Source organism: Rhodococcus sp. IC4_135, from assembly GCF_011602025.1.
In the GTDB taxonomy this organism is placed as follows: domain Bacteria; phylum Actinomycetota; class Actinomycetes; order Mycobacteriales; family Mycobacteriaceae; genus Rhodococcus_F; species Rhodococcus_F baikonurensis.
The window spans coordinates 57315-114554 of the sequence record NZ_JAAOLG010000009.1; the positions used below are offsets into that span (position 1 = coordinate 57315).

A 57240-nucleotide genomic window follows, 5' to 3' on the forward strand; every position below is an offset into this window, starting at 1 on the left:
GCAGCCGACTGCGGTTGCCGACACTCTCCTCGGACACTTCGAGAACGGGAAGATCGTCCTCGACGAGCAGCGGTTGTCGGACCAGGAGTTGCGCGACGTCGACAAGGTGTTCGTCGTCGCCTGCGGTAGTGCTTACCATTCCGGCCTGTTGGCGAAGTACGCGATCGAGCATTGGACGCGTCTACCTGTCGAGGTCGAACTCGCCAGCGAATTCCGTTACCGCGACCCGGTTCTCGATCGTTCGACGCTCGTCGTCGCGATCTCGCAGTCGGGGGAGACGGCCGACACACTCGAAGCTGTCAAGCATGCCAAGGATCAGAAGGCACGGGTCCTCGCGATCTGCAACACCAACGGTGCGCAGATCCCTCGCGAGGCCGACGCCGTCCTCTACACCCGGGCAGGACCGGAAATCGCGGTCGCGTCCACCAAGGCGTTCCTTGCGCAGGTGACCGCTAACTACCTCGTCGGTTTGGCTTTGGCGCAGGCGCGCGGCACCAAATATCCGGACGAGGTTGCCCGCGAGTATGCCGACCTCGAAGCGATGCCCGCTTTGGTCAGCAAGGTACTCGAGACCGCAGAACCGGTGCGCGCGTTGGCACGCCAGTTCGCGCACGCGTCGACCGTGCTGTTTCTGGGTCGCCACGTCGGCTACCCGGTGGCGCTCGAGGGTGCGCTCAAGCTCAAGGAGCTTGCGTACATGCACGCCGAGGGCTTTGCCGCCGGTGAGCTCAAGCACGGCCCGATCGCCTTGATCGAGGAGGACCTTCCGGTCATCATCGTCATGCCGTCGCCGCAGGGCCGCGCTGTCCTGCACTCGAAGTTGGTGTCCAACATTCAGGAGATCAAAGCGCGCGGTGCGACGACGATCGTCATCGCGGAGGAAGGCGACACCGTCGCCGCGGCGCACGCGGATCACCTGATCGAGATTCCGGCGTCCCCGACCCTGCTGCAGCCGTTGCTGTCCACTGTTCCGTTGCAGATCTTTGCGGCCGAGGTTGCAGCCGCACGCGGCTACGACGTCGACAAGCCGCGTAACCTGGCGAAATCGGTTACGGTCGAATAGCTTTCGCAAGACAACTCGGGCCCCGCAGTCGAAAGACTGTGGGGCCCGAGTGCGTTACGGCGCTTGAACGACGACGGTTCCGCGCATCTCGGGATGCGGTGTGCAGGTGTAGTCGTAAGTTCCGGGTTCGGTGAACGTGTAGGTGTAGGTTCCCGATTTCTTGAGCGGACTGCGGAGTTTGCCCTTCGCGTCGCCGAGGCCGTTGACGTCGTGGGCCATTCCGTTGTCGTCGAATACCCACGTGACGGTGTCGCCGACGTTCACGGTGAGGGAAGCGGGGGAGTACGCCATCCCGGAGATGGTCACCACGGGTCCGCTCGCCGTCGTTTCGGCCGCAGATGGTGTGGTGTCTGTGCTGGAACTGCACCCGACCAGACCGAGGGCGAGGACGAGTCCCGCGATTGCCGGGCGAAGACGTGATTTCATGGTTCCGAGGGTAGCGACGGCAACTGAAGGGTTCCGACATGCGTGGGTACTACACAGCCGATCGGGTGCGAGCAGCGGAGGCGCCGCTGCTCGACAAGCTGCCCGACGGGGTGCTGATGCGTCGAGCGGCCTACGGCCTTGCGCGAGTCGTCGCGGACGAATTACGTTCCCGTACAGGATCGGTCGCGCATCGGTCGGTGACGCTTCTGGTCGGTACCGGCGACAACGGCGGTGATGCCCTGTGGGCGGGTGCGTTGCTCCGCAAACGAGGTGTGAGCGTGCGGGCCGTGTTGCTCGATCCGGCGCGCGCTCATCGGGCGGGCCTCGACGCTCTCTTGAAGGCCGGTGGCCGAGTCGCTGCCGACGTCGGGTCCCCGGATCTGGTGATCGACGGCATCGTCGGGATTTCCGGACACGGCGGTCTGCGACCTGACGCGGCTGAACTCGTCGGCCATGTGGATGCACCGATCGTGGCGGTCGATCTTCCGAGCGGCGTCGACGCGAACACCGGCTCGGTGGACGGCCCGTCGGTGACCGCTGACGTGACGGTCACATTCGGCGCGCTCAAGCCCGTACACGTACTCGCGGCTCCGTTGTGTGGTCGTGTCGAACTCGTGGACATCGGATTGAACGTCGGCGAACCCGAGTTCGGTTCACTCGATCCGGCGGAAGTCGGTGCGCTGTGGCCGGTGCCCGGCCCGGGGGACGACAAGTATTCGCAGGGTGTGGTGGGCATCGTTGCGGGAAGTGAGCAGTATCCCGGCGCGGGTGTGCTCTGCACCGGCGCCGCGGTGACCGCCACTTCCGGCCTGGTCCGCTACGCCGGGCACGGCTCCGCCGAGGTGCTCGCCCGGTTCCCGGAAGTGATTGCCAGTGAGACGTTCCACGCCGCGGGGCGGGTTCAGGCCTGGGTGGTCGGCCCCGGCATGGGTACCGACGACGACGCCGCGCGGCTTCTGGCGTCGGTGCTGGCTACTGATGTACCCGTTGTTGTCGATGCGGACGGACTCACCCTCCTCGCTCAGCGTCCCGAACTTGTCGCAGCCCGCACCGCGCCGACATTGTTGACGCCCCACGCCGGCGAGTTCGCACGATTCACACCCCTGGGCGACGACAGAATCGCGTCCACACGTGCTCTCGCCGAGCGCCTCGGAGTCACGGTTCTGCTGAAGGGCCGTACGACGGTGATTTCGGATCCCGGCGGTGAGGTCCTGGTCAACGACGCTGGCGGCTCCTGGGCGTCGACCGCAGGCTCGGGCGACATCCTCTCCGGTGTGATCGGCGCGTTGCTGGCGGCGGGACTGAGCCCTCTCGAAGCCGGGGCCGTCGGGGCGCGGGCTCACGCGTTGGCTGCGAATATCGCCGCTGCCGGCGATCAGAGCGATGTCGCCGGAGCACCGATTTCGGCTTCGCCCCTGCTGGGAGGTCTGCGCGAGTCGGTGCGGGTGCTTCGCTCTTTTGCCCTTGATTGAGGGTGTTCAAACCCGAACACGTGTCCGATTCTGCGTGGGTGGCAGGATTGTCGCCATGACGCTTGCCCAGGGAAGAGCACCGAAGGAGCCTGCCGAGGGGAAGGCGAGCCGACTCGAAGACGCAGTAGGGCCGCAGACGGAGGCAGTCGTCGATCTGGACGCGATCGCGCACAACGTGCGTGTTCTGCGTGAATTTGCCGGGGACGCCGCGTTGATGGCGGTCATCAAGGCGGACGGATACAACCACGGCGCAGTTGCGGTGGCGCGGACGGCGCTCTCGGCCGGAGCCCGGGAACTCGGCGTCACCACCATCGCGGAGGCATTGGTTCTTCGCGAGGCAGGCATCACCGCTCCCGTCCTGGCCTGGCTGCATGGCGTCGACGCCGATTTCTCCTCGGCGATCCGATCCGATGTCGAGATCGGCGTGTCCTCGCCGCGACACCTGGCTGCTGTCGTCGACGCGGCACGGGTTCTGGGACAACCAGCGACGGTGACGCTCAAGGTGGACACCGGTCTCAATCGCAACGGCGTATCGAGAACCGAGTGGCCGAAGATGCTCGACGACCTCGCAACTGCCCGGGACGAGGGCACGATCAGGCTGCGCGGAGTGTTCTCCCATCTTGCGCACTCGGACGAACCGCATCACGACGTCATCGACATGCAGAAGCAGCGTTTGATCGACGCGGTTGCCGACGTCCGCGCTCGCGGATTCGAACCCGAAGTGGTTCATCTTTCCAACTCCGCCGCGACAGTCACCCGTCCTGACCTGCAATTTGACATGGTTCGGCCCGGAATTGCGATATATGGATTGTCTCCGGTGCCCGAACTCGGAGATTTCGGTTTACGACCGGCGATGACGCTGCGAGCGAAGGTGATTCTGGTGAAGAAGGTGGCCGCCGGAGAGGGCGTCTCCTACGGGCATCAGTGGGTCGCACCGCACGACACCACTCTTGCGCTGCTTCCCGTCGGCTACGCCGACGGTCTGTCTCGTTCACTCAGCGGCAAGTTCGAAGTGCAGTTGGGCGGTAAGCGTCGCCGGGCCGTCGGGCGGATCTGCATGGACCAGGTATTGGTGGACCTGGGGCCGGACGGCGACGGAGTTCGCGAAGGTGACACCGCGATCTTCTTCGGCAACGGCGATCAGGGCGAACCCAACGCGCAGGCCTGGGCCGATGTACTCGACACGATTCACTACGAGGTCGTGACCGGAATACGTGGACGCACTGTGCGTACGTACATCGGGGGAGGGACGTCATGAAGACTGCAGGAAAGATGAGCATTCTCGGTGGCCTGCTCAGCGCTGTGGCGCTCGGCTCGATGGCCGGCGTGAATGCATTCAAGACCGCGACGCGTCCGGGCCGGGAAATCTACGCGGACGAGGACTTCGACCTCATGACGCGCGACCGCAAGAGCACTGTGCGCACCGAGGACGGTGTCGAGCTCGCAGTTCGCGAAGTGGGGCCGGATGACGCTCCGCTGACAGTCGTTTTCGTGCACGGGTACTGCCTGAGTGCGCTGTCCTGGCATTTCCAGCGCCGCCAGCTCGAAGAGCGATGGGGCAACACGGTTCGAATGGTGTTCTACGACCAGCGCGGACACGGAGATTCGGGCATGCCGCGTTCGAAGAGTTGTACGGTCTCGCAGCTGGGCCGCGACCTCGCGACTGTCGTCGAGGCCAAAGTGCCCAAGGGACCGATAGTTCTGGTCGGTCACTCGATGGGTGGCATGACGGTGCTCGCGCTCGCCGGTCAGCGACCCGAATGGTTCGAGGGACGAGTCATCGGCGTCGGGCTGGTCGCGACGACGGCGGCCGGGCTGGCCGAGACCGGTCTGACCCGTAATCTGCAGAATCCGATCATCGACGGGTTCCGGTTGGCAGTGCGCACCTCGCCAGGAGTGGTTCAGCATGCCCGCGGCGCTGCGCGAGTACTGATCACGCCGATCCTGCGTGCGGCCTCGTACGGCACCGATGTCAGCCCGCGGCTGCATGAACTGTCGGACGGCATGCTCGACCGGACCTCGGTCGTGACCATCGTCAATTTCTTGCGGACGTTGGAACTGCACGACGAGTCCGCTTCCCTCGAGGTCCTCGCGAACACACCGGCAGTCGTGATCTGCGGCGATCAAGACATGATGATTCCGTTCATCAGCTCGAAGCGTCTCGCTGCCGATCTCCCCGAATCCGAACTCGTGAGAGTTCACGGGGCAGGCCATCTGGTGCAGCTCGAGTTCCCGGTGATCGTGACGGACGCGATCGACAAGCTCGTGCAGCGAGCGCAGGTAGAAGAGCGGTCCGATGTCGGCTGAGAACTCCACTGGACTTCCCGTGTCCGGACAGATCACGTTGGAAACGGCCGAAGATACCGAGGCTTTCGGCCGACGCTTGGCGGCGGGACTTGTTGCCGGCGACCTGGTGGTGCTGGACGGGCCACTCGGGGCAGGCAAGACCGCGTTGACTCGCGGAATCGGAGCCGGTCTCGGGGTGCAGGGCCGGGTGACGTCCCCGACATTTGTCATCGCTCGCGAGCATCGTCCAGGTACCCGCCCCGGCGGCGGAGTTCCTGTCGGCATGATTCACGTCGACGCATACCGGCTGGGCGACAGCGGACCGCACGCGCTCGATGAACTCGATGCCCTCGACCTCGACACCGACCTCACCGATGCAGTGGTGGTGGTGGAATGGGGTGGTGACGTCGTGGAAAGGCTCGTCGAACGGCACTTGCGAGTGCAGCTTCAACGGGAACCTGAATCGGATGTGCGGACGGCCAGCTGGATCTGGACGTCGTGAAACGGCGTTTGATGTTCCAGACGTCGTGACCCTCCCGGGCCGGAAGTAGTTCTTCACGTGCGGGTACCCTGAGAAATCGTGCTTGTTCTCGCAATTGACACCTCCACTCCGGCAGTCACTGCCGGAGTCGTCTCCCTGTCGGCTCCGTCTCCGAACACAGAGTCTCCGGACGCAGAGTCTCCGGACGCAGTGGAGACGCTTGCCGTGCGTGTCACGGTCAATCCTCGTGCGCACGCCGAGGTGTTGACCCCTCACGTCCTCGAATGCCTCGCCGAGGCAGGGATCACTCCGGCAGAGTTGAACGCCGTTGTCGTGGGTGTCGGGCCGGGGCCGTACACCGGGCTGCGCGTCGGCATGGCGACAGGCGCTGCCTTCGGTGATGCACTCGGTGTTCCCGTGTACGGCGTTTGCAGTCTCGACGCCATCGCGGCTGCGGTACCGACCACACAGAGCCTGCTCGTCGTGACTGACGCGAGGCGTCGCGAGATCTACTGGGCGCGCTATGCCGGAGGGGTGCGCGTCGAAGGACCGGCTGTGAATTCCGCCGGCGACGTTGATCCTTCGCCTTCGACGCTGATTGCCGGATCCGCTTCGCACGTGGACTTCTTCGATCTGCCCGTCGACCCGGCGGAAACACCGTCACCGGCCGGGTTGGTGACAGTCGCTGCTCGCGAGATTCTGGCCGGCTCGGTTCCGGCCCCGCTGGAGCCGCTGTACCTGCGACGCCCGGACGCGAAGACCCTCGCAGAACGTGGCAAGTGAGACAGAGCAGATGAAGTACAGCATCGAGCCGATGAACGTCGATGACGCCGAACGGTGCGCGGAGTTGGAACGTGCGTTGTTCGCGGGCGACGGTCCCTGGAGCGCGCAAGCATTCGTTTCGGAACTTGCCGGCGCACATAATCATTACTTCGTTGCCAGAGAACCAGACGGTCACGTCCTCGGATACGCCGGAGTTGCCTTGTTGGGGGCGTCGCCGAACATGGAGGCCGAGGTTCACACCATCGGTACGGATCCCTCGACTCAGCGACTGGGAATCGGCGGCGCGTTACTCGATGCGCTTCTGGCCCTGGCGGATTCACGGCAGTGCCCGGTGTTCCTGGAAGTGCGCACCGACAACGAGCCTGCCATCGCGCTGTACCGGCGCGAAGGATTCGAGATCGTCGGAACGCGAAAGAAGTACTACCAGCCCAGTGGGGCAGATGCGTACACGATGAGACGGCCTGCCGTGCTCGGTGTCCGCGAAATTGAGGAGCAGCAAGCATGATCGTCATGGGTGTCGAAAGCTCTTGCGACGAAACAGGTGTCGGCATCGTTCGCTGGAACGGTGACGGAACCTGCGACCTGTTGGCCGACGAGGTGGCATCGAGCGTGGATCAGCACGCCAGATACGGGGGAGTCGTTCCCGAAGTGGCCTCACGGGCTCACCTCGAGGCGATAGTACCGACGATGCGCCGCGCTCTTGCGGCCGCCGGTGTCGAGAAGCCCGACGCACTCGCCGTCACCATCGGACCCGGCCTGGCCGGCGCGCTGCTGGTCGGTGTCGCCGCAGCGAAAGCCTATGCGGCAGCATGGAACATCCCGTTCTATGCGGTCAATCATCTCGGTGGTCACGTCTCGGTGGACACTCTCGAACACGGTCCGTTGCCCTCGTGCGTCGCATTGCTGGTCTCCGGTGGTCACACGCACCTGCTTCACGTCGAAGATCTGGGCAAGCCCATCGTCGAACTGGGCACGACTGTCGACGACGCCGCCGGCGAGGCCTTCGACAAGGTGGCCAGACTGCTCGGACTCGGCTTTCCCGGCGGACCGGCACTCGACGCTGCTGCGCAAGAGGGAGATCGGAACGCAATCGCCTTCCCTCGCGGCATGACGGGGCCGCGCGATTCGCGGCACGACTTCTCGTTCTCGGGACTCAAGACGTCCGTCGCCCGCTATGTCGAATCGAAAGAGCGCGCAGGCGAGACCTTTTCGATTCCGGACATCGCCGCCTCGTTCCAGGAAGCCGTTGCCGACGTCCTGACGATGAAGGCAGTGCGTGCAGCCAAGGACGTCGGGGTCGACACCTTGGTCCTCGGCGGCGGCGCCACGGCTAATTCACGTATTCGCTCACTCGCCGAGCAGCGCTGCGCCGAAGCCGGCATCACGTTGCGCATTCCGAAACCTCGACTCTGCACGGACAACGGCGTGATGATCGCTTCGTTGGCCGCCCACCTGATCGGAAACGGCGCAGGCCCTTCGGAATTGAGTGTGGCTACGGACCCGGGGCTGTCGGTCTCGATCAGCCAGTTGATGCGCTGAGAATCGACCGACCGAGAATCAACCGACTGGGACCGGTTCCCGATCCGGTGTGGTCGCGGGACCGGTTTCGGGCATCGAGGTATTCGGTTCACCGGGCTTAGTCGTCGGATCACCACCGCCGGGGGCCGTGATTTCGGTTTCGGTGGAACCGCTTCCAGGGTTTTCCGGCGTCGTCGGGTTTTCTCCGCCACTTTCGCCCGGGCCGATACCGCCGCCGGGGTTCGCCTCGGTCGGATCGACCGGAGGCGTCGCCTCGGTGTCCGGGAGCGTCGGCCACCACGCCGGTGGATCGGGCAGTGTGACTCCCGGGATGGTCGGCCAACCCGGTGAGGTTGGTGTGGTCGTCGGCGGCGTAGTTGTCGTCTCGGTGTCCGGGATTGGCGCAGGCGGAAGTGTGTACTGATGTGTTGTGTACGAGTGCGTGTCGTAGGGTTGTGAGTCGAACGGCGTTGTGGGATAGCCGTACTGCGGGAACGTGCTGCCTGCTACCGAAGGTAGAGGATCATGCGAGGGGATGATCGTCGATCCGGTGCTCGTCGTCGCTTCGGGGCTCACCGTCGTCGTGGTCGAACCGGTTCCGACAGGCGAGACCGCGGTGTCGTCGGTCGGAACCAATTCCTTTGCGCCGTAGCCGAGTACCAGTCCGCCGACCACGAGCGCACCGATCAAAGCGCCCGAGACCTTGGCGGTGGATCCGGAGCGCTGGTCACTTCCGGAGCCCAGCAGGGGGAAACGAATTGCGGTGATCGAATCTGCCAGGAGTGCAGCACCTTTGGTTGCCGCAGTCTCGGGCTCGACGATCTCGACCAGTGGGAGATCGACGGCAGCGGCGACGGCGGACCGCACGGCCGGAATGTGTGCGCCACCGCCGATGAGCACAACGGCTCCGACGGGCCGCGGTGAGCCGTTCACGACTTCACGGATGAAGGTGACGGCGCGCTCGATATCCGGGGCGATGATGGCTTCGAACTCGTCGCGCGTGATTGCCATGGCGTCGACGGGAAGGTCGATGGTCACCTTGGTGGCAGTGGACAGTTGCTCCTTCGCGACGTGGCACCGGGCGGAAAGAAGTTCCGCGTCGGTGTACCGGCGCAGGTGCCCTGGCGCCTTCTCGGTCACGAAGTCGACCAATGCCCGGTCGATTCCGGCCCCCGCGAGGGCGTCGATGCGGTCGGAATGCAGAACTTCACCGGTGTGGTCGACGACGGACACCGTCAGACCCTGATCGCCGACGTCGACCTGAGCTGTCGTGTCGTACCGCTCGGTTTTCCCGGTCTCGGCGAGATACGCGTGTACTGCGGCAGGTTCAGGGATGGCACGGACCTGCTTCGGCGAGCGCGAGAGAGATGACTTGATGCTCGCGAGCTGGTCGTCGGTGCGATAGCTGACACCGATCGAGCGCGGCGCTTCAGATCCGTCCGTTACCTGCGTCGTCATCAGCTTGATGGATGCTCTGACGAGGTCACCGACGTTGGAATTGGCCTGATCCGCCGAGACGAAGCGAGTCTCGGCAGGCACGGCGCCTGGCGCGTTTGTGCTGGTATCGGTGTCGACGAGTGCTGAATAGACACCGGAAGATCCAGTGGAAATTCCCAGTGAACAACTCATCGCACACCTCCTCACAGTCAATACCGGTCAATGTTCAATCGACCGCCGTTATATGAACGTTACAGAAGGTTCGTGAGGATTGCTCAGTGCTTTTCGTCTCCGTGACGTCCTTTTCGGACCGAAAGGGTGGTTTTACCTGCGAAATTGTCGATCATTGATTCATGCGGAAAAAAGGCGATTCTCCCCACATCGACCGGGATCGACGACGCACGCTGATCCGGGGTGCACTGCTTCGACCCACGCTGACGATGATCGCCTTCGGATGTGCGTACTTCTTCCTGCCGTGGATCGATGTCCACACCGTGGGTGCGATTTTCCTCTTGATCGGTGGAGGAGCCGCGGTGCTTGCCGTGACGACCTGGCAGGTGCGTCGAATTCTGCGTTCCGATGTGCCCTCTCTGCAGGCGGTCGAAGCAGTGGCGGTCGTGATGCCGACCTACTTACTCTTGGTGTCCATCACCTATTTTTCGGTCGAGCATGCGAGCGTCGGCAGTTTCACCGAACCGCTGTCGCGTATGGCGGCCCTGTACTTTTCGCTGTCGGTGTTCTCGACCGTCGGCTTCGGTGACATCGCTGCACAGACGGACCTTGCCAGGGGGCTCGTGAGCCTTCAGATCGTCTGCAATCTGGTGTTGATCGGATTCGGAGTTCGATTCGTCGTTGCCGCAGTGTCGTGGGCGAAAGCGCACCGCTCGCCTTCGAGCGGACCAGAAGCCACCTAGGGCACTGAAGTTACCGAGGACACTGAAGTCACCCAGGACACTGCGGCAAACGGAGTCATCGTCCGGTGTGGACCAACAATTCGACGTTCTGGTCGACGCCGGCACCCGTCAGCTTCGGGTCGCGGTGGATGTCGTTGAACGACAGTTCGCGGTACAGCGAGGCGAGTCCGGCCGCCGACTTGTCGCTGTAGTCGACGGAATTGGGGCTTTCCGCTTCGAAGAGCGTCGCAAGCAACGACACCGTTCCGTCGTGGTTGTCCGCGATCTCGATGATGCGCCCGAGCTGCGGGTAGTCGATGTGAGAGGCGGTGTTGATCTCCCAGAAGCCCTGCTCGGGGGTCGCGCCGGGCCACGGGGTGATCTTGTTCTCGTGGGTGTGTCCGTTGACCCAGGCAAGCACGTTCGGGAAACGATGCAGCAAGTCGAGAAGCTGTGATCCGCGCAGGCGTGGCTCGAGGACGTTCTCGGGGTCGGGAACGAGATTGTCCATCGTGTCGCTCGTGTGGTGACTGAACAGCACGAAATACGTGTCGCTGCGCGACTCGGTGACACGAGAGCCTGCGGCGTCGTAGTAGGTGCTGCTGCCGGCGCGCAGGGTGTTCTCGATCCACTGGAACTGAGCGGCGCCCAGCGAACCGTCGACAAGGCCTGCGCGGTTGGTGGAGTCCATGCTGATACCGACGACGCCCGGTGCGATCTGGAACGAGTAGTAACCGATACCGGTTTCTCCGGCGTCGGGAGCGAAACCGTGCCCGACGGGACCGGGACCGGTGTGCGCGGGGTCGAGATGTGCGGCGATGAACTGCCGGGGCGTGAACGGCGCGCGCGATGGGTCGGGGGTGACCTGGCGCGGCGGCGTCGTGAAGGCGGACAGGATTCCGGGAATCGCACTGGGATCGAACTTGGTGGCGACGTCGATCTGCTTGGCCTGCTCCGGTGAACCGGGCACCTCGAATTTGAGAGATCCCGTGTACATCGCTTCGAGCGGCGGGATGCCGCTGGGCACCGTGCCGGACACCGAATCGTCGTGGTTGCCGAACACGCAGTACCAAGGGGTGTTCAGGCCGGGGCTCGACACGGGAGTGAAAGCGGCACCGAAGAAGTCCGGGATCTCCGGGAAACCGGCCTTCTTGTACATGTCGAGCATCGGTGACTCGGGGTTCCAGTAGAGATCGGCACCCGAGTTCTGCACGCCCTCGTAGCGGTCCTTGGCACCGGTGTTGGCGACGACGGTTCCGCCGTTGAGTGAGGTGAGGAACCAGTCGAGTTCGGCGAATTCCTTGTTGTCGGTGTTGTCGCCGGTGGTGACGACGGCATCGAAGGGGCGCGAGGTGTGCGGGCCACTCCCGATCGAATTGACGCGTCGGACAAGCGAAATCAACCCGTGCGCCGTCAAGGTCTCCTGGGGGCGGAACGCCGAGCCGGTGATCTGATGGACGTATTCGAAGCGCATGGGGGACTGGGCGTCGACGATGTGGACGTCGGTCAACTGCACGAGTGAGGCGAGCGCGGTGCGTCGGTCCTCGCGTCCCGACTTCGGCTCGGCCAACTCGCTGCGCACGATGTTCGCCCAACCGGGCCCGGCGGTGAGCTTGGTGTAGCCGCTGCTGCTGACGGGGGTGGACACGGACTCGAGAGTGGTGCCGGGACCGGACGTCGGAATGGTCGACGCGCCTGCGTATTGCAGGCCCCACGGCTTGCCAAGGCTGACCGCGCCGACGGCGCCGAGTCCGGCGAAGGTCAGAAAACTACGGCGATTGATGTTCGTCACGAAGTGAACAATAGGTGAACGTGGTGGACGGCTGTCCTGTTTCGCTCTGGACGAAGAGAAAAATGCGCCCAGTCCTTGAGGGTTGGCACTCTCACGTATAGAGTGCCAATTGGCGCTGATCGAGTTCCGGCACCCGCGACGACGGGACTGCAGTGACGCGCCGTAAACGGCATACCCAAACAGCTGTCCGAGGATCGCCTCGGACGCACATACCCCAAAGTGGAGGGCTCATCGTGGCGAGCGTCAACATCAAGCCGCTCGAGGACAAGATCCTCGTCCAGGCCAACGAGGCTGAAACGACGACGGCTTCCGGCCTGGTCATTCCTGACACAGCCAAGGAAAAGCCCCAGGAGGGCACCGTCGTTGCAGTCGGCGAAGGCCGCGTCAACGAGCAGGGCAACCGCATCCCGGTCGACGTCAAGGAGGGTGACACGGTCATCTACTCCAAGTACGGCGGAACCGAGATCAAGTACGCCGGCCAGGAATACCTGATCCTGTCGGCACGCGACGTGCTGGCTGTCGTCTCCAAGTAAGACACACGTGATCCGCCCCGGAGTCCACACAGGATCCCGGGGCGGAATGCGTTCACGCCCCGAAGATTCAGGAGCTGACAGAACAGATGTCCAAGCAAATTGCGTTCAACGAGACCGCACGCCGCGCTCTCGAAGCCGGAGTCGACAAGCTTGCCGACGCCGTCAAGGTGACCTTGGGCCCGCGTGGACGCCACGTCGTGCTCGCCAAGGCATTCGGCGGCCCCACCGTCACCAACGACGGTGTGAGCATCGCCCGTGAGATCGAGCTCGAAGATCCCTTCGAGAACCTCGGCGCACAGCTCGTCAAGAGTGTCGCCACCAAGACCAACGATGTTGCCGGCGACGGCACCACCACCGCGACCGTTCTGGCCCAGGCCATCGTCCGCGGCGGACTCAAGAACATCGCAGCGGGCGCGAACCCGATGGCTCTCGGCGTCGGCATCAACGCCGCAGCCGACAAGGTCGTCGAGGAACTGCTCGCCGCAGCCACCCCCGTCGAGGGCGAGAAGTCGATCGCTCAGGTCGCCACCGTTTCCTCGCGTGACGAGGAGATCGGCAAGCTCGTCGGCGAGGCACTCACCCGTGTCGGAACCGACGGCGTCGTGACGGTCGAGGAATCCTCCACCGTTGCAACCGAACTCGTTGTCACCGAAGGTGTGCAGTTCGACAAGGGCTACCTCTCGCCCTACTTCGTCACCGACATCGATGCGCAGAAGGCCGTCTACGAAGACGCGCTGATCCTGCTCTTCCGCGAGAAGATCAGCTCGCTTCCCGACTTCCTGCCGCTGCTCGAGAAGGTTGCCGAATCCGGCAAGCCGCTCTTGATCATCGCCGAGGACGTCGAGGGTGAAGTTCTCTCCACCCTGGTGGTCAACTCCATCCGCAAGACCATCAAGGCCGTTGCCGTCAAGGCGCCGTTCTTCGGTGATCGTCGCAAGGCATTCCTCGACGACCTCGCAGTCGTCACCGCCGGCACCGTCATCAACACCGACGTCGGCCTTTCTCTCAAGGAAGCCGGCCTCGAACTGCTCGGCAGCGCTCGCCGCGTTGTCGTCACCAAGGACGAGACGGTCATCGTCGACGGTGCAGGCACCGCTGACGACATCGCGACCCGCGTTGCACAGCTGCGTCGCGAGATCGAGAACACCGATTCGGATTGGGATCGCGAGAAGCTCGAAGAGCGTCTGGCGAAGCTGTCCGGCGGCGTGGCCGTCATCAAGGTCGGCGCAGCCACCGAAACCGATCTGAAGGAACGTAAGTTCCGCGTCGAGGATGCGGTCAACGCAGCCAAGGCAGCAGTTTCCGAGGGCATCGTCCCCGGTGGCGGATCGGCTCTCGTCCAGGCCGGTACGGCACTGATCGGGAATCTCGGCTTGACGGGTGACGAGGCCACCGGCGTTGCCGTGGTCCGTGAAGCCCTCAACGCTCCGTTGTTCTGGATCTCCAGCAACGCAGGCATCGACGGTTCCGTCGTCGTCAGCAAGGTCGCCGAGATGACCAAGGGCGAAGGCTTCAACGCCGCCACCCTCACCTACGGAAACCTGCTTGCCGACGGCGTCGTCGACCCGGTCAAGGTCACTCGCTCGGCAGTGGTCAACGCCGCTTCCGTCGCGCGCATGATCCTCACCACCGAGAGCGCCGTCGTCGAGAAGCCGACCGAGGAAGTTGCCGACACCGGACACGGTCACAGCCACTGATTCGCTGCTCGTAGTTTCGACAAAGAAGAGATCCCCCGCCGGATTCCGGTGGGGGATCTCTTCTTTCGTCTGGCGATCAGATGAGCGGGATCGTCGCGAACGGCTCGCTGGTGGGCTGCTGCGATCCGCCGGGCGGTTCGACCGTGAATGCCAACTTCGTGTTCGGGCCGATGCCGTCGAGCACCACCTGGGTAGTGGGTTTGACGTCGCCCGGAGCCATCGTCCCCATCGGGATCATCGTGGTGTCGTCGGTGTCGCCCGGCACCAGCCACATCTGGTAGACGGTATCCGGACTCGGGGGAGTCACATCGTTCATCACGAGGACTGCGGCGTCCTCGGAGGGCGAGAACAGCGTCGTGGCACTACCGCCGCCCGGGATTTCACGCGTCGTGGCATGAACGTCGGGTGCTGCCATGATTTCGGACGCTGCGTTCTGCGGCGGAGTGTTGTCGGACAGCGTGCGTCCGATTCCGATGCCGCCGACCAGGATTGCGACTGCGGCTGCCGCGGCAAGTGCAACGGTCCACGGACGTCGACGATTACGGCGCTCGGCCAGCGAGACGGGGGCGTCGGCAGCAGTCGTCTGTGCCGAGATCGAGGCGAGGACGCTACTGCGCAGTGACGCCGGGGGCTCGACGGCGTCGACGACGGTCATCGCGGCCATGGTTTCGGCGGTGAGTCGGACCTGCGCGTCGAATTCGGCGCGGGTCGCGGAGTCCGAAGCGGCGAGGCGTCTGTCGACCTCACGGCGCTCGTCGAGGTCCAACGCATCGATCGCGTAGGCGTATGCGTAGTCGATCAGCTCTTCGTCCATCTCACATCACCCCCAAACATCCACGTAGGCGCAGTAGTCCGTCGCGAATTCGCGACTTGATCGTGGGAATCGCCACGCCGAGATCTTCAGCCACTTCGCGGTACGTTCGGCCGCCGTAATAGGCGAGAGTCACCGATTGGCGCTGAGTGTCCGTCAGCGTTTCGAGACAGTCCGTGACAGCACGATGCTCGTCTCTTCGCGTCACTTCGTCGCTGACGACGTCGAACTCGGGAGTGGCATTGGTGGTGTCGTAGAGAGCCTGTCGCTCCGAACTCGACTGTTCGGAGCGCACGCGATCCACCGCGCGTCGGTGGGCAAGAGTCAGAAGCCAGGAGAGTGCGGACCCCTTGGCGGGGTCGAAACTGTCGGCCGATTTCCAGGCTTGGAGGTAGACCTCTTGGACCGCTTCCTCGGAGAAGCCTGGATCACGGAGTACACGAAGAACCATGCCGTAGACGCGGGAGCTGGTTCGGTCGTAGAACTCGGCAAAGGCGTTCTGGTCGCCACCGGCGACGTTCGCGAGGATCACTGCCAGCTCGCGTGATTCCGCGATTCGAGCGGTGCGGGCCGCAGAGTTGTCCGTCGGGCATGCGTCGGCCGCATCCGACGCATGGTCTGGCTCGCTCACGAAGAGTTGTCTCGCTTCATCGCGTACAACCGTAGCGTGCATGTCCGGTTCTTTTCTCTTGGCCCGCCGTTGGCCGCTGTGCGCCTTTATTAACCGCGGGGGGTTAATAAAGGCGCACAGCAGGTGGGGACTACTGCGGCATCAGCACCGAATCGATGAGGTAGACGGTGGCGTTTGCAGTCTTGACTCCACCGCAGACGACAGTTGCGTCGTTGACCTTGATGTTGTCACCGGATCCGGTGACGGTGACCGTTCCGCCCTCGGCGGTGGGGTGCGTTCCGTCGATCGCGTCAGGGGCGATCTGGCCGGGAACCACGTGGTAGGTGAGGATCTTGGTCAGTGTGGCGCTGTCCGTCTTGAGGCTGTCGATCGTGGCGGGGTCGATCTTGGCGAATGCCGAGTCGATCGGTGCGAAGACGGTGAACTCGCCGCCGTTGAGGGTGTCGACCAGGTTGACGTCCGGGTTGAGCTGGCCGGAGACCGCCGCGGTCAAGGTGGTGAGCAACGGATTGTTGGATGCCGCTGTGGCAACCGGATCCTGGGCCATTCCGCTGACCGATCCGGCGCCGCTCGGTACTGCGGCTGCATAGTCGGCACAACCGGCACCGACCAGATCAGAAGCGGGCTCTGCCATCGCGCTGCTGGGAGACATGCTCGATCCCATTGCAGAAGACGTCATGGCGGCGCTCGAGGTGTCGGTCGACGAATCGTTGTCGTCGGAGGAGCAACCGACGACGCCGAAGACGGCGAACGAAGCTGCTGCGGTGACTGCCAGAACTCGAGTAGAGGTGTTCATGGGTCTGCCTTCCTGAAGGGATGTGCTGAGGTGCACTGTCAGAAGGCATTCGGAGTCGGTCGTCGACAGGATGGGTCGGAGTCGGAAATTCTTTTCAGGAGCTGACGCAGACAAGCAAAGGCCCCCGAAAACTCTCGGGGGCCTTGTGCACTCGACCTGCGCGTATCAGGAAGCTATGCGGGTGGTGCGACGGTGGCGCGCATGTAGTTCACGTTCGGTTTCCGACATTCCTCCCCAGATGCCGTACGGCTCGGCGACGGTCAGCGCGTGGCTGCGGCACTGCATCAGTACCGGGCACTGACGGCACATCTCTTTTGCGCGGGTTTCGCGCTGGGCACGTGCTCTACCGCGTTCGCCATCGGGATGGAAGAACATGGAGGAGTCGACTCCGCGGCACAGACCGTGCATCTGCCAGTCCCAGATGTCTGCGTTGGGGCCTGGAAGGTGATTCGGTGCAGGCATGTTGACTCCTTACTGCAAGCTCGCGTTGATCAACGAGCGGACCAAGTTGCCCGGAGGTTATCCGGGCCTTCTGAATCGTTCACGCTTGCTAACCGTAAGGGTGCTGAGTAAATCGCGTCAATAGGCTCGTTCAGTGGCGATCGGCATATATCGAAATACGAGAGTTAACGAAGTATATATTTACATTTCGGGCCCCTCATGCGTTGTGCTGTGCCGATGTTGATATCGGGTCGATCGAGGTGGTGGGCGGCGAGCCTGGCTGCTCGAGATGCGAAACCCACAGATCAGGGATATGTTTGCTGCTGATCGCCCGGCGAAATCACTCAGTCATTCGGCTCGGTTTGCGTCATTTGTCCGATATTGCGCAGGCGGGATAGTGCGCCATTTCGGGACTTAGTGCCCAAGTTTCAACTAGGACATCTGTCCAATAAGTAATGCACAGTTAACGTCACGGATATATGCCCGTTAAATATCATTACGAGTACATTCGGCAAATCTCAGTTGAATATCTGATTAACTCCGACAAACTTGCCATTTCGTGTTTGTGTGCGATTTTCGGCATCGGTCGAGCGCTTGTCTGGCGGTGCTGCTGCCATGATCTACCTGTGTCGACACCTGCGCCCCCTGGACCATCTGCGCCCACCGGATCATCTGTGCCCACTCAACCAACTGCACGTCCAAGCACCCTCGAGTCCGCCGCGTTCGGGGCGGATCCGGACCTCGACCGCCTCCCGGTGCCGAGCACCACCCGGGAGTGGTGGACAACCGCAGTGGTTCTGGGTGGGCAGGGGCATTACGCCCGAGCGCGGGCCGCATTGGATGTCCTGGATCGGCGCACTTCGGGGTTCTCGGCGCATTCGGATCGCGTCCTTGCCTCCCTGTCTGCCAGCACGAGGGCGTCGTTTCTTCGCCAGAGCGGACGCCATGCACTCGCGTCGACGTGGGACGGGCGCGCACTGGCGATCGTCGGCGGCCTGCAAGACGATCCAGAGGCCGCCTGTGACGCTCTGACCGGTCTGGCTGCGGATGCTCTCGGCTGTGGCCGGCTCCCGCTCGGCTGGCGCCTGCTGGCGCAGTGTCGGGCGCGTCTGGGTGACGAGGGCGGGCTGTGGCGGCAGGAAATTCGGATCGAATGGGTCTCGGCGGAACTGGCACTGGCGGGAGGTGACTTCGCGCGCGCAGGCAGACACGCAGAACGCGCCGTCGAATTGTCGGGGGAATCGGAGTCTGTCCGGCACCGCGTGAAGTCGGATCTACTGCTCAGCGCCACTCTGACCGGAACAGACACAAGCGCGGCCGTGGAATTGGCGACGGATGTGCTTGCGCGGTGTCAGCGATACGGTCTACTGCCCCTGGCCTGGGCGTCGTCGTTGTTGATCGAGGGCGTGAGTAGTGGAAGGACCTCACCGAGCGCTCGTGAGATCGGCGATCTGATCGCGATGCGCGGTGGATCACTCCTACCTTTGTCGTAACTGCTACACCGAAGTCTCCCGCGAACGATTCCCGCAGGGCGGTTTCGTTATCGCGACTGCTGGGCGGGCATGCGGAGACCAGCCGGTCCGGATGGTTACTCTTAGAGGGTTCCGCTGAGAGCGGGAGCACACCCGCTCGGGAGGTGCCACTGTAACGCCAGGATTTTCGCTGACGATGACAAATACGAGCGATGAGTTGGACACCGCGGTCGCCGCTGCTGCGCAGGGCGACCGTACAGCTCTAGCTTTGGTTCTGGAGAACATCCGACCGATGGTGGTGCGCTACTGCCGCGGTCGAGTGGGTGCGGCCGAGCGAGGACACCTGTCCGCTGACGACGTCGCACAGGAAGTGTGTCTGGCCGTGATGACCGCGCTGCCGCGTTATCAGGATCAGGGACGCCCGTTCATGGCCTTTGTGTACGGAATTGCGGCACACAAGGTTGCGGACGCACATCGAAGCTCCGCCCGTAACAAGTCGGAGCCCGTTTCCGAAGTACCGGATGTAATAGCACTGGATGATGGTCCCGAACAACGAGCACTTGATTCGGAGTCCAGCAGACAGATGCACGAACTGCTCGGCACACTTCCGGAGAAGCATCGAGAAATCTTGATACTTCGCCTGGTGGTCGGGATGTCGGCCGAGGAAACGGCCGTCGCCGTCGGTAGTACCGCCGGAGCTGTACGAGTCGCTCAGCACAGGGCGATCGCGAAACTGAAAAAAGAAGTGACGAAAGCAGGTGAGAGCTTTGGCTAGAGACGAGGGGCGTGACGCTTCGAATCTCGGTGATCTCGCCGACGACGGTACGCCAGTGGACTTGGCTGCGGTTCGGCGTGACGATGCGCTGATCGAATCCATTTCGAGTGGTGGACCGGTAGCAACCGATAGCACCGAACAGTACGAACTTGCGTTGATTCTCTCGCAATGGCGTGACGATGTCGTTGCGACTCCGATGCCCGAGGGTCCGTTGTTGGACGATGTCATCGCTGCAATCACAGCGACGCCGTCCGGCTTCTCCGATCGTCAGCGTTCACGTTCCCGTTCCCGACTGCGCGTGGTCCGCCCGATCGCCGCCGCAGCAGCTGTCGCAGCAGTGGTCTTCGGTGGCGCCACGGCGATGGCATACGACGCCCAGCCTGGCGATGCCCTCTGGGGCGTCAAGCAGGTCGTCTTCGCCGACGAGGCCAACTCGACGGTTGCGAAGATCGACACGACATCCGAGCTGGAGAAGGCCGAGCGTCTGTTGGCTGCCGGGGACATTCCCGCGGCAAAGATGGTGCTGGACAACGCAGCTCACCGTGCCGATGCGGTCAAGGACTCGCAGGACAAGACCGACCTCGTCGAGCGTTGGGGCAAGCTGATGACGCAGGTCCAGGAGACCACGTCACCCTTGGCGCCGCCGCTGACGACCGATCAGCAGTCCTCGCTTGCCACCTCGCCCACGGCGATTCCGGGGACTTCTGTCAACCCGGCCAACCCTCAGCAGCCTGGCGGCGCAACCACGACGACAACGCCCAACCCTGGAATCATGCAAGCGCCTGGGCCAAGTGCGGCGTCGTCCACACCGTCATCGTCGCCCACGGCAACTACCACGACAACGACGACCACAACCACGACGACGACGACGTCACTGGCCCCGGCCTCGTCGCCGTCGGGTGATTCTTCGTCACCCCCGCCCTGATCGCATCGTTCCGATCCGAGTCAAACGAAAGTGGCCGACAAGCAATTGCTTGTCGGCCACTTTCGTATGAACTTGGTGGGGTTTCGCTCAGCTGTCGAAACCGTCGCCGTGCATCGCCTCGTTCATCGACGCGTCGGCGTATCCGCGGCAGTAGTCCCACGTGACATATGCCTCAGGCATCGGGTCGTAGGCGGGCTCGTGGGGGCGGACGGTTCCGTCCACGAGGAGCTGCAGCAGGTTTGCGCGCAGCATGTCCCAGTCGTGGTAATGATCTTGTTGGCAGTCCTCGCAGCACACTACGAGACCGCGGATGCCGCGGTGAGCGAGGAGTGCCTCGTAAACGGCGAGGTCAGCGAGATCCTCCTCGACCGCTTGGCGTTCATGGGAGTCGAGTGGTTGACCCGGCTCGATGGCATCGAGAGCCGCGGAGGGGTCAGCTGGGTCGCCGGCGAAGGGATCTGGCGGCAGACCGGGGGGCAGTTGATCACGCACAGCACCACGGTACGCAGGTCAGGGGGGTCAGCGCCACTTGTTACGCGTACCCGCAGCGTGGGTGGGATGGTTCGGACCTTTGAGTGAGCCGATACCATGGTGTGCAACGCCGGGAAAAGGTGCCAGGAATTTCTTTCCGTGTAGGCGCCTTCTATCCGATATCCAGCTTTTCGTAATCCGTTTCGAGGCGGCTGCTACAGCGGTCGCCCTGGGCGAATCTAGGTCCATGGAGGGTCCTGACCGCATGAGTAGTTCTGCAGGACATGTACACACCGGAGGAGACGACCCCAACAAGGTCGCGATGCTGGGACTGACATACGACGACGTGCTGCTGTTGCCTGCCGCGTCCGACGTCATCCCGAGCCAGGTCGACACGTCCAGTCAACTGACCCGCGACATCCGTCTGCGGATTCCGTTGGTCAGCTCTGCGATGGACACCGTCACCGAGTCGCGCATGGCCATTGCGATGGCGCGCGCCGGCGGTATGGGTGTTCTGCACCGCAACTCGTCCGTCGAGGTTCAGGCAGGACAGGTCGAGACCGTCAAGCGCTCCGAGGCCGGCATGGTGACCGACCCCGTCACGTGTAAGCCGACCGACACGATGGGTGAGGTCGACGCGAAGTGTGCTCGCTTCCGCATCTCGGGTCTCCCGGTCACCGACGACGCCGGCCAGCTGGTCGGCATCGTCACGAACCGTGACATGCGTTTCGAGGTCGACCAGAATCGTCCGGTCGTCGAGATCATGACCAAGATGCCGTTGATCACCGCTCAGGAAGGCGTCACCGCGGACGTAGCACTGGGCCTTCTCCGTCGGCACAAGATCGAGAAGCTGCCTATCGTCGACGGCAACGGCAAGCTCACCGGCCTGATCACGGTCAAGGACTTCGTCAAGACCGAGCAGCATCCGGACGCCACCAAGGACCGTGACGGTCGGCTGCTCGTCGGCGCTGCAGTGGGTGCCGGTGACGACGCCTTCCAGCGTGCGATGGCGCTCACCGATGCCGGTGTCGACGTCCTGGTGGTGGACAGTGCACACGGGCATTCGTCCAACGTTCTCGACATGATCGCCAAGCTCAAGCGTGAACTGGGCGAGCGGGTTCAGATCATCGGTGGCAATGTCGCTACGCGCGCTGGTGCCCTGGCTCTCGTCGAAGCCGGCGTCGATGCCGTGAAGGTCGGAGTCGGCCCTGGTTCTATCTGCACCACTCGCGTCATCGCCGGTGTCGGTGCCCCTCAGGTCACGGCCATCCTGGAAGCGGTTGCCGCGTGCAAGCCGCTCGGTGTGCCCGTCATCGCCGACGGTGGACTCCAGTTCTCCGGTGACATCGCGAAGGCTCTCGCCGCGGGTGCGTCGACGGCCATGCTGGGCTCGCTCCTGGCCGGTACCGCTGAATCGCCCGGCGAACTGATTCTGGTCGGCGGCAAGCAGTTCAAGAGCTACCGCGGCATGGGTTCGCTCGGCGCGATGCAGTCGCGTGGCGAGGCCAAGTCGTACTCCAAGGACCGGTACTTCCAGGACGACGTACTTTCCGAGGACAAGTTGGTTCCGGAAGGCATCGAAGGACGCGTTCCGTTCCGTGGCCCGCTCTCCCAGGTGACGCATCAGCTCACCGGTGGTCTGCGCGCTGCCATGGGTTACACGGGGTCGGCGACGATCGAGCACCTGCAGAACGCTCAGTTCGTCCAGATCACGGCGGCCGGTTTGAAGGAAAGCCATCCGCACGACATCACGATGACTGTCGAAGCACCCAACTACACCGCTCGTTAGCAACCAGTACACGAGAAAGGGGCGCGCGTGCGCGACCTCGTTGAGATCGGCATGGGTCGAACGGCCCGACGTACCTACGAGTTGGACGATGTGAACATCGTTCCCTCCCGGCGAACCCGTTCGTCGAAGGAGGTGTCGACTGCTTGGCAGCTCGACGCTTACAGGTTCGACATTCCCGTCCTCGCACATCCCACCGACGCGTTGGTCTCGCCGACCTTCGCGATCGAGCTGGGTAAGCGCGGCGGCCTCGGTGTCATCAACGGTGAAGGCCTGTGGGGCCGTCACCCCGATGTCGAGGAGAAGCTCCGGCGTCTCGTCGAGATCGCCGAGAAGGACGGTGGCGTCGACGCGGCCATCCGTTACCTGCAGGAGTTGCACGCGGCGCCGCTGCAGTCCGGTCTTCTGGCCGCTGCGGTCGCGCAGGTCCGTGATTCCGGGGTCACCACTGCCGTTCGCGTCAGCCCGCAGAATGCGCGTGCGCTGACACCCGAGCTGATCAAGGCCGGAATCGACCTGCTGGTCGTCCACGGCACGATCATCTCGGCGGAGCACGTCGTGCACACCGAGCAGGAACCGCTCAACCTCAAGACGTTCATCTCCGAACTGGACGTTCCGGTTGTCGCGGGTGGGGTCAGTGACCACCGCACTGCGCTGCACCTGATGCGTACCGGCGCTGCCGGTGTCATCGTCGGATACGGCTCCACCGAGGGTGCAACCACCACCGGTGAGGTCCTGGGTATCGGGGTTCCGATGGCCACGGCCATCGCCGATGCTGCAGCAGCCAGGCGCGACTACCTCGACGAGACGGGTGGACGCTACGTCCACGTCATCGCCGACGGTGACATCGCAACGTCGGGTGATCTGGCGAAGGCAATCGCCTGCGGTGCCGATGCTGCTGTTCTGGGCACGCCGCTGGCGGTGTCCGCCGAGGCGCCGGGTGGCGGCTGGTACTGGCCGTCCGCTGCGGCTCATCCTTCGGTTCCGCGTGGAGCGCTTCTTCCGGTTTCCTACGGTGAGCGTCCGAGCCTGGATCAGGTTCTGAGCGGTCCTTCGGATGATCCGTACGGTTCGCTGAACTTCGTCGGTGGTCTTCGTCGATCGATGGCCAAGGCCGGGTACTCCGACCTCAAGGAGTTCCAGAAGGTCGGATTGACCGTCCGCGCGTAGTTTGTACCTTTCTGTGGCCCCGGTTCTTCGTGAACTGGGGCCACAGTTCGTTGTGCAGGACTTTCTCCCGTTCCTGATACTTGTGGTTACGCTTATGAGGCCCCTTGTGGTGGTAGTCACAAGGGATAGGTGCATACTGGCGGGTAACTACGGTTCACGGTGGAGGTGTCCTGATGGGCAAGCAACGGGCAACGGACTACGACGTACTGATCGTCGGATCCGGGTTCGGCGGAAGCGTGAGCGCGCTTCGTCTCGTGGAGAAGGGCTACAAGGTCGGCGTCATCGAAGCCGGCCGACGGTATGCCGACGAAGATTTCGCGAAGACCAGTTGGGATCTCAAGAAGTTCCTTTGGGCTCCGAAACTGGGTTGTTTCGGCATTCAGCGCGTACACCTGCTGCGCGACTGCCTCATTCTCGCGGGCGCGGGTGTCGGCGGTGGATCGTTGAACTACGCCAACACGCTTTACCAGCCGCCGGAGCCGTTCTTCCAGGACAAGCAGTGGGCTCACATCACCGACTGGCGCAGTGAACTCACGCCGTACTACGAGCAGGCTCAGAAGATGCTCGGCGTCGTTCAGAATCCGCACATGACGCCCGCTGACGAGATCATGAAGTCGGTCGCCGACGACATGGGCGTCGGCGACACGTTCATCCAGACGCCCGTCGGCGTCTACTTCGGTGAGCCGGGCAAGAAGGCGAAGGACCCGTACTTCGGCGGCGTCGGACCCGAGCGCACCGGTTGCATCGAGTGCGGCGAGTGCATGACGGGCTGCCGTCACGGAGCGAAGAACACTCTGCTCAAGAACTATCTGGGCCTTGCCGAGACAGCCGGCGCCGAGATCATTCCGATGACCACCGTGTCCGGACTACGCGAGGCTCGCGACGGTTCGTGGGACGTGTTCACCGAGCGAACCGGTGCATTCGGACGCAAGAACCGCCGCACCTACACAGCTGCGAACGTCATTCTCGCGGCCGGAACGTGGGGCACTCAGCATCTGCTCTTCGACATGAAGGACACCGGAGCGCTGCCCAAGCTCTCCGACAAGCTCGGCGAGCTGACTCGAACGAACTCCGAATCCATCGTCGGCGCAGGCAAGTACAAGGTCGATCCTGCTCTCGACCTGACCCGCGGAGTGGCGATCACGTCGTCGTTCCACCCGAGCAGCGACACCCACATCGAGCCGGTCCGCTACGGCAAGGGATCGAACGCGATGGGCCTGTTGCAGACCTTGATGACCGATGGCGGCGGCAAGACACCCCGGTGGATCAAGTTCCTCGGTGTGGTCGCGAAGAACCCGTACCAGATGTTGCGCATGTTGACGGTCAAGGACTGGAGTGAGCGCACGATCATCGCGCTCGTCATGCAGAACCTCGACAACTCCATCACCACGTACACGAAGAAGGGCCTGTTCGGTCGACGCAAGGTCACCAGCAAGCAGGGCCACGGTCAGCCGAACCCGACTTGGATTCCGGAGGGTAACGAGGCGACGCGTCGAGTTGCCGAGAAGATCGACGGCGTCGCGGGCGGCACGTGGGGCGAGATCTTCAACGTTCCGCTGACGGCGCACTTCCTCGGCGGTTGCGCTATCGCGTCGGATTCCGATCACGGCGTCATCGATCCGTACCACCGGGTGTACGGCTACCCGACGCTCAGCGTCGTCGACGGTGCAGCGGTCTCGGCCAATCTCGGCGTGAATCCGTCGCTGACCATTGCCGCCCAGGCCGAGCGCTCGGCGTCGCTGTGGCCGAACAAGGGGGAGACCGACCTGCGTCCCGCCCAGGGCAGCGGCTACGAACGCTTGGCACCGATTGCACCCAAGTCGCCCGTCGTGCCGGCGTCGGCTCCGGCCGCGCTGGTTCTGCCGATCGTGAAGATCACCGGCGGCAAGACGGCCACTGCTGTTCCGGTGGAGCCTGCAGCCGGATAGTTCACCGAGAACCGAAAAAGGGGCGTGTCGTCGAGGATTCGACGGCACGCCCCTTTTGCAGTTTCAGATCGTCAGCCCACCTTGTCAGCCGCCCAGCGATCCGAAGAGAGTGCCGAGGTCGAGGCTGCCGGTTCCGCCGCCGGGTCCGCCGTCGGTATCACCGGGGACAGTCAGGGTCTGCGGCGCGGATGCCGAGGACGTGTAGCCCGCAGCGCCCACGAATTCTGCAGTGACACTGTAGGTCCCGGAGTTGTAGAACGTCGCCGGTACCGTTGCGACACCGTTGACCACATCGACCGGTCCACCGATGAGGGTGTCACCGATCTTGAACTGGACCTTGCCCGAGGCTCCGGCCGGATCGATCGTTGCCTTGAGCGTCACCGGGGTGTTCTTCTGAACAGTTCCGACGGCGTCGAGGACCGTGGTCGTCTCGACGTCGGCCGGAGCCGGAGTCGTCACACTGACCGGGAATGCCGGGGCAGCGGACGGCGCGAATCCTGGTGAGCCCGTGAACTTCGCGACAACCTTGTGCGTTCCGGTCGAGGCGAAGGTGTACGGAGCGATGGCAACTCCGTCGGTTCCGACCGTGGCACTGACCGTTTCGGTGCCGTCGACGATGAAGTCGACGGTGCCGCCGGTACCCTGCGGATCGACCTTGGCGGTCAGATTGACGTCCTGTCCGACCTTTGCGGTCGACGGCGACACCGTGGCCGTCGTGGTCACGGCGTCCGGCGGTGCATCGGTCGTGACGGTCACGATCTTGGCCGACGCCGACGTCGACGCCAGGAACCCGGGGGCGCCGCTGTAGCTCGCGGTGATGGAGTGCGGTCCGTCCTCGGTGAAGGTCGGGGAGATGCTGGCCGATCCAGCCGTTACCGGCGCCGCGTCTCCGAGGGGGTTGTCGCCGTCGAAGAACTGGACGGTTCCACCGGTCGCGCCGCCGCTCACGTTGGCCGACAGAGTGACGGGGGTTCCGTTCTTGGCATTGGCCGGCCCGACCACCGTGGTGGTGGTTGCCTTGTCCGCCTCGATGATCCGCGTCGTGGCGAGGGGGCCTGCGCCGCTGTTGAGCGGACCGTTCTCGGCGTCACGCGGGGTGCATCGCGTGGGTGCCCAGGCGGTGATGACCAAGGTGGCCTTGGGGAGGAACGTGAGGAAGTTGCGATCGTTGTTCCACGCTCCTGCGCTGCCGCCGGTGCGTACCTTCATCGCGACGTCCCCTGAATCGCCGGCCTTGAGAATTGCCTTGACCTGGGGGAGCTGGAACTGCGTGTAGCCGTCGGCGTTATTGGAACCGTCGACGTTCTTACCGGTCGCCTTGACGACGATGCCGCCCTCGGAGTTGATGCTCGAGCTCGGGCTGTTTCCGATGACCTGGTTGTTTCCGGAGAGGCGCAGAATCGTTCCGTTGGGATCGACGTTGCCGTTCTCGTTGACGCGCAGGATGTTCGGCGCGACACCGCTGAGCCCAGCCGAAGTACCGGGGACGATGGTGGCTTCCACCAGGGTGGCGTTCGCGGGAACATCGACGTCGACCTTGATGCGGGAGACGTTCTGGACGGTGGCCCCCGAAGCGGATCCAGGGAAGGCGATGGGGCCGGGTTGGATGGTGACCTCGAAGGTCTCACCGGCTCCGACGCTCTCCGGTGCGTCGACGATGACCGAACCGGACTGGGACTGCGTGGTCGGACCGGCGACAGCGGACGGGGTTGCGAGGCAACTCGTTCCGAAAGTTGTCGTCACCGGTGCTGCTGATGCGGGGATTCCCGCGAGGATGACGCCACTGGCGAGTGCCGTGGCGGCGATCGGCGCCGCGATGCGGCGTCTGGAATACACGAACATGGATTCTCCTGAGCTTGGTACGGGAGTGGTGTCCAAAGCTGATGTGGGGGACTAGCTTCCGAAGAGCGGGATCAGGCCGCTCAGTGAACCGGTGTCCAGGCTTCCGGTGCCGCCGCCGTCGGTCGGTGCGGTGCCGACCTGCACGACCGTCGGGCCGGAGACGGAGTTCTTCCAACCGGCGTCGCCGACGAAGTTGGCAGTGAGGCCGAACGTTCCCTCGTCGTCGAAGGTGTGCGTGAGTGTCGCGACTCCGTTGACGACGGGAACGGGTGCGCCGATGGGCGTCGTGCCGGACTTGAACTGGATCATTCCGTTTGCTGTTCCGGGTGCAACGGTGGCCTTGAGCTGCAATGCCTTTCCGACCTGAGCGGCGCCGCTGACAGTCAGGACCGTCGTGGTGTCCGCGCGGGCGGGCTCGGGATCGGTCACGTTCACCGTGAACGACGTGGACGTGGAGCCGACGAATCCGGTTCCGCCGGAGAACTCGGCAACCACGGTTGCGGCGCCGGCTGACGCGAAGGTGTGCGGGAGGATCGCGACGCCGTCGCCCGTGCCGACCGGTGCGCTACCGACCTCGGCGCCGTCGACCTTGAACGTCACGGTTCCGCTGCTCGGGATGGGGGAGACGGTGGCCGAGAGGTTGGTCGGTTCACCGACGACTGCTGTGAGCGGTTCGACAACTGTGGTCGTGGTTCCCCAGTCGGGATCGCTGACGTCGAGTTGAGTTGCGGTGGACACTGAATCGCCGTAGCCGGCCTCGCCGGTGAAGATCGCGGTGAAGCTGTGCGTGCCGGAAGCGTCGTAGCTGCGGGTCAGGGAAGCCGTTCCGTCGACCACGGCCACCGGTGCGCCGAGGTTGGTGTCGCCGTCCTTGAACTGCACCGTGCCCACGGCGTTCGCCGGTGTGACGACGGCGCTCACGGTGATGCTGTCACCGACCAATGCGGCGTTCGGAGCCGAGATCGTGGTGGTGGTGTCCGCGGAGACGTCGACGGTCTGGACTCCGGAGGTCGAGTTGTGGAATCCCGGACCGGCGTTGTACGCGGCGGTGATGTCGTGGGCGCCGACGCTGTCGAAGGTGTGGGAAAGGGTGGCGCTACCGGCGGCAACCGGGACGGGTGAGCCGATGTCGTTACCGCCGTCCTTGAACTGGACGGTGCCCGTCGCGTCGGACGGCGCAACTGTCGCGGTCAGGTCGACCGGAGTGCCGACCTTCGCCGTTGCCGGTGCAACCAGTGTGGTCCCGGTAGCGACAGACGGGTCGACGACCTGGACATTGACGTTGATCGGGTTGAGGCCCTGCTGCGTGCTGAAGGCGTTGACGTCGAAGAGCATGCCGCTGTCGTACGTACCGAAGGCCGTTGCGACGGGGACCGTGTAGGTCGCTTCCAGTGTCACGGATTGGTTCTTCTTGACGACGAATCCACCGACCAGGAAGGTGCATCCGCTCGAGCACTTCGCGGAGACTCCGCCATCCGATTCGTTGCTGATGGTGGCCCGCGTGGTCACACCCAGGTAGGTGGCCTTGGCACTGCCCGGCACGAGGACGAATCCAGCGGGCGGGATGTCACGGATCTTTGCGATCGACCGTTCGATGCCGCTTTCGTTGTGCTTGATCTCGGTCTTGTACGTGACGGTGTCGCCCGGGTGAACTGCCGCGTTCCCGATGACACTCTTCGTGAAGATCAGGTTGTCGGTCGTGCCGGTGAAGCTGGTGGGCGGGGCTTCGTCAGCAGCGGCCGGCGTGCCGAGGACTAGAAGTCCGGCGGCAGCCGTCACAGCCGCGACAGGTATGGCGAGTCGTCGTATAAATCGACGCACAGGTCCTCCTCGAGGTGAGCGCCGTTCGGCGGCGCCGGCCGTTTGCGATCGTGATCCTGATCACTTGACGGGCGAGATTACCTTTACTGGACGTTTGGTTCAGGCGAATCGGTCAAACGTCCAGAAAATTCACCCTTCGTCTATTTCGGGCCCTGGCCTGCGATGATGTCGCTGATTTGATTGCCGAAGCTAAGGTGCGGGTGATTGGGGCGTCGTTGACCTGGACGGTGGTCTAGATCAGCGCGAGGTCGCCTCGCAGTTATGAGAGTCGGCCTGTGTAGTGACGTACCTCGCGCTCACTCGGTCGGGGAGCGGGCTGAGTCCATGCATGCGCAGAAGCGCTGGCCGCGGCGATTAGACTGCACCTGTGGCAGATATCGAGCAGCAGAGACCAGTTCTTGTCGTCGACTTCGGAGCGCAGTACGCGCAGTTGATCGCACGGCGAGTTCGCGAAGCCAAGGTCTACTCGGAGGTGATTCCGCACACCACGACCGTCGAGGAGATCGTGGCCAAGAACCCCTTGGCTGTTGTGCTCTCGGGTGGGCCCTCGAGTGTCTACGCAGACGGTGCTCCCAAGCTCGATCCCGCACTTTTCGATCACGACATCCCGGTTTTCGGAATCTGCTACGGATTCCAGGCCATGGCAGGCGCCCTCGGCGGCACCGTTGCCGAGACCGGCACCCGCGAATACGGCCGTACCGACATCGCGGTATCCGGTGGATTGCTGCACGACGGACTTCCCGCGACGCAGCCGGTGTGGATGAGTCACGGCGACGCTGTCACCGAAGCGCCTTCCGGCTTCGAGGTGACCGCGACCAGCGATGGCGCTCCCGTCGCGGCGTTCGAGGATCGCGCCCGCAAGCTCGCCGGTGTGCAGTACCACCCCGAGGTTCTGCATTCGCCGCACGGTCAGCAGGTCCTGAGTCGCTTCCTGCACGAGATCGCCGGTATCCCGGCAGCGTGGACGGCGTCGAACATCGCCGATGCGCTGATCGAGCAGGTTCGCGAGCAGGTCGGCGACGGACACGCCATCTGCGGTCTGTCCGGTGGTGTCGACTCCGCTGTCGCTGCGGCTTTGGTTCAGCGGGCAATCGGCGACCGGTTGACGTGTGTCTTCGTCGATCACGGTTTGATGCGAGCCGGTGAGCGCACGCAGGTCGAGCAGGACTTCGTCGCGGCAACCGGTGCGCGTCTGATCACCGTGGATGCTGCTGACACCTTCATCGGTGAGCTGGCAGGGGTCACCGATCCCGAGACCAAGCGCAAGATCATCGGCCGCGAGTTCATCCGCAGCTTCGAAGGCGCAGTCAGTGATGTTCTGGGCGAGAACGCATCTCACGGTGCGACCGTCGATTTCCTGGTCCAGGGCACGCTCTACCCTGACGTCGTGGAGTCCGGCGGCGGCACGGGAACCGCAAACATCAAGAGCCATCACAACGTCGGCGGACTGCCGGAAGACCTGCAGTTCAAATTGGTCGAACCGCTGCGTCTGCTGTTCAAGGACGAGGTCCGTGCAGTGGGCCGCGAACTCGGCCTGCCGGAAGAGATCGTCGGACGCCAGCCGTTCCCCGGTCCCGGACTCGGTATCCGCATCATCGGTGAGGTCACCCGCGATCGCCTCGAGATTCTGCGTCAGGCAGATTCCATTGCGCGCGAGGAGCTTACGTCTGCAGGCTTGGATGGAACGATCTGGCAGTGCCCGGTGGTTCTCCTCGCCGACGTCCGCAGCGTGGGCGTGCAGGGTGACGGCCGGACGTACGGTCATCCGATCGTGCTGCGTCCGGTCTCGAGTGAAGACGCGATGACCGCGGACTGGACCCGTCTGCCGTACGAGACCCTCGAGCGCATCTCGACTCGAATCACCAACGAGGTTGCGGATGTGAACCGCGTAGTCCTCGATGTGACGAGCAAGCCGCCGGGAACTATCGAGTGGGAGTAAAAACTACTGTGCGCCTTTATTAACCCCCCGCGGTTAATAAAGGCGCACAGCAGTTACTTTCGGTTGCGCCGATTCGGCAGAATCACCAGTAGTAGTCCTGCCACGACGGCGGCCCCGACGAACAGCCAACGGAATTGAATGTTCGCTGCCGGCGCCAGAGAGAACGGCCCGACCAACGCCCACACGCTGACCAGTAGTGCGGCCAGTCCGGCGATCAGCAGAAGTGCCGAGGGGCGCTTGGATTCTCGGGTCTCGTCCTGGTCTGTCGTCTCGTCGTACTCGCTCATGATTGCGTCACCTTCAGACTGCCGAACGTGGCTTTGGCGTTGATGGTCAGTGTGGGCGAATCCGGTGTCACTTCACGGCCCGGGTGTATTCCGCCGTCGAGGCAACCGGATCCGTCACCCATGACGACGGTGCAGCTGTTCTTGACGTTGACGGTTGGCGGCACCATGACGGTGAACTCGCCGAACGACGCCGCGACGTCGATGGTCTTGTCCTCGGTGAACGTGACCCCGTTGAGGTCGAGAGTGAAGCTTCCGAAGGCTCCCGAGTACGACGGATCCAATTCGGAAGCTGTTGCCGGAGTCCATCTTTGCTCACCCGAGGCGTCGAACTCTATGGGGTAGACCAACGAGGCAAGCAGTACGAAGCCCACGAGCGGTCCGGTGACGACCAGCAGGCCGTATCCCTTTCGGAAGAATGCTCCGAGAATCAGACCGATGGCGATGACGGCCAGTCCGACCGCGCCGACTCGGCCAGGAGTGAACCAGTCGTTGCCGGTTGCCGCGCCCGCAGCCCCGGTGACGGCGGCGACGATGATCGCGAGTCCGAGCACTGTCAGCGTCCAACGCGAGCGACGCTTACGCGGTGGCAATGGCAGCAGCGGCGTGGCCTTGACCGCCGGGTCCGGGAGATCCCAGGCGAACGGAGCAACACCGAGCGGATCCCAGGAGGGCGGTGTGATGGCGGCCTCGCCGATCACCTCGGTCGGATTGGTGGCGGCTGAAGCGCTCGGGTCCTTCGACAGGTCGATCGTCGGATGACCGGCCTGGGATTGCGGTGACTGCTGCGACTGTTCGGCCGGCCGTTCCTCGGGCACGTAGCTGTCGGGGAGTTTGGTGTACGGCGTGTACACGGGCGGCTGATTGGGTGCGAAGTATCCGGGAGTGAACGGACCAGGCGTGAATCCGGTTCCTGGATACGCGGTACCCGCGCCGACGTACGGCGACGTGTTCTGCGGCAGCGCAGGCGGGACGGGCGCTCGCTGGTAGAGCAGCCACAGGCCGCCGACCATCAGGATCAGCCCGATCAGTCCGGAGCCACCCAGACCGACGCCGACGGGCCCGACGGTCGTGGCCGCGATGGCGAGAGCCACCAACAAGACGATGGTCTTGGTACTGGAATCGGAACTGTGTCCGCGGCCCATCAACGACTGAGCGGGAGACGATCCGTCACCGGCGCGGGCGAGCACCAACCAGCCCGCGAGGTAGAGAAGGATGCCTGAGCCGCCGAAAATGGTGGAGGCGACAAAGGCCACGCGTACCAGAATGGGGTCGATGCCGTACCGGTATCCGATTCCGGCGCATACCCCGGCCACGTGACCTTGTGCCGGCAGACGCACGGGGCGGGTCCGCCACAGATCCTGGATCTGTTCTTGGAAAGTCGGATTGTTCATGAATCAATCCTGGCTTCCGGGGCGGCCTCCGCGCATCAGGGCCAACCCTGATCTTTGCGGTGATCGCGGGTGAGGGTGGCGCCCTGATTCAGGGTTGGACCCTGATGTGTGTCTGCGTGGTTCGTGCCAGTATCGACTATGTGCAATATCTGTCAGCTCCACCGTTCGTGAGCGGTCCCGCTCCCGGGTTTCCGGGAGGCCCACCCGTCAACGGGGTACCGGCGTCTGCCGTACCCATGAAGAAGGGTGTGCCCATCCCGGGCGGCGTTCCGCTGCGAAAGTTGGAGCGACGCGCTGGCGGTCGAATCGTCGCCGGTGTCGCGGGCGGTATTGCCGATCATCTCGGTATCGACGTCCTGAAAGTGCGAGTGGCTTTCGCGATTCTGGCGGCGATGGCCGGGTCCGGCATCGTGATTTACGGCGCTCTCTGGATCTTCACCTCCGCCGGCACGGACACGCAGAAACCGTCCGCAGCCGAGCGGCAGAGGGCGTACGGATTGATCGCCCTCGGCTTGGGCGGCGCTGCTGCGTTGTCCTGGTTGTTCAGTGGCACGGCTGGTTCGGTGCTCGCGCCGTTCTTCGTCGTCGCGATCGGTGCTGCCTTGGTGTGGCGCGAGTTCGATTCCGACGGTCCCCGTACTGTCATCGGCTTGCCGCAGCGGCCTACCGTTCTCACGTGGGCGCGGGTGGTCGGGGGAGCCACCTTGATCATTTTGGGTCTTGGCGTTGTCGTCCTTGCACAGGTCGACCTCGAAGCACTCCGCTCGTCCCTGTTGGCCGTGGTCGTGACGCTGATCGGTGTCGGTTTGTTGACGGTGCCGCTGTGGCTGCGGATGTGGAGAGCTCTCGGCGCCGAGCGTGCGGCCCGCATTCGCAACGACGAACGTGAAGAGATCGCGTCGCATCTGCACGACTCCGTACTTCAGACGTTGGCTCTGATTCAGAAGCAGTCCGACAACCCGCAAGAGGTGGCGCGCCTGGCCCGCGGCCAGGAACGCGAACTGCGCAAATGGTTGTTCAGTGGCGGCGACATCGATCACACGAGCCTGACGGAAGGCCTGAAGATCATCGCCGGTGAAGTGGAAGACCAGCACGGTGTCACGGTCCGTCCCGTCACGGTCGGCGACGTACAACTCGAAGGTGAAGGCGTGGAGAACGGCCTGCCGAAGGAGGCGTTCACCGCGCTCCTCGGTGCGACGCGTGAAGCTCTCGTGAACTCGGCAAAGCACTCGGGGGAGATGGAAATCAATCTGTTCGCCGAGGTCGAGGGCGACCAGGTCAGTGTGTTCGTTCGTGATCGCGGCGTCGGATTCGACGTCGACGCGGTGCCGGAGGATCGCCAGGGGCTCGCCAAGTCGATTCGTGGCCGCATCGAGCGGCGCGGTGGCCGCGTCGTGGTTCGATCCGACATCGGAAAGGGCACCGAGATCCGCGTGCACATGCCGCTCGGTGACTCTGCTCTAAAGTGGGACCAGACTGCTGACCGTATCGACAACCCCGAGGAACAGCCCCAGTGACTTCGCTTGCGCCGCCCCCGTACCGCGTATTTCTTGTCGACGATCATGCAGTGTTCCGCTCCGGGGTGAGGGCCGAACTCTCGCGCGAGGCAGACATGGACGTCGTCGGTGAAGCAGGTGGCGTCGCGGAGGCGATCGCGGGTATCAACTCGACGAAGCCGCATGTCGTACTGCTCGATGTCCACATGCCCGACGGTGGCGGAGTGGCAGTTCTGCGCGGAATCGATTCCGGCCCGGTGTGCTTGGCGCTCAGCGTTTCCGATGCCGCCGAAGACGTGATCGCGGTAATCCGCGGCGGTGCGCGCGGATACGTGACCAAGACGATCTCGGGATCCGAACTTGCCGAGGGCGTGCGACGCGTTGCCGGTGGTGACGCGGTGTTCGGGCCGCGCCTGGCAGGCTTCGTGTTGGACTCCTTCACCGGACGCTCCAATGCACCGGAGCCGCAACTCGATCCGGAACTCGACTCGCTCACTCCGCGAGAACTCGAAGTGCTCAGATTGCTGGCACGTGGGTACACCTACCGTGAAATCGCCGAGGACCTGGTGATTTCCGTGAAGACCGTCGAGACTCACGCATCGAATGTTCTGCGAAAGACTCAGCAGTCCAATCGCAATGCGCTGACGCGTTGGGCACACCGCCGCCAGATCGACTGAATTTCCGCGCGCTCTTTCGCGATTGCGCGTGAGGGCGCACCATGGAGCGATGACGGAACCACTGGCGCTCGCGTCGAGACGTGGGCGTTGGGTTGTCGCCGCCACCGTTCTCGGCTCCAGCATGGCTCTCCTCGACGGCACCGTCGTCAACATTGCTCTGCCGCACATCGGTGAAGACTTGGATTCCGGTGTCGCCGGACTGCAATGGACGCTCAGCGGCTACACCTTGGCGTTGGCATCGCTGATACTCCTCGGTGGCGCTCTCGGCGATCGGTGGGGTCGGCGACGGGTATTCGTGTGGGGGACGGTCTGGTTCGCGGTCGCGTCGTTGCTGTGCGGAATAGCACCAGACATCACGTTTCTGGTGATTGCACGGATCCTGCAAGGAGTGGGGGCTGCGCTCTTGACGCCTGGCAGCCTTGCCATCATTTCCGCGTCACTTCGCGAGGAGGACCGCGGCGCGGCCATCGGCGTGTGGTCGGGCTTGGGTGGCGTCGCCGGCGCTGTCGGTCCGCTTTTCGGTGGTTGGCTGGTGGGAGTGGCGGGATGGCGATCTGTGTTCCTACTCAATATTCCGTTGGCGATCGTGGTGGTGTGGGCAGCGGTGCGCCACGTACCGGAGAGCCGCGACCCGCATCCGCCCGAGCACCTGGACGTGGTCGGATCTGCCTGCGCAGTAGTCGGTCTCGGCGCGCTGACGTACGGGCTGATCGAAGTCAACCCGATAGTCGGGCTGGTCGGGGTGCTCGCGCTGTGCCTATTCGTTGTGGTGGAACGTCGATCACCGAGTGCGTTGGTGCCGCCGTCCCTGTTTCGTTCGCGGATGTTCGTTGCGGCCAATCTGGTGACCCTTGCGGTCTATGCGGCGCTGGGCGGTGTGTTCTTCCTGCTCGTGCTGCAATTGCAATTGGTTGCGGGGTACTCGCCGGTGGCTGCCGGCGTCGCAACGGTGCCGATCACCTTGGCATTGCTGCTGTTGTCTTCGCGCGCGGGCAGTTACGCGCAGACTCACGGACCGCGATTGCCGATGACGGTCGGGCCCGCCGTTGCCGCGGTGGGGTTGGTGTTGATGACGCGGATCGGCCCGGATGCGTCGTACCTGACCGTCGTGCTGCCGGGAGTTCTGGTGTTCGGGCTCGGCCTGGCGGTGATGGTGGCGCCGTTGACCGCCGCGGTGCTCGGCTCGGTGCCGGTGGAGCAGTCGGGAATCGCGTCCGGTGTGAACAATGCCGTTGCCCGGACGAGTCAACTTCTTGCCGTTGCCGCCCTGCCGGCCTTAGTGGGGATCGACGCCGAGAGCCTGGTCGATCCGACGAGTTTCTCCGACGGATTCCGATACGCGATGTACATCTGTGTGGCGCTGCTGTTGGTTGGTGCCGTGATCGCCGCGGCGCTGATCCGTACTCCGATTGTGGAGCCGGTTCAGGAAGCGGATTCGGTTGCCTGCAAGCCGCATTGCGATCTGACGGGTCCTGCAGTGCAACCGAATCCGATCGCGGACTAGACGCTGATGTCGCGGTCTCGGCTGGGCACCAAGGGGATTGCTGCGGCCGGAAATGCCGCGACTATCGCGAAGGCGAGCGGGTAGCCGACCGCGCCGATCAGCGCACCGACCACCGGGCCCACTGCTGACGCGGCAATGAACTGCCCGGTGTTCTGTGCGCCCAACGCTTTTCCTTGCCATTTCGGCCCGGCTGCCTCGGCGACGGATGTGAACGCCAAACCGTTGTCGGCGACACTGACGGTCGTTGCCAGCAGCAGAATCAGGGCCGGAACGCCCCAAGGCGCTGCGTCGGCCGCCGCCATTGCCAACATGACCGCAGATGCAGAGACGGCAACCAACCGCAGGGGGCCTACTCTGCTTCCGGCACGATCACTCCAGACGCCGACGACGATGCGTCCGAGTGCGCCCACGAACTGGGAGATCCCGATCAGGAGTCCCGCGGGCGCAGCATCCCATCCTTGTTCGCTGATCAGCCAGACCAGGCCGAACGTCGAGAGGGTGAACTGCGGAAACACCAGCAGTGCCGAGACGACGTGGATGCGCCAGAGGAACCAGTTCGAGCGATAGGGGTTGACCGTCTCGACCGGGATATCGGTGGGCTGCGCCGCCGGTCGCGGGGGATTGACCAATGCGGTAGCGCAGATCAGGGCGAGAACGCCGTTAAGTGCTACCGACAGGCCGACGGCCCAACCGATGCCGACGTTGGCAGCGAGGGTCGGGATGGTCAGCGACGCAATGGTCACGCCCAAGGGCTGTGACATCTGCCGGATACCCATGGCGAGGCCGCGCCGATCCTTGGGGAACCAGCCGACCACAACACGTCCACTGGCAGCGTTGGTGCTCGCCGCGGCCATGCCGCCCAGCAAGAACGCGATCCCGAGGAGGGCGTAATTGTCGGTGGTTGTCGCCGCCAGCGCAGCGATCGCCGTCAACGCGAGTCCGATGGAGATGACCCATTTCTCACCGAATCTGTCGGCCATCGCGCCCCAGGCCACCAGCGTGAGAACCATGCCGAAAGTGGGTGCAGCGGCCAGGGTTCCGGCCTGCGTCAACGAGAGGCCGTGCTCGGAATGCAGTAGTGGGATCAAGAAGGCGGGGGTGCTGACGAAGACGGTGCCTGCTGCCTGGGCGGCGACGCCGATTCCGAGCATCGTCCACGCCTTGGGGGAGACGGCCGTCTTGTCCAACCGCGACGCCTGCGTCATGGTGCCCTCCGATTTCTACGCTGTTCGACGATGCCGACGCTACTCGCGTAGTTTCACATGTTGAAACCAGAATCCCACTATTTGGTCGGATGTGGGCGGTCTGGGGCGCGAGGTGCCCACCCCTTTTCGAGCGAACGGTACGACGATCGCCTTGGGTGCGCTGAAAGGTACGTTCGCTCGGGAAGGCGGTCAGCGACGGGGCAGGCGAACCGTGAAGACCGTGCGCCCGTCCACCTGGTCGACGCCGATGGTGCCGCCGTGCAAATGCACGTTCTCGACGGCGAGGGAGAGTCCGAGTCCGCTGCCCTCGCTGCGTCCGCGCGCGGTGTCGACCTTGTAGAACCGCCGAAAGATTGCCTGCCGATCTTCGGGTGAGATGCCGGGGCCGTGGTCGACGACGGTGATGACGGAGAAACCGGGTTCGACACTCAACTCGACGCGAACCGGGGGCGCGCCGTGGCGCAGTGCGTTACCGACGAGGTTGGCGACGACGATGTCGATTCGGCGCGAATCCACTCTGGCACTGACGTTTTCAAGTGCGCGGAGTTCGACGGTTTCGATCCAGCCGCGGCTCTCGAGTGTGCGCTCGGTCAATTCGACGAGGTCGACGTCGTCGAGGACGAGGCGCGCCTGTTGTGAGTCGTGGCGCGACATTTCGATCAGATCTTCGACGAGTCGAGTGAGTTTGCCGATCTCACTGCTCACGATGCGCGCGGCAGCGGCGGCGTCCGGCGGAAGATTAGGGATCTCTTCGCGGAGGATCTCACTGACGGGCACCAGTGCGGCGAGCGGCGTTCGAAGCTCGTGGGAGACGTCGGCGACAAATCTTCTCGACTGCTCTTCCGATTCTTCCAGACCTCGGATGACTGCTTCGTTGCGAGCGACCATGTTGTTGAACGTTGTTGTGACCTGCGCAAGTTCGGCTACTCCGTCTTCGGGGAGCCGGACGCTCAGGTCGCCGTCGGCGGCGCGGGCGGCGGCTTCGTCGAGGCGTTTGAGTGGGCGGACAAGCGTCGACGCGATCCACAGCCCGAGCAGACCGCTTACCAACACACCGGCGGCGAGGGTGAGACCGACAGCTCGAAGCAGGTCGTCGAACTTGTCCTGCACCCCTACCAGCGGCCGGATGGTGACGGCTTTGACCAGTGTCTCGTTGTCGTAGCCGTCGTCTGCAGTCATGTCCACGACATTGACCGACATTCCCAACATGATGCGCTGGGAGTCGAGTCTCTCGAAGCGGATCAGTTTGGGACTGTCCAAACCCTCTTCGAAGCTGGGTGGGATCGTTGCCGCATCCACTGATCCTTGACGGATGACTTCCCCGTCGACGATCAGAGTCATGTCGGACTGGAAGATCTGGTCGAGGGTGTCAGGTGTCAACCCGTCTACCGGCGGTCCGTTGCTGTACTGCAGTTCGTCGCGAAATTGTGCCGTCGCCACGTCCTGAGCGTTGGAATAGATCCACGACCGCGCCATGAACGAGACGACGCCTGCGGTTGCCCCGGCGATGATCACGACGATTGCGATGAACACGAGCACGAGCCGCGTCCGCAGACCGTCGACCCGAAGCCAGGTCGGTCTCATCGGGCCGGGCTGGTGTTGAAGCGATACCCGAACCCGCGCACCGTTTCGATCACGGTCGGTGTGGCTGGGTCGTCCTCGATCTTTCCGCGCAGTCGTTGCACCGCTGCATCGACGATTCGGGAGTCGCCCAGGTATTCCTGGTCCCAAGCTGCGGACAACAACTGCCGGCGGCTGAGGACCTGCCCTGGGTTCTCGGTCAGTGCCAGTATCAGTCGGAGTTCGGTCGGAGTCAGGGTCAGCAGCGTTCCGGCCTTGCGGACCTGCAATGACGAGCGATCCAATTCCAGGTCGCCGAACGTCTCTGCACCCGGCGCCGCATCCGGACGCGTCGTTGCTGGTGCCGAGCGCCGCACGACGGCTTTGATCCGAGCGTCGAGGACACGCGGACTGGCCGGTTTGACGACGTAGTCGTCGGCACCGGCCTCGAGGCCGGCAACAGTGTCGATGTCGTCGGATCTGGCCGTCAAGATGATGATCGGGATGGAACTGCGAGTGCGGATGCGTCGACAGATCTCGTAACCGTCGGCTCCTGGCAGCCCGAGGTCGAGTAGGACGAGGTCCGTGGCACCGAGGGCGTCGTCGAAATCGCCGTTACCATCGGGGCGATGGCTGACGTTGTGCCCGAGTCGGTTCAGCCCCAACGTGATTGCCTCGGCCACCGCTGGATCGTCTTCTATGAAAAGAATGCTCACCATGCGCTCACCTTGGACTCGCCATGATCAGGGGCCTTCTGCGGTCGGAGGAATCTCGGTCAGCCAAGGGTACAGGGGTCACACTCTCGAAAGTCGCTCGTTGCCCGAGTCCGCCAGCACCGCGTGCCGTGCGACGCTGGTGTTCAACGGAAATGCCGACACAGCAAGGGTGTAGCAGCCGACGAGCAGTAGCGCACCGATCACGTCACTCGGCCGGTGCCATTGCAACACGACTACCGAGATCGCCGTTCCGATAGTGAGCAGCGCGCCGTTGACTGCAACGACTGCCCGCCACCTCGAGGGCGTGACGAGCACGATCGCGCAGACCAGAGCAGCGATGGCCGTCAGAGTGCCGCTGGGGAAGGAATTGTGCATCACCAGACCGTTCAGGTCCGGTCGATCCAACGATTGTTTGAGAACCCAGGCCGTCGTGATGGGACCGAGGGTCACGACGACGACGCGTAGGGCCAGCGCAATCGGGTTGTTGCGCAATGTGATCATGAGCGCCACGAGCACTCCTCCCACTATCAGTATCGGAGTGACGAGGCCGATGAACTCGGTGGAGAACACACTGAGGCCTTCTGAGGTAGCCGCGCCCACCATGAGTTGTTGGTCGACGATCTGGCCACCGGTCGTGTTGACCGCCAGTTCGAACTCGATGACTCCGAGGATCAGAAGTGCCAGTGCGGCAATCAGTCTCGATGGTTTGACTCGGGTCATGATCAGCCTTCCGCTCTCTCGTCCGAAGGGTTGCTCAATTGGGGCGGGCATTCCCCACCGGGAGTGGTCGCCAACTCGAAATGCCACATCTCGTTGGCGTAGGTCTGACAGAGGCCGTAATCGCTGCCGTGCTGGATGAGCCAGTCATCGGCATCGGTCGGTCCGATGTCGACGGCCTGTCCGCTGACATGCTTCGACAGACTCGGGGAGTGCACCCACTTGGACGCTTCGTCCACGCTGCCGTACTTGACGACGGCTTCGTCGAACAACCGCTGTTGATACGCAGCGGATCGCCAACCCGAACTGACGTGCATGGCAACCCCGGATGCCTGTGCGTCGGCCGCTGCCGACTGCAACGCCGCGAGTAGGGCGGAATCGAGACGGGCCAGAGCCGGCACGTGAGTGTCCTGCAAGCTGATGCCGCCCTCGATCTCGCCACCTGCGGGCCCTGAATCAGGCTGAGTGGCAAGGTAGTTACCGCTCTTGGGCTTTGCTTCTTCCGTGTACGAGCACGCGCTGAGCGTGAGCGTGAGCGTGAGCGTACCGAGTGCGACTGCACCGAGTGCGACGAGGCGGATGATTCCGCGATGGCTGGGCATACGACAGAGACTGCTCGGCCAGTGTCACCGACAGGTGGTCACCGTTCGTCGACGGTGTCACGGTCTGCAACAGCTCTGTAACAGGACGGAACGGTGCTGGTGAGGATGTGTTAAGCAGGGCGCGGAATCGATGCGAAAGTCGACAGTTCGAACCACGAAGGCAAGCTGCGACGCAATGCTGCAGGCCCCGAAATGGTGACGTCGCCAGACCGTATGGCGTCCGACCAGGTCAGGTTACCGCGCCAGATCTCGGTCATCGGTCGCAAGCCTGCGGCGACCGACACTGCGACGTCGAAACCCGGATCGATATCGCACATGTCTACTTCGCCGGAATTGATGACGAGCCACCAGTGTCGTGAATGTCCACGCACTCCGGAGAAAACGAACTGCACCACGGTCTTGCCGTCGGGCACCACGGAGTGATCCACGCGGCGATGCATGTCCCAGAGCAGCAGTTTCGGATCCAGGTCTTCGTCGCCCAGCTCGCCGATCCACCGGGTACCCCAGATGCCGAGAGCTTCGACCACAGGCCGCAGTTCGCGGCCGGCGTCGGTCAGACGATAGCTGACGACGCAGTCGGTTTCTTCTCGCTCGACGATGCCGGCAACTGCAAGTTGGTGCAGTCGCGTGGAGAGCAATGTCGGCGACATTCGCGGAAGTCCGCGCCGGAGATCGTTGAAGTGCTCGCTTCCCATCATCAGTTCGCGCAGGAGAAGCAGTGTCCACCGCTCGTCTAGTAGCTCCATCGCCTTGGCGACGGGGCAGAACTGGTGGTACGAGGACCCCATCTCTCGATCGTAGGCCTCTGGGATGCTCCGGTACAGATTTCGTACTGGAGAGGGGCGAACAGCCGTCGTAGCGTCGAAGTAACGGCATCGACGTTTGTCGGCTAGAAGTACGAAAAAGATTGAAGGAGAACCGTAATGAGTGAATCAACGGGAACGCTCGGGCTGGATCGCGAGCTGAAGGCCAAGCACCGGGCCATGTGGGGTCTGGGTAACTATCCGGCGGTAGCGGCGCAGGTCATCGCGGATCTCGGGCAGGTACTGGTCGGCGAGTGCGGCGTGCAGGAAGGTGATCGCGTGCTGGACGTCGCGGCGGGGTCGGGCAATGCGGCGATCCCGGCGGCCGCATTGGGTGCGCAGGTGATCGCCACCGACCTGGCTCCGGAATTGTTCGTGGCCGGAAAGGAAGCCGCTGCGCTCGCCGGCGTCGAACTCGATTGGCAGGAAGCAGATGCCGAGGCTCTTCCCTTCCGCGACAACGAGTTCGACGTGGTGCTCTCGTGTGTCGGCGTGATGTTCGCACCGCATCACCAGCGCGCCGCGGACGAGCTTCTGCGAGTGTGTCGATCCGGCGGAAAGATCGGGGTGCTGAGTTGGACTCCGACGGGGTTCATCGGCGAGATGTTCAAGACGATGAAGCCGTACGCACCGCCGCCGCCTCCCGGAACCCAACCGGCGCCGTTGTGGGGTGACGAGAACCATGTTCGTGATCTGCTCGGCGATGTCGTCACCAGGAAAAACGTCCTGCGTGTGGACAGATTCAGTGGGCCGGAAGATTTTCGTGACTTCTTCAAGAAGAACTACGGCCCGACCATCGCGGTGTACCGGAACATCGCCGACGACCCGGCGCGGACGCAGGCGTTGGATCGAGATCTGCTCGAGTTGGCGAAAAAGTACGGCAGCGGAAGCGAGCCCTTCGCGATGGAGTGGGAGTACCTGCTGGTCACCGCGACACCCGACAAAGGAGGTGTGTGATGACGACGGTCGAGTTCGCGCCGCTGAAATCGGCGGTCACAGGTTCTGTGTTCGGTCCCCGAGATCCGGAGTACGACGACGCCAGATCGATCTGGAACGGACAGATCGATCACCGGCCGGCGGTGATCGCCAGGTGCAGGTCGGCGTCGGATGTGTCTGTGGCACTTGCATTTGCCAGAGCCCACTCGTTGGAGGTCTCGGTCAGAGGTGGCGGGCATTCCTACCGAGGCACGTCGGTGTGTGAAGGCGGTGTGATGATCGATCTCAGTGCGATCAACGTAGTCAGCGTCGCCCCGTCCGCGAAGCGAGCCAGGGTCGGTGGTGGTGCAACGATCGCCGACCTCGACACGGCGACGCAGGAACACGGCTTGGCAGTGACCGGCGGAGTGATCAGCGATACCGGTGTCGGTGGCCTGACACTGGGCGGTGGCATGGGGTGGTTGACGCGCACGCTCGGCCTGGCGATCGACAACCTGGTGTCGGCAGAGGTGGTACTTGCCGACGGTTCGATCGTGCGAGCCTCCGAGAACGATCACAGCGACCTGTTCTGGGCACTGCGCGGCGGTGGCGGAAACTTCGGGGTGGTCACCGAATTCGAGTACCGTTTGAGCGAGATCGGTCCGGAAGTGCATCTGGGACTGTTCTTCTGGGGGATGGAGGACGGACCCGCAGCGCTTCGTCTGTGTCGCGAGGTGGTGCCTGCCCTGCCGAGAAATACCGGTGCGATGGTTGCCGTCAGTTTGTCCGCGCCACCGGCGCCGTTTGTCCCGGATCAATTTCACCTACTGCCCGGCTACGCCTTGCTGGTAGCCGGTTTCGGATCGGAAGAGGAACACTCGAATGCGATTGCGCCGATTCGAGAGGGCTTGCCGACGCTTTTCGAGTTCGTCACCCCGCTCCCGTACATCGGGTTGCAGTCGATGCTCGACGAATCGGAGCCGTGGGGTGCGTACGCCTATGAGAAGGCTTTGGATCTGGTGGATTTCTCCGACGACGTGATCGATGTTCTGACCGAACAAGCGGGCAAGAAATCGTCGCCGATGTCCTTCATGCCGATCTTTCCGCTGCAGGGAGCTTTCACTTCCGTCGGCGAGGACGACACTGCGTTCGGTGGTTCTCGCACACCGCATTACGTGTGCAATATGACGGCGACGGCAACCGATGCCGGGACGCTGGAATTGGACCGATCGTGGGTGCGTGAGACCTGGGAAGCGTTGCGTCCGTTCTCTTCCAACCAAGGCGGGTACGTCAACTTCATGACCGATGTCGACGAGAACCGGGTGCGAGCTTCCTACGGCGCGGCGAAGTACGCGCGATTGTCCGCGGTAAAAGCGAAGTACGACCCGGACAACGTGTTTCACCTCAACGCGAACATCCTGCCTGCGTGAAGCTTGTGCTCAGACCGTGAACACCGGTCAGACAGTGAACACCAGAATGACGACGATCAGTGCGGCCAGGATGATGACGGCAACCATGCCGGTCATGGCGAGGGGAGCCCAGGCCACTACCTTGTCTCGGGTGCTGGCATCGGCGGGGCCGGTCGGTATCCGCGGCGGCCAGGAGAACATGTCCATCGGACTGGGAACGTTTCGCAAAGGCGTGTTCTGTTGCACTGCAGGAAGTCCGGTGATCGTGGAGCCGGTCAGGCGATTGCGACGGTGTGGGTCGGCGAGTTGTGTGGTCCGGTGCGCCCAGGCCGGTACGGCACCCTCGGACGAGTAGACGGGAGCGTCGATCAACTGCTCGATCGTGCCGCCGCCTGTCGCGGCAGCGGCGAGTGCGTCGCGTGCCTGAGCCATCGTCGGCCGGCGGGTGGGGTCGGGCTCGAGGAGCTGAAGAAGAACGTCGGTGAACGGTCCGGACTTGGTGGGGCGGTAGATCTCGGCCTTGGCGACCCGGTGCAGGAGGGCGATGGCGTCGGAGTCGATGCCGAAGGGCGGTTGACCCTCGATCACGGTGTAGAGCGTCGACCCGAGTGAGAAGACGTCACTGGCCTCGGTGGGATCATCGCCGCGGGCAACTTCGGGTGCGAAGTACGCGGGAGTGCCGGTGATGACCTCGTCCTGGGAGTCGGACACGTCGCTCTTTGCGCGGGCGATGCCGAAGTCACTGATCTTGACGGTGCCGAGGGACTTGCCTCGATCTGCGATCAGGATGTTGCCTGGCTTGATGTCGCGGTGGACGATGCCGGCGGCGTGCGCTTCGGTGAGTGCCGCAGCGATCTGTGCGCCGATCTGCGCGACCTCGAGCGGTGGCAACGTGTCGGCCAGGTTCATGGCCTGAGCGAGGCTGCGGGCCGGGAAGTACTCCATGACCAACCACGGTTCGCCGGACTCGATCGCGACGTCGTACATGGCGATGGAGTGGGGATGGGTGAGCTTTGCGGCGTTCCTGCCCTCGCGCAATGTACGTTCGCGGACCTCTTCGGCCGTTTCGGTGTCGAGGCCTTCCGTGCTTGTGACTTGTTTCACCGCGACGTCACGGCTGAGGAGGGTGTCGCGGGCCAGCCAGACGGCGCCCATCCCTCCGTCGCCGATCTTGGAGCGGAGTCGGTACCGCCCCGCCAGCAGGTATTCGGGCCCGATGCCCCTCCCGGTCTGCTCCTGAGCTGTCACATCTCAAGGTTAATGGATTGATGCCACTGTGACGCTCGAGGCTCCTGTGAACTGGGATTTTTGCTCTGCTTGACGTGTCGGGGGTGACACGGTTTACTGAAAACAGTTCGAAAATATGTTCGAAATTGCTGTTCGTTGGATGCATGTCAGACCCGACTTCCCCGCGGTTTGCCGGCTGGTTATGGATTGCTGCCGAGTGAGTTTTTCCGGTGTTCCGGAGGATGGGGATGACCGAGGTGACCGAGTTGGTGGAGCTGTCGGCAGATGCGGCGGGATTGTCCCGTCAGGATCGGCTGGCGCAGCTCCGCCGACAGATCGCGTCCATTCCCTCTCGGGGCGATACGTCGTTCTCTGGACCGAGCGTGTCGGTGGCTGGTGTGTCCGTCGCTGGTGTTTCCGAGACAAGTGCAGCAGCGTCCGAGAGTGTTGCGGACAGGGACAGGCCGGTCGTGGACCGCGCGCACAAGGCTGGTGTTCTCCCGGTGCCGGAAGGTATCGGGGCATTGTTGCCGCAGGGTGGTTTGGTACGCGGAACCGTGGTGTCCGTCGACGGCGCGGCATCCTTGCTTTTGGGATTGGTCGCGTCGGTGACGGCGTCCGGAGGGCATGTGGCAGTCATCGGGCAGCCTCGACTGGGATTGCTGGCGGCGTACGAGATGGGTGCGCAACTGGAACGTCTGGCACTCGTTCCGGCGCCAGGGCCGGATCCGGTCGAGATTGCCGCTGTGCTGCTCGACGGTATGGATCTGGTGATTCTGGGATTGGCGGGTGCATCGGTATCCCCGTCGCGTGCTCGGGCGGTAGTGGCACGCGCTCGAAGCAAGGGCTCGACTCTTGTTGTCACCGAAGGTCACTGGGACGGTGCTGAGGTTCGCTTGGACGCTCGGGTTCATGGTTACGGTGGGTTCGGTCAGGGCCGAGAGTTGGGGCGTGGTCGGCTCAATTCCCTGAGCCTCGCGGTTCGTGCTCGGGGGCGCTCGTTCCAGCCCCGGACCACGCGTCTGGACATCTGCAGTTCAGCCGGGCGGGTCGAGTGGGTACCTTCTCGGCCGGTAGAGGGTGTGATGTCGCAGGATGTGATGTCGGAGCAGGTGGTGTCACTGTGAGCAGAGTTCTGGCGTTGTGGTGCCCGGATTGGCCGGCGGTGGCAGCGGCAGCACTTGCCGATCTTCCGGCAACACATCCCGTCGCGGTCACCTCGGGTAACCGTGTGATCGCATGTTCGGCGACGGCTCGTGCGGAGGGTGTTCGCCGAGGCCTACGACGACGCGAGTCGCAGGCCCGCTGCCCGGAACTGTATGTGGCGACGGCAGATCCGGAACGCGACGCCAGATTGTTCGAGCCGGTGGCCGCGGCCATCGATGCGGTGGCACCGGGCGTCGAGGTACTCCGTCCTGGTTTGTTGGTGCTCAGCGCACGAGGTGTCAGTCGGTACTTCGGTTCGGAGGAAGCCGCGGCGGAACGATTGGTGGATCAGGCATCTGCTGCGGGCGTCGAGAGCCAGGTGGGGGTGGCGGATCAACTGTCCACCGCGGTCATTGCCGCGCGCCGGGCAGCGCTGGTGCCGCCGGGGGAGGGAGCACGGTTTCTGGCGCCGCTACCCATGCCGGAGTTGGCGGCCGAGCCCAGCCTGTCTGCACCGCATCGCGGAGAGTTGGTGGATCTGCTGCGCAGGCTCGGGATCAGGACCATCGGTGCTTTCGCGGATTTACCGGCTGTGGACGTCGCTTCGCGTTTCGGCGCTGATGCGGTGCTCGCGCATCGTGCGGCGCGTGGTGAACCCGAGCGGCCACCGTCGGCGCGGACGCTTCCGCCGGATCTGGAGGTGGAGCAGCATTACGATCCGTCGATCGAGCGGGTGGATGCCGCAGCGTTTGCCGGGCGCGCGTTGGCAAGTCTGCTGCATGACAAGCTGTCCGCCGCCGCAGTGGCGTGCACCCGTCTGTCGATTTCGGCCAGCACGGGTAACGGTGAAAATCTTTCTCGGACTTGGCGTTGCGCCGAACCTCTGACGCCGGAGGGAACGGCCGATCGAGTGCGATGGCAACTGGACGGCTGGCTCACCGGGCGCAGTGAGACCCGGCCGACCGCAGGTATAGCTGTGTTGCGTCTGGAACCGGTGGAGGTGGTCAGTGCCGGTGCCTTGCAGTTGGGGCTGTGGGGCGGTGTCGGCGACGAGGAGGAACGAGCCAGGCGAGCATTGGTGCGTGTGCAAGGTCTTCTGGGCGGCGAATCGGTTCAGGTCGGTGTCCTGAGCGGTGGGCGAGGGCCCTCGGAGCGAATTACCTTGTTGCCCTTGGGTGACGAGCGGGTAGCTGCTCACGATCCGACAGCCCCGTGGCCGGGTCGTCTGCCGCAACCGTCTCCGGGGTCGATCTTCGTCGACAATCCCAAGGTGTGGCTGGGGGATGCGGCCGGCAACGCCGTGTACGTCACCGAGCGCGGTGTCTTCAGTTCGCAGCCGGGAAGGCTGAAGTGGGGGAGTAAGGAATGGGCAGTGCAGGGATGGGCCGGGCCCTGGCCGGTGGACGAGCGATGGTGGGACGCAGCTTCGGCACGCACGGCGGCGCGGGCTCAGGTTCTGCTGGAGGAATCGCGGGCGTTGCTGATGATCTGTGAAGGCGGTGGATGGTCGGTGGAGGGTGTGTACGAATGAGCTCACAGGTATAGCCAGCTGTACCGGCCATGGTCGAGTCGGCTGTACGAACAGTAGGGGCGTTGGCACCATCGCCATGCCGACGTTCGGATCCTAGCGTTGACGACATTCGAAAACTCACTGTTGCAATGATTCTCGTCGTTGTAACTCTTCACGAGGAGTGTCATGAAAACGGCGGGCCGAGCTGAAGTTTCCGGAACCGATCGACTTCACTACGCGCTGACGGAACTGCACGACGCACAACTTCTGGCGTACGACGAGTCCGGCGAAGGCCGGATCGTGGAGGTGTTCGGCGATGTCGCCACAGCCGAGCACATCGTCATCTTCGTCCCGGGTAACGACAACGGACTGGGAAACTACTTCGACGAGAACCGTCCGACCGGACCACGCGCGAGCGGATGGACACTGGGAAGGATGCTCCGAACGCTCGGGCGGAACGACCACGTCGCGGTGATCGTGTGGGTCGGTTATCGGACGCCGTGGGGATTTCTCGAGTCGTTCTCGCGGACACTCGCAGAACGTGGTGCGATCGATCTGGCGCGATTGACTCGCATCCTGCCGCGTTCGGCGCATGTGACGCTCGTCGGACACAGCTACGGGGCCGTGGTGTGCGGACTCGCCCTCCCGTCGGCGCGAGTAGACGATTGTGTGGTGCTCGGGAGTCCGGGCATGGGGACCAGTTCTCGCGAAGACCTGTGCTTTGCCGGAAATCTCTGGGCTGCTCTGGGGCCCTCGGACTGGATCCGGTATTTCCCGCGCGTGAAGATCGGTCGCCTCGGGCACGGTCCGTCTCCAGTACGGGCGCAGCACGGAGCCTTTGTTTTCGGCACCGGTTCCATTCGAGGGCATTGCGGATACTTCGCAGACCCAAGCGAGTCGCTGCGCAACATCGCGAGGATAGGGCTCGGTCGCTACGACGAGGTCACGCGGCCAGGGGAGTTGCCGCCTCGGCCGACCGCGTCAGCATTTCACGAGGACAGGTCTATCCTGGGAACTCGTGAGTGTCGCTAACGTACGAAGTGCCGGCGGGGTCCAGATCAGCTACCGCGATTCCGGTTCGCATCCCGGTGTCGCCGATCTGCCTCCGGTAATCCTCGTGCACGGGATGGGCGGCGACAGCGGTACCTGGGACAAGTTCGCGCGGACCTTGCGATCGCGCAACCGACGAGTTGTCTCGGTCGATCTTCGGGGCCACGGACGGAGCGCTCGGGCGTCGTCGTATCTCTTCGACGAGTTCGCCGACGACGTCATGGACGTGTGTGATCATCTCGAACTCGACCAGGTGGATCTGGTCGGTCATTCGCTCGGCGGGCACGCGGCGTCGTTGATCGCTCAGAAACGCCCCACGGCGGTGCGGAAGTTGGTCATCGAGGAAGCGCCGTTGCCACTACGCGCAGGTGACCCGGAACAGGTGTTCGCGAGGAAATTGCCGAGTGTGCCAGAACTGTGGCACGCCACAACAAGTTTGGTGCGGCATCCGCGCGCGGCGCTGACGTTCGATCGCTCGATGACGCGATCCGCGCTCGAGCAGTTCCGCCGACCGGATCCGCAGTGGTGGGATCGGTTGCCGCTCATCGAGGCTGACATGTTGTTCCTGCGTGGAGGTCTGGGCGGGATGGTGGACCCCGTTCGCCTCGACGCTGTTGCAGCCACCGTCGCACGCTGCGAGTTGGTCTCGTTCCGTACCGGACACAGTGTCCACCGCGACGGTCATCGCCAATTCGAATCCGTTGTGTTGCCGTTCATTTCCTGAAAGCGCAATATCCGATCGGTCCCGCCGCGTACCCATCCGAAACGTGTGTGGCACCGAATGTACTTCCATGCATACCAACGGCAACGACTGGTCCGCACACGAATACGTCGACGCGGTAGCACGATCGGTTCACGGCGAGACTGTCCGATGGCCACAGGCGCCGAGCATGGATGCGGTGATCGTCCTTCCCGTTCATGCCAGAAACCATCCGGGGAAGACCGCAGTTCTGCTCTGGAATCACGACTTCGGTTGGTCGTGGGGCGTCGAGGAGTCCGACGTGCGAAGGACGATTTCGATAGTCGACACCCTCGGCATCGGCCGGACTCCGGATCCGCTGCGCTGTGCGGATCGGGTTATCGAGCTGATCAGCGCCCAGACAGTTTGCTCGCGCATGTGTAGCGAACACTGATTCGGTCAACTCTGGGGCCACAACGGCTCCGAGAGGACGACGCCCGTGAACCCAGAGAACGTTCCAGCCCCGCTTTGTCATTCATTGCCGCGCCGGACGTTCCTCGGTGGCGTCGGTGCTCTTGTCCTCGCCGGAGTGGCAGACGTCGCAACCGGCGCGGCGAGCGCGGCGCCGGTGAAAGCAGCGCCCGCCGATCGGTTTCCGCAGAAACCCAACATCGTTGTCATCATCACCGATCAGGAGCGCCGGCCGATGTACTGGCCGCAAGGCTGGGCTGATCAGAATCTGCCCAACCGCAAGAGGATTGCCGATCACGGGCTGACGTTCGACCAGGCAGTGTGCAATACCGCGATGTGCTCGCCCAGTCGCAGTACGTTCTTCACCGGCCTCTATCCCGCGCAGCACGGGGTCACCAGAACCCTCACCGAAGGCGGCACTGTCTCACCCACCGAGCCACAGTTGCAGGTCTCCGAACAGAACATGGCAAAACTGCTGGCGTCGGCGGGCTACAACGTTCAGTACCGGGGGAAGTGGCATCTGAGCAAAGGCGTCGAGGGTGGTGATCCGACAAGTAACGATGTAGCGGGATTCGGCTTCGAAGGGTGGATTCCCCCCGACGCGGGTCAGGACACCAATCCGGACCACTTCGGTGGCGGCTGCGCAGACCATGATCGCCGTGTTGCCGAGGAGGCAGTCGATTTCCTCTCCGGACCTGCCGTCACCTCCGGGCAGCCTTGGGCGCTGATCGTCTCGTTCGTGAATCCACACGACGTACTCGCGTACCCCCAGACTTGGAATGCGATGAACGGAACGTGCGACAACTATGGATCGGACGCGCCCGGCGCCTTCGAGCAAGGTATCGACTTACCACCCACCTTCGACGAGATCCTGGCACTCAATCACAAACCGACAGCGCAGGTTCAGTCGGAATTGCTGCTCGCAGCCGGACTCGGACCGCTGCTCGGGCCCGATCAGGCGCGCAACTACATCAACTTCTACGCCTACATGCACAAGGTGGTCGACGAGCACATCGGCAGCGTGCTCGACGCGATCGAAGCCACTCCGCAGATGCTCGACGACACGGTGATCGTTCGCATGTCCGACCACGGGGAGATGGGGATGAGCCACGGAGGTTTGCGGCAGAAGGTGTTCAACGCCTACGAGGAAACACTGCGCGTTCCACTGGTCATCAGCAATCCCCTGCTGTTCCCCGAACCTGTTCGGACCGACGCCCTGGCATCGTTGATCGACGTGATGCCCACTCTCGCCACGCTCGCCCAAGTGCCGGCGCGTGAATCGTGGAACTTCCTGGGTACCGATCTGACACCGGTCATCGTCGACGCCGCCGCCTACCCACAAGGTCCCAGCGCGCAGGTTCAGGACACGATTCTGTTCACCTACGACGATCAGAACTGTGCGACGCCCGACGGTCAGAACATCGTCACGCAGCCCAATCACATCCGCTGCATCCGGGAGAGCCGATGGAAGTACACGATGTACTTCGATCCTGCGGGAGTTGCTGCGCCGCAATACGAACTGTACGACTTACAAGCCGACCCCTTGGAACTGAACAATCTCGCCAATCCGCTCAACATCGGCTCGTATCGGCCGGATCTGGCGGCACAGATGAATGCCAAGCTCTTCGCAGTGATGGAGACGAAGGGCGTTTCTCTGAAGGAATAGATCGAATTTCGTCAAAACTGATTCACGTTTCAGTTCTGCGGGCATGCTGGTGGAGCATCTGTCTTCGGTTCGGGAAGAAGGAATGTCATGACTGTCACCTCGCCGGGGCGAGAAGGTTTCAGTTCTCTTCGGTCGGGAGGGTTGAACTGGGATTCGTTCCCACTCCGATTGTTCACCAAGGGAAATGCCAAATTCTGGAACCCAACCGACCTCGATTTTTCGCAGGATGCCCGTGACTGGCAGGAGCTGACCAGCGAACAACAGCGCAGCGCCACCTTCTTGTGTGCGCAGTTCATCGCCGGTGAAGAAGCCGTCACCGAAGACATTCAACCGTTCATGAAAGCGATGTCGACCGAGGGGCGATTCGGCGACGAGATGTACTTGACGCAGTTCTGTTTCGAGGAAGCCAAGCACACCCAGGTCTTTCGGCTGTGGATGGACGAAGTGGGTCTGACCAGTGACCTGCATTCCTACGTCGCCGAGAATCCGTACTACCGGCAACTGTTCTACGAGGAGTTGCCGTCGTCGCTACGCATTCTGGAGACAGACCCCAGCCCGGTCAACCAGGTGCGTGCCAGCGTCACGTACAACCACGTCATCGAGGGCAGCCTGGCGTTGACGGGCTACTACGCCTGGCAGAAAGTCTGTGCGACACGCGGGATTCTGCCGGGGATGCAGCAATTGGTGCGAAAGATCGGCGACGACGAACGACGGCACATGGCGTGGGGAACGTTCACCTGCCGCAGGCACGTCGCCGCCGACGATCACAACTGGGACGTCGTCCAGCAGCGGATGGGCGAACTCATGCCCATGGCACTGGGAATGATCAACTGGGTCAACGATCAATTCGAGGTGCAGCCGTTCGGTTTGGACAACCAGGAGTTCCTCGAGTACGCCGCAGACCGTGCGCAACGCCGACTTTCGGCGATCGAGTCCGCGCGCGGGCGCGACGTCGCCGAGATCGACCTCGACTATTCCCCGGAGACTCTCGAGGAAAAGTTCGGGGAAGAAGATGCCGCTGCGATGAGTGAGGCAGCCGGCTGAACTCGAATTCTATTGGGGCCAAGCCGAGTTCTGGATGACCTCGACAAAATCGATGTGCCGAAATCCCGGTACGAAATGCTCGAGCACGTCACCGTTGACCGTTCCGAACGTGCTCTCGGGGCGGTGCTTGAAGCCGTCGGTGAAGGCTTTCAGAATCTGATTCTTGAAATCCGGACGGGGGTGGGCCGCGGTGACGGCGTCGATGTCGGTCTGGTCGAGTTCCTTGTACCCGATTCCGAGTACGTCGGTCTCCACACCCGCTGTCACCAAGGCGATTTCGGGCTCCAGCCGCGAGGGTACCTCTGGCGTCGTGTGCAGAGCGATGCTCTCCCACACTGTGCGGATGTCGGTTTCGTCGACTCCGTAGCCGGTGAGGAACTGTCGCGCTTCGTCTGCTCCGTCCAATTCGAATCGTGACGTACTGTCCCGGAATTTCTCGGTGAGACCCAGGTCGTGGAACATGGCACCGACGTAGAGCAACTCGGGGTCGGCGTGCAGACCCAGACGCGTTCCTTGAAGTGATCCGAAGAGGAAGACGCGTCGCGAGTGGTGAAACAGTAACTCGGATGCCGTATCTCGTACCAGGTCGGTGGCGTCGGCAGCCATCTTCGAATCGGGGATTTTCACACCGGCAATGATCGTGTTCATCGGTACCTGCTCTGCTCGTCGCTGCTGCGAATTCTCGGTCCATCCCAGTGTCGGTCGAGCACGCACGCGGTCGCACCCTGATCTCGGCCATACTGTCCACAGATCAGGACGAAGGAGAGCGCATCGTGACCGCAGGGCATCGAGTTGCCGTCCTGGTGTTCGACGGCGTCAAACTGCTCGACGTCGCAGGTCCGAGCGAGGTGTTCGCAGAGGCCAATCGCGGCGGGGCGAACTACGAGTTGGTGATCTGTTCGGTAGGTGGGCACGATGTCGACTCGTCGACCGGGATGCGCATTCCGGTCGACTGTGACGTCGTAGATTCCGGTTCCTTCGACACGTTGCTGGTCATGGGTGGTGACGTGTTCCCGTCCACGCCGGTGAGTCCGGAACTGCGTGAGGCGGCGAGCGACCTGGCAGGGCGGTCGGATCGGGTTGCCTCGATTTGTACCGGAACATTCATCCTTGCAGCGAGTGGATTGCTCGACGGACGCCGCGCAACCACGCATTGGCAGCACACGGCGACGTTGGCGCGTGCCTATCCGCAGATCACGGTGGTTCCCGACGCCATCTTCATCGAGGACGGCACGGTGTTCTCGTCTGCGGGCGTGACCGCCGGGATCGACCTCGCGCTCGCATTGCTCGAGCGTGATCATGGTGCAGAAATGGCTCGACGCGTCGCGCAGCTTCTGGTGGTCTTTCTCCAGCGTCCAGGTGGGCAGTCACAGTTCTCGCCGTCGCTGAGCGGGCCGCGGCCACGAGTGCCGGCTCTTCGCGCAGTGGTCGATGCGGTGGCAGCGGATCCGGCGGGGGAGTACTCGGTCGACGAACTGGCTGCCCTGGCGCACCTGAGCCCGCGGCACCTGACGAGGCTCTTTCGCGAGGAGCTTGATACGACGCCGGCCAAATACGTCGAGTTGATCCGTTTCGATTCCGCGAAGGCGCTTCTCGATGCCGGCCACTCGGTGACCGATGCCGCGCAGTTGGCGGGATTCGGCAGCTCGGAATCCTTGCGTCGAGCATTTTCGACGCATCTCCGAATCTCGCCGCAGGTGTACCGTCGTCGTTTTCAAGCATTCGGCTAGGACTGGCTCTCGTGCTTTCCCTGTGGTGGGTTCATACCCTGCTTGTCGAGCCAGGCCAGGCTGTAGTCGGCGATCTCACGCCAGCCGTGGTCGATGGTCAGTGAGTGACCCCGATCGCCGAAGACCTTGTATTCGTTGACCGTCGGCGCCTTGGCGTACTTCTTGAACGAGCTGTCCGAACTGGCTTTCGGTACCGTGCGATCCTTACCGCCGCCGATCATCAGCAGTGGCCCGCGGCGGGCGTTGAAATCCACTGCAGCGGGGCTGTGGGGCGCGAAGTTGGCGAGTGCTGCCTCGAACAACGGCCGTCCGGGGGCGGGAATTGCATACTGTTCGAACAAGGCGTCGGACTCGTCCCTGGACACGGCGCTGGCGAAGGATTTGTGGAACGATTTTCTGTTGTGTGAGTAGGCCTTCCGGTAGTTGCCGGGGTTGGACAGGACAGGGAACACGCTGCCCAGTTGAACGAGAGGAAGTTTCAACACACCTTTGGGCTGAGCGGGGTCGATGGCAATTGCCGCAGTCGCCAACTCCTGGCCCAGCAGTTTCTGGGCGATCAAGCCTCCGAACGAGTGCCCGATCACGATCGGTGGTTCGTCGAGATCTGCGATCACCTTTGCGTAATGATCCGTCACGTCCTCGATGCCGTGTCCCGCGATGTCCTCCGGATGTTCGCGCGTCTCACCCTCCGTCGACGCATCCCCTGGCCATCCGGGTGCCATCGTGGCGTACCCCTGCGCATTGAAAAGCTGCGCCCAGGGATCCCACGTGGTCGGGTGCATCCAGAGTCCGTGGATGAACAGAACAGTCGGGTTGGACTTGGGCGACATGCGCGCTCCCCGCTATCGGACCGATGATCGATACGGGATGCCCGCTTTCTTGCAACCTCACTCGTCGGTGATCAGATCCGAGACGACGTCATTGTCAGTCGTCCCGGATCAGGCGGTAAATGACGTATATGGCAAACCATGTCATCGCGACCGACGCGAGAACGAATAGAACTTCGAAGAACATGATCATGTAAATCGCCACCTCGCTGGTAAGGGATTGCTCACATTCGAACATATCGCAAGTTCTTATTGCGATATGACTGGGTGTCACGGTTGGCACAATGAGGTCATGAAGCAAAGGGGTCGGGCGGTCCGAACGGCCGTGATCGAAGCGACTGTGCGGAAGGTTGCTGAACTAGGACCGCAGTCGGTGACGATTGCCGCCATAGCGGTCGAAGCGGACGTTCATCCGACGTCGATTTACCGCAGATGGGCGACGGTCGACTTGCTGGTCGTGGATGCTCTTCGCGAGTTCACCGATACAGGTTTGCCGATACCTGACACTGGGACACTCTTCGGCGATCTTCGAGCTTTTGCTCGACGCCTCCAGGATTGGCTCGCGACAGATACCGGATTGGCACTGGCCCGCACGGGCGTGATGCCTACCGACGACGCGGAAATCTTGGCTGCGCGCGCACAGTTCTGGCGGGCTCGATTCGATGCGGCAGCGGTAATGATCGACCGCGGGATCGAACGCGGCGAGATTTCAGACGGCACTGATCCCGATACTGTTCTCACGGCAATAGCTTCGCCGATCCGGCTGGCAGCGGTTTCCCAGAACACCGAGCCTCGTATCGACATCGACAAATTGGTTGCACTTGTCATCGGCGTCGATCCAATAGTGAAATGATCGACGACATGGCACCAACTGGATCTGCGAAGGCAATGGCACTGTGGACCACCGCTTTTGTTGTCTCACAAGCGAATATTGCTCGCTTACTCGGGCCGGCGGCTCCCAAGGTCTTGGACGTGCAGACAGCATTTTCCGCTCGTCGGTACATCGAAATCTTGGACTCCATGGATGCGGAGGCCACGTCGCGATTTCGTAGTCACTACTACCCGGACTTCGTTCATCCCGCGATCTACGCGATGGCTTTGCGGTCAGCAGGCACGCGGCTCGGCGAGCGGGTGCCCCTGTCGCCCTCAACTCGGCGCGCGCTGGCCGTAGCGCCCGTGCTGTCAGCGGCCGGCGACTACGTCGAGAACGTGGTCGGACTCCATTTCCTCGATCACCGCGACAGCATCACCGACTCGAGGGTTCGCGCCGTTTCGACGGTCAGTATTGGCAAATGGGTGCTCGCACTTGGAACTCTCGGATATTTGTCGCAGGGTTTTGTCAGAGTATGGGTATCGCGAAAATGAGGAGCACTGATGGCAGTCGAACTCGGTACCGAATACTTCTCTGACGGAGAAGAG

55 protein-coding genes (2 of these 55 running past the window's edge) are annotated in these 57240 nt (G+C 63.3%); 34 read left to right on the forward strand and 21 right to left on the reverse strand.

Annotated elements, in window-relative coordinates:
- On the forward strand, positions 1-1063 hold the 3' portion of the coding sequence (gene glmS / locus G8767_RS17710) for a glutamine--fructose-6-phosphate transaminase (isomerizing) (protein WP_003940837.1). It extends 800 nt beyond the left edge of the window; 1063 of the gene's 1863 nt are visible here — the last part of the coding sequence; its start codon lies beyond the left edge, outside the window; the stop codon is at positions 1061-1063.
- A gap of 54 nt (positions 1064-1117) precedes the next feature.
- Here glmS and G8767_RS17715 read toward each other — a convergent pair whose 3' ends face one another.
- A complete protein-coding gene (locus tag G8767_RS17715) occupies positions 1118-1489 on the reverse strand; it encodes a plastocyanin/azurin family copper-binding protein (RefSeq protein WP_095968914.1) in 372 nt (123 codons plus the stop codon).
- A gap of 38 nt (positions 1490-1527) precedes the next feature.
- Here G8767_RS17715 and G8767_RS17720 point away from each other — a divergent pair, with 38 nt between their 5' ends.
- The 7 genes from G8767_RS17720 (at position 1528) to tsaD (ending at position 8050) form a co-directional block, all read left to right on the forward strand.
- The gene (locus tag G8767_RS17720; protein WP_166810865.1) at positions 1528-2961 is read left to right on the forward strand and encodes an NAD(P)H-hydrate dehydratase; all 1434 of its coding nucleotides are present in this window, start codon (positions 1528-1530) and stop codon (positions 2959-2961) included.
- Positions 2962-3016: 55 nt separating this feature from the next.
- A complete protein-coding gene (gene alr, locus G8767_RS17725) occupies positions 3017-4219 on the forward strand; it encodes an alanine racemase (RefSeq protein WP_166810866.1) in 1203 nt (400 codons plus the stop codon).
- On the forward strand, positions 4216-5268 hold the full coding sequence (locus G8767_RS17730; RefSeq protein ID WP_166810867.1) for an alpha/beta hydrolase: 1053 nt from the start codon (positions 4216-4218) through the stop codon (positions 5266-5268). The genes alr and G8767_RS17730 overlap by 4 nt, the downstream gene beginning before the upstream one ends.
- Complete coding sequence (tsaE, locus tag G8767_RS17735) at positions 5258-5749, forward strand: tRNA (adenosine(37)-N6)-threonylcarbamoyltransferase complex ATPase subunit type 1 TsaE (protein WP_166810875.1); 492 nt, start codon at positions 5258-5260, stop codon at positions 5747-5749. The genes G8767_RS17730 and tsaE overlap by 11 nt, the downstream gene beginning before the upstream one ends.
- A gap of 78 nt (positions 5750-5827) precedes the next feature.
- Positions 5828-6511: a tRNA (adenosine(37)-N6)-threonylcarbamoyltransferase complex dimerization subunit type 1 TsaB gene (tsaB, locus tag G8767_RS17740; protein ID WP_166810877.1), complete on the forward strand. Its 684-nt coding sequence runs from the start codon at positions 5828-5830 to the stop codon at positions 6509-6511.
- A 10-nt stretch (positions 6512-6521) separates the two neighbouring features.
- Entirely contained in the window at positions 6522-7016 is a 495-nt protein-coding gene (gene rimI, locus G8767_RS17745; protein WP_124566599.1) for a ribosomal protein S18-alanine N-acetyltransferase, read from the forward strand.
- Positions 7013-8050: a tRNA (adenosine(37)-N6)-threonylcarbamoyltransferase complex transferase subunit TsaD gene (gene tsaD, locus G8767_RS17750; protein WP_166810879.1), complete on the forward strand. Its 1038-nt coding sequence runs from the start codon at positions 7013-7015 to the stop codon at positions 8048-8050. Before rimI ends, tsaD begins: the two co-directional genes overlap by 4 nt.
- A gap of 18 nt (positions 8051-8068) precedes the next feature.
- Here tsaD and G8767_RS17755 read toward each other — a convergent pair whose 3' ends face one another.
- Positions 8069-9658 (reverse strand): Hsp70 family protein, encoded by a 1590-nt coding sequence (locus G8767_RS17755; protein ID WP_166810881.1) that lies wholly within the window; start codon positions 9656-9658, stop codon positions 8069-8071.
- A 161-nt stretch (positions 9659-9819) separates the two neighbouring features.
- Here G8767_RS17755 and G8767_RS17760 point away from each other — a divergent pair, with 161 nt between their 5' ends.
- Positions 9820-10380: a potassium channel family protein gene (locus G8767_RS17760; protein ID WP_166810883.1), complete on the forward strand. Its 561-nt coding sequence runs from the start codon at positions 9820-9822 to the stop codon at positions 10378-10380.
- A 55-nt stretch (positions 10381-10435) separates the two neighbouring features.
- Here G8767_RS17760 and G8767_RS17765 read toward each other — a convergent pair whose 3' ends face one another.
- On the reverse strand, positions 10436-12151 hold the full coding sequence (locus G8767_RS17765; RefSeq protein WP_124566535.1) for a TIGR03767 family metallophosphoesterase: 1716 nt from the start codon (positions 12149-12151) through the stop codon (positions 10436-10438).
- A gap of 233 nt (positions 12152-12384) precedes the next feature.
- On the opposite strand from G8767_RS17765, the gene groES reads away from it, so the two are divergent.
- Positions 12385-12684, forward strand: coding sequence for a co-chaperone GroES (gene groES / locus G8767_RS17770; protein ID WP_003940763.1), 300 nt, complete (start codon positions 12385-12387; stop codon positions 12682-12684).
- An 86-nt stretch (positions 12685-12770) separates the two neighbouring features.
- Positions 12771-14381, forward strand: coding sequence for a chaperonin GroEL (groL, locus tag G8767_RS17775; protein WP_003940715.1), 1611 nt, complete (start codon positions 12771-12773; stop codon positions 14379-14381).
- A 76-nt stretch (positions 14382-14457) separates the two neighbouring features.
- On the opposite strand, the gene G8767_RS17780 is transcribed toward groL, so the two are convergent.
- The 4 genes from G8767_RS17780 to G8767_RS17795 form a co-directional block, all read right to left on the reverse strand.
- Positions 14458-15195: an anti-sigma factor gene (locus G8767_RS17780; RefSeq protein ID WP_166810885.1), complete on the reverse strand. Its 738-nt coding sequence runs from the start codon at positions 15193-15195 to the stop codon at positions 14458-14460.
- A gap of 1 nt (position 15196) precedes the next feature.
- Positions 15197-15865 (reverse strand): sigma-70 family RNA polymerase sigma factor, encoded by a 669-nt coding sequence (locus G8767_RS17785; protein ID WP_166810887.1) that lies wholly within the window; start codon positions 15863-15865, stop codon positions 15197-15199.
- Positions 15866-15953: 88 nt separating this feature from the next.
- Complete coding sequence (locus tag G8767_RS17790) at positions 15954-16619, reverse strand: fasciclin domain-containing protein (protein ID WP_007728616.1); 666 nt, start codon at positions 16617-16619, stop codon at positions 15954-15956.
- Between the two features lie 165 nt (positions 16620-16784).
- On the reverse strand, positions 16785-17081 hold the full coding sequence (locus G8767_RS17795) for a WhiB family transcriptional regulator (protein ID WP_003940939.1): 297 nt from the start codon (positions 17079-17081) through the stop codon (positions 16785-16787).
- Between the two features lie 653 nt (positions 17082-17734).
- Between G8767_RS17795 and G8767_RS17800 the strand changes: the two genes are divergently transcribed.
- The 3 genes from G8767_RS17800 to G8767_RS17810 all read left to right on the forward strand — a co-directional run bounded on the left by G8767_RS17800 (position 17735) and on the right by G8767_RS17810 (position 20232).
- A complete protein-coding gene (locus G8767_RS17800; RefSeq protein WP_346843005.1) occupies positions 17735-18553 on the forward strand; it encodes a hypothetical protein in 819 nt (272 codons plus the stop codon).
- Positions 18554-18728: 175 nt separating this feature from the next.
- On the forward strand, positions 18729-19307 hold the full coding sequence (locus G8767_RS17805) for a sigma-70 family RNA polymerase sigma factor (RefSeq protein ID WP_003940953.1): 579 nt from the start codon (positions 18729-18731) through the stop codon (positions 19305-19307).
- Positions 19300-20232 carry an anti-sigma-D factor RsdA gene (locus tag G8767_RS17810; RefSeq protein ID WP_166810889.1) on the forward strand — a complete coding sequence of 311 codons (933 nt, stop codon included), beginning with the start codon at positions 19300-19302 and terminating at the stop codon, positions 20230-20232. Before G8767_RS17805 ends, G8767_RS17810 begins: the two co-directional genes overlap by 8 nt.
- An 87-nt stretch (positions 20233-20319) precedes the next feature.
- Here G8767_RS17810 and G8767_RS17815 read toward each other — a convergent pair whose 3' ends face one another.
- On the reverse strand, positions 20320-20724 hold the full coding sequence (locus G8767_RS17815) for a DUF5319 domain-containing protein (protein WP_095968927.1): 405 nt from the start codon (positions 20722-20724) through the stop codon (positions 20320-20322).
- A gap of 244 nt (positions 20725-20968) precedes the next feature.
- On the opposite strand from G8767_RS17815, the gene guaB reads away from it, so the two are divergent.
- The 3 genes from guaB to G8767_RS17830 all read left to right on the forward strand — a co-directional run bounded on the left by guaB (position 20969) and on the right by G8767_RS17830 (position 25587).
- Complete coding sequence (guaB, locus tag G8767_RS17820; RefSeq protein WP_020723641.1) at positions 20969-22492, forward strand: IMP dehydrogenase; 1524 nt, start codon at positions 20969-20971, stop codon at positions 22490-22492.
- Between the two features lie 27 nt (positions 22493-22519).
- Complete coding sequence (locus tag G8767_RS17825) at positions 22520-23659, forward strand: GuaB3 family IMP dehydrogenase-related protein (RefSeq protein WP_124566532.1); 1140 nt, start codon at positions 22520-22522, stop codon at positions 23657-23659.
- 173 nt (positions 23660-23832) lie between these two features.
- Entirely contained in the window at positions 23833-25587 is a 1755-nt protein-coding gene (locus G8767_RS17830) for a GMC family oxidoreductase (protein WP_124566531.1), read from the forward strand.
- A gap of 84 nt (positions 25588-25671) precedes the next feature.
- Here the strand turns inward: G8767_RS17830 and G8767_RS17835 are convergent, their stop codons facing one another.
- Positions 25672-27429 carry an Ig-like domain-containing protein gene (locus tag G8767_RS17835; RefSeq protein WP_166810891.1) on the reverse strand — a complete coding sequence of 586 codons (1758 nt, stop codon included), beginning with the start codon at positions 27427-27429 and terminating at the stop codon, positions 25672-25674.
- A 51-nt stretch (positions 27430-27480) separates the two neighbouring features.
- Positions 27481-29250, reverse strand: coding sequence for an Ig-like domain-containing protein (locus G8767_RS17840; protein WP_166810894.1), 1770 nt, complete (start codon positions 29248-29250; stop codon positions 27481-27483).
- A gap of 367 nt (positions 29251-29617) precedes the next feature.
- Between G8767_RS17840 and guaA the strand changes: the two genes are divergently transcribed.
- The gene (gene guaA, locus G8767_RS17845) at positions 29618-31189 is read left to right on the forward strand and encodes a glutamine-hydrolyzing GMP synthase (protein WP_020969072.1); all 1572 of its coding nucleotides are present in this window, start codon (positions 29618-29620) and stop codon (positions 31187-31189) included.
- Positions 31190-31242: 53 nt separating this feature from the next.
- Here the strand turns inward: guaA and G8767_RS17850 are convergent, their stop codons facing one another.
- Positions 31243-31476 (reverse strand): hypothetical protein, encoded by a 234-nt coding sequence (locus tag G8767_RS17850; RefSeq protein WP_020906937.1) that lies wholly within the window; start codon positions 31474-31476, stop codon positions 31243-31245.
- Positions 31473-32867 (reverse strand): PspC domain-containing protein, encoded by a 1395-nt coding sequence (locus G8767_RS17855; protein ID WP_166810896.1) that lies wholly within the window; start codon positions 32865-32867, stop codon positions 31473-31475. Before G8767_RS17855 ends, G8767_RS17850 begins: the two co-directional genes overlap by 4 nt.
- A gap of 236 nt (positions 32868-33103) precedes the next feature.
- On the opposite strand from G8767_RS17855, the gene G8767_RS17860 reads away from it, so the two are divergent.
- From G8767_RS17860 to G8767_RS17870, 3 genes are read left to right on the forward strand one after another with little or no spacing between them, the layout of a single operon-like run.
- Positions 33104-34384: an ATP-binding protein gene (locus G8767_RS17860; protein ID WP_166811087.1), complete on the forward strand. Its 1281-nt coding sequence runs from the start codon at positions 33104-33106 to the stop codon at positions 34382-34384.
- A complete protein-coding gene (locus G8767_RS17865; protein WP_003940972.1) occupies positions 34381-35040 on the forward strand; it encodes a response regulator transcription factor in 660 nt (219 codons plus the stop codon). The genes G8767_RS17860 and G8767_RS17865 overlap by 4 nt, the downstream gene beginning before the upstream one ends.
- Positions 35041-35089: 49 nt before the next feature.
- Entirely contained in the window at positions 35090-36544 is a 1455-nt protein-coding gene (locus G8767_RS17870) for an MFS transporter (RefSeq protein ID WP_166810898.1), read from the forward strand.
- On the opposite strand, the gene G8767_RS17875 is transcribed toward G8767_RS17870, so the two are convergent.
- From G8767_RS17875 to G8767_RS17900, 6 genes are all read right to left on the reverse strand, one after another.
- Positions 36541-37749 carry an MFS transporter gene (locus G8767_RS17875; protein ID WP_166810900.1) on the reverse strand — a complete coding sequence of 403 codons (1209 nt, stop codon included), beginning with the start codon at positions 37747-37749 and terminating at the stop codon, positions 36541-36543. The two genes, G8767_RS17870 and G8767_RS17875, sit on opposite strands and share 4 nt — an antisense overlap.
- Positions 37750-37938: 189 nt before the next feature.
- A complete protein-coding gene (locus G8767_RS17880; RefSeq protein ID WP_166810902.1) occupies positions 37939-39333 on the reverse strand; it encodes an ATP-binding protein in 1395 nt (464 codons plus the stop codon).
- Positions 39330-40028 (reverse strand): response regulator transcription factor, encoded by a 699-nt coding sequence (locus G8767_RS17885; RefSeq protein WP_095968937.1) that lies wholly within the window; start codon positions 40026-40028, stop codon positions 39330-39332. The genes G8767_RS17880 and G8767_RS17885 overlap by 4 nt, the downstream gene beginning before the upstream one ends.
- A 75-nt stretch (positions 40029-40103) precedes the next feature.
- Complete coding sequence (locus G8767_RS17890) at positions 40104-40745, reverse strand: phosphatase PAP2 family protein (protein ID WP_166810904.1); 642 nt, start codon at positions 40743-40745, stop codon at positions 40104-40106.
- Between the two features lie 2 nt (positions 40746-40747).
- Positions 40748-41344, reverse strand: a complete 597-nt coding sequence (locus G8767_RS17895) for a M15 family metallopeptidase (RefSeq protein ID WP_166810906.1) — start codon at positions 41342-41344, stop codon at positions 40748-40750.
- A 110-nt stretch (positions 41345-41454) separates the two neighbouring features.
- Entirely contained in the window at positions 41455-42132 is a 678-nt protein-coding gene (locus G8767_RS17900) for a helix-turn-helix domain-containing protein (protein WP_095968940.1), read from the reverse strand.
- A 135-nt stretch (positions 42133-42267) separates the two neighbouring features.
- Here G8767_RS17900 and G8767_RS17905 point away from each other — a divergent pair, with 135 nt between their 5' ends.
- Together G8767_RS17905 and G8767_RS17910 are read left to right on the forward strand one after the other, a co-directional pair.
- A complete protein-coding gene (locus G8767_RS17905; protein WP_166810908.1) occupies positions 42268-43104 on the forward strand; it encodes a class I SAM-dependent methyltransferase in 837 nt (278 codons plus the stop codon).
- Entirely contained in the window at positions 43104-44492 is a 1389-nt protein-coding gene (locus G8767_RS17910; RefSeq protein WP_206029475.1) for an FAD-binding oxidoreductase, read from the forward strand. The genes G8767_RS17905 and G8767_RS17910 overlap by 1 nt, the downstream gene beginning before the upstream one ends.
- A 27-nt stretch (positions 44493-44519) precedes the next feature.
- On the opposite strand, the gene G8767_RS17915 is transcribed toward G8767_RS17910, so the two are convergent.
- Positions 44520-45719, reverse strand: coding sequence for a serine/threonine-protein kinase (locus G8767_RS17915; RefSeq protein ID WP_166810912.1), 1200 nt, complete (start codon positions 45717-45719; stop codon positions 44520-44522).
- A gap of 227 nt (positions 45720-45946) precedes the next feature.
- Between G8767_RS17915 and G8767_RS17920 the strand changes: the two genes are divergently transcribed.
- From G8767_RS17920 to G8767_RS17950, 7 genes are all read left to right on the forward strand, one after another.
- Positions 45947-46825, forward strand: coding sequence for a hypothetical protein (locus tag G8767_RS17920; protein ID WP_166810914.1), 879 nt, complete (start codon positions 45947-45949; stop codon positions 46823-46825).
- Positions 46822-48375, forward strand: coding sequence for a DNA polymerase Y family protein (locus G8767_RS17925; protein ID WP_095968945.1), 1554 nt, complete (start codon positions 46822-46824; stop codon positions 48373-48375). Before G8767_RS17920 ends, G8767_RS17925 begins: the two co-directional genes overlap by 4 nt.
- A gap of 165 nt (positions 48376-48540) precedes the next feature.
- Positions 48541-49386 carry an alpha/beta hydrolase gene (locus G8767_RS17930; RefSeq protein ID WP_166810916.1) on the forward strand — a complete coding sequence of 282 codons (846 nt, stop codon included), beginning with the start codon at positions 48541-48543 and terminating at the stop codon, positions 49384-49386.
- Positions 49373-50128, forward strand: a complete 756-nt coding sequence (locus G8767_RS17935) for an alpha/beta hydrolase (RefSeq protein ID WP_166810918.1) — start codon at positions 49373-49375, stop codon at positions 50126-50128. Before G8767_RS17930 ends, G8767_RS17935 begins: the two co-directional genes overlap by 14 nt.
- A 67-nt stretch (positions 50129-50195) precedes the next feature.
- The gene (locus G8767_RS17940; RefSeq protein ID WP_095968948.1) at positions 50196-50537 is read left to right on the forward strand and encodes a DUF6292 family protein; all 342 of its coding nucleotides are present in this window, start codon (positions 50196-50198) and stop codon (positions 50535-50537) included.
- Positions 50538-50582: 45 nt separating this feature from the next.
- Positions 50583-52220, forward strand: a complete 1638-nt coding sequence (locus G8767_RS17945) for a sulfatase-like hydrolase/transferase (protein WP_166810920.1) — start codon at positions 50583-50585, stop codon at positions 52218-52220.
- A gap of 87 nt (positions 52221-52307) precedes the next feature.
- Positions 52308-53264, forward strand: coding sequence for a R2-like ligand-binding oxidase (locus tag G8767_RS17950; protein WP_095968950.1), 957 nt, complete (start codon positions 52308-52310; stop codon positions 53262-53264).
- A gap of 9 nt (positions 53265-53273) precedes the next feature.
- Here G8767_RS17950 and G8767_RS17955 read toward each other — a convergent pair whose 3' ends face one another.
- Positions 53274-53912 (reverse strand): HD domain-containing protein, encoded by a 639-nt coding sequence (locus G8767_RS17955; protein ID WP_206029500.1) that lies wholly within the window; start codon positions 53910-53912, stop codon positions 53274-53276.
- Positions 53913-54037: 125 nt separating this feature from the next.
- Here G8767_RS17955 and G8767_RS17960 point away from each other — a divergent pair, with 125 nt between their 5' ends.
- The gene (locus G8767_RS17960; RefSeq protein ID WP_166810922.1) at positions 54038-54994 is read left to right on the forward strand and encodes a GlxA family transcriptional regulator; all 957 of its coding nucleotides are present in this window, start codon (positions 54038-54040) and stop codon (positions 54992-54994) included.
- Here G8767_RS17960 and G8767_RS17965 read toward each other — a convergent pair.
- A complete protein-coding gene (locus G8767_RS17965; protein ID WP_166810924.1) occupies positions 54991-55824 on the reverse strand; it encodes an alpha/beta fold hydrolase in 834 nt (277 codons plus the stop codon). The two genes, G8767_RS17960 and G8767_RS17965, sit on opposite strands and share 4 nt — an antisense overlap.
- Positions 55825-56113: 289 nt before the next feature.
- Here G8767_RS17965 and G8767_RS17970 point away from each other — a divergent pair, with 289 nt between their 5' ends.
- The 3 genes in view from G8767_RS17970 to G8767_RS17980 are tightly spaced (at most 9 nt apart) and all read left to right on the forward strand, a layout consistent with a single transcriptional unit that may run on beyond the window.
- Entirely contained in the window at positions 56114-56674 is a 561-nt protein-coding gene (locus G8767_RS17970; protein WP_166810926.1) for a TetR-like C-terminal domain-containing protein, read from the forward strand.
- 8 nt (positions 56675-56682) lie between these two features.
- Positions 56683-57186, forward strand: coding sequence for a hypothetical protein (locus tag G8767_RS17975; protein WP_166810928.1), 504 nt, complete (start codon positions 56683-56685; stop codon positions 57184-57186).
- A gap of 9 nt (positions 57187-57195) precedes the next feature.
- Positions 57196-57240: the 5' end (the start) of a YdeI/OmpD-associated family protein gene (locus G8767_RS17980; RefSeq protein WP_166810930.1), read on the forward strand. The gene runs 528 nt beyond the window's last position; only the first 45 of its 573 coding nucleotides appear in the window; the start codon lies at positions 57196-57198; the stop codon falls past the right edge of the window.

Bases quoted from the DNA above. Each gene is read 5' to 3' on its own strand.
- G8767_RS17715 (WP_095968914.1), bottom strand. From the start codon at position 1,489: ATGAAATCACGTCTTCGCCCGGCAATCGCGGGACTCGTCCTCGCCCTC.
- G8767_RS17720 (WP_166810865.1), top strand. From the start codon at position 1,528: ATGCGTGGGTACTACACAGCCGATCGGGTGCGAGCAGCGGAGGCGCCG.
- alr (WP_166810866.1), top strand. From the start codon at position 3,017: ATGACGCTTGCCCAGGGAAGAGCACCGAAGGAGCCTGCCGAGGGGAAG.
- G8767_RS17730 (WP_166810867.1), top strand. From the start codon at position 4,216: ATGAAGACTGCAGGAAAGATGAGCATTCTCGGTGGCCTGCTCAGCGCT.
- tsaE (WP_166810875.1), top strand. From the start codon at position 5,258: ATGTCGGCTGAGAACTCCACTGGACTTCCCGTGTCCGGACAGATCACG.
- rimI (WP_124566599.1), top strand. From the start codon at position 6,522: ATGAAGTACAGCATCGAGCCGATGAACGTCGATGACGCCGAACGGTGC.
- tsaD (WP_166810879.1), top strand. From the start codon at position 7,013: ATGATCGTCATGGGTGTCGAAAGCTCTTGCGACGAAACAGGTGTCGGC.
- G8767_RS17755 (WP_166810881.1), bottom strand. From the start codon at position 9,658: ATGAGTTGTTCACTGGGAATTTCCACTGGATCTTCCGGTGTCTATTCA.
- G8767_RS17760 (WP_166810883.1), top strand. From the start codon at position 9,820: ATGCGGAAAAAAGGCGATTCTCCCCACATCGACCGGGATCGACGACGC.
- groL (WP_003940715.1), top strand. From the start codon at position 12,771: ATGTCCAAGCAAATTGCGTTCAACGAGACCGCACGCCGCGCTCTCGAA.
- G8767_RS17780 (WP_166810885.1), bottom strand. From the start codon at position 15,195: ATGGACGAAGAGCTGATCGACTACGCATACGCCTACGCGATCGATGCG.
- G8767_RS17785 (WP_166810887.1), bottom strand. From the start codon at position 15,865: ATGCACGCTACGGTTGTACGCGATGAAGCGAGACAACTCTTCGTGAGC.
- G8767_RS17790 (WP_007728616.1), bottom strand. From the start codon at position 16,619: ATGAACACCTCTACTCGAGTTCTGGCAGTCACCGCAGCAGCTTCGTTC.
- G8767_RS17795 (WP_003940939.1), bottom strand. From the start codon at position 17,081: ATGCCTGCACCGAATCACCTTCCAGGCCCCAACGCAGACATCTGGGAC.
- G8767_RS17805 (WP_003940953.1), top strand. From the start codon at position 18,729: ATGACAAATACGAGCGATGAGTTGGACACCGCGGTCGCCGCTGCTGCG.
- guaB (WP_020723641.1), top strand. From the start codon at position 20,969: ATGAGTAGTTCTGCAGGACATGTACACACCGGAGGAGACGACCCCAAC.
- G8767_RS17830 (WP_124566531.1), top strand. From the start codon at position 23,833: ATGGGCAAGCAACGGGCAACGGACTACGACGTACTGATCGTCGGATCC.
- G8767_RS17835 (WP_166810891.1), bottom strand. From the start codon at position 27,429: ATGTTCGTGTATTCCAGACGCCGCATCGCGGCGCCGATCGCCGCCACG.
- G8767_RS17850 (WP_020906937.1), bottom strand. From the start codon at position 31,476: ATGAGCGAGTACGACGAGACGACAGACCAGGACGAGACCCGAGAATCC.
- G8767_RS17855 (WP_166810896.1), bottom strand. From the start codon at position 32,867: ATGAACAATCCGACTTTCCAAGAACAGATCCAGGATCTGTGGCGGACC.
- G8767_RS17860 (WP_166811087.1), top strand. From the start codon at position 33,104: ATGAAGAAGGGTGTGCCCATCCCGGGCGGCGTTCCGCTGCGAAAGTTG.
- G8767_RS17870 (WP_166810898.1), top strand. From the start codon at position 35,090: ATGACGGAACCACTGGCGCTCGCGTCGAGACGTGGGCGTTGGGTTGTC.
- G8767_RS17875 (WP_166810900.1), bottom strand. From the start codon at position 37,749: ATGACGCAGGCGTCGCGGTTGGACAAGACGGCCGTCTCCCCCAAGGCG.
- G8767_RS17880 (WP_166810902.1), bottom strand. From the start codon at position 39,333: ATGAGACCGACCTGGCTTCGGGTCGACGGTCTGCGGACGCGGCTCGTG.
- G8767_RS17885 (WP_095968937.1), bottom strand. From the start codon at position 40,028: ATGGTGAGCATTCTTTTCATAGAAGACGATCCAGCGGTGGCCGAGGCA.
- G8767_RS17890 (WP_166810904.1), bottom strand. From the start codon at position 40,745: ATGACCCGAGTCAAACCATCGAGACTGATTGCCGCACTGGCACTTCTG.
- G8767_RS17895 (WP_166810906.1), bottom strand. From the start codon at position 41,344: ATGCCCAGCCATCGCGGAATCATCCGCCTCGTCGCACTCGGTGCAGTC.
- G8767_RS17900 (WP_095968940.1), bottom strand. From the start codon at position 42,132: ATGGGGTCCTCGTACCACCAGTTCTGCCCCGTCGCCAAGGCGATGGAG.
- G8767_RS17905 (WP_166810908.1), top strand. From the start codon at position 42,268: ATGAGTGAATCAACGGGAACGCTCGGGCTGGATCGCGAGCTGAAGGCC.
- G8767_RS17910 (WP_206029475.1), top strand. From the start codon at position 43,104: ATGACGACGGTCGAGTTCGCGCCGCTGAAATCGGCGGTCACAGGTTCT.
- G8767_RS17920 (WP_166810914.1), top strand. From the start codon at position 45,947: ATGACCGAGGTGACCGAGTTGGTGGAGCTGTCGGCAGATGCGGCGGGA.
- G8767_RS17930 (WP_166810916.1), top strand. From the start codon at position 48,541: ATGAAAACGGCGGGCCGAGCTGAAGTTTCCGGAACCGATCGACTTCAC.
- G8767_RS17940 (WP_095968948.1), top strand. From the start codon at position 50,196: ATGCATACCAACGGCAACGACTGGTCCGCACACGAATACGTCGACGCG.
- G8767_RS17950 (WP_095968950.1), top strand. From the start codon at position 52,308: ATGACTGTCACCTCGCCGGGGCGAGAAGGTTTCAGTTCTCTTCGGTCG.
- G8767_RS17955 (WP_206029500.1), bottom strand. From the start codon at position 53,912: ATGAACACGATCATTGCCGGTGTGAAAATCCCCGATTCGAAGATGGCT.
- G8767_RS17965 (WP_166810924.1), bottom strand. From the start codon at position 55,824: ATGTCGCCCAAGTCCAACCCGACTGTTCTGTTCATCCACGGACTCTGG.
- G8767_RS17970 (WP_166810926.1), top strand. From the start codon at position 56,114: ATGAAGCAAAGGGGTCGGGCGGTCCGAACGGCCGTGATCGAAGCGACT.
- G8767_RS17975 (WP_166810928.1), top strand. From the start codon at position 56,683: ATGGCACCAACTGGATCTGCGAAGGCAATGGCACTGTGGACCACCGCT.